This window comes from Streptomyces sp. NPDC044704, assembly GCF_056433525.1.
Map to the genome: position 1 here is coordinate 1 of NZ_JBWKGY010000015.1, position 57,058 is coordinate 57,058.

The 57,058-nt window shown below is 71.2% G+C and carries 55 protein-coding genes; 7 read left to right on the forward strand and 48 right to left on the reverse strand.

What is annotated here, in order from left to right:
• The 13 genes from metK to pyrR form a co-directional block, all read right to left on the reverse strand.
• The coding region (gene metK / locus AC07B0_RS29315; RefSeq protein ID WP_478899277.1) for a methionine adenosyltransferase at window positions 1-775 on the reverse strand (775 nt) is incomplete at its 3' end.
• 195 nt (window positions 776-970) lie between these two features.
• Window positions 971-2,197 carry a bifunctional phosphopantothenoylcysteine decarboxylase/phosphopantothenate--cysteine ligase CoaBC gene (gene coaBC, locus AC07B0_RS29320; RefSeq protein ID WP_356880298.1) on the reverse strand — a complete coding sequence of 409 codons (1,227 nt, stop codon included), beginning with the start codon at window positions 2,195-2,197 and terminating at the stop codon, window positions 971-973.
• A 110-nt stretch (window positions 2,198-2,307) separates the two neighbouring features.
• Entirely contained in the window at window positions 2,308-2,580 is a 273-nt protein-coding gene (rpoZ, locus tag AC07B0_RS29325; RefSeq protein WP_004948662.1) for a DNA-directed RNA polymerase subunit omega, read from the reverse strand.
• Between the two features lie 70 nt (window positions 2,581-2,650).
• Window positions 2,651-3,214: a guanylate kinase gene (gene gmk, locus AC07B0_RS29330; RefSeq protein WP_356880300.1), complete on the reverse strand. Its 564-nt coding sequence runs from the start codon at window positions 3,212-3,214 to the stop codon at window positions 2,651-2,653.
• A gap of 61 nt (window positions 3,215-3,275) precedes the next feature.
• Window positions 3,276-3,599: an integration host factor gene (locus tag AC07B0_RS29335; protein WP_356880302.1), complete on the reverse strand. Its 324-nt coding sequence runs from the start codon at window positions 3,597-3,599 to the stop codon at window positions 3,276-3,278.
• 318 nt (window positions 3,600-3,917) lie between these two features.
• On the reverse strand, window positions 3,918-4,760 hold the full coding sequence (pyrF, locus tag AC07B0_RS29340) for an orotidine-5'-phosphate decarboxylase (RefSeq protein WP_356880304.1): 843 nt from the start codon (window positions 4,758-4,760) through the stop codon (window positions 3,918-3,920).
• Window positions 4,757-5,866: a quinone-dependent dihydroorotate dehydrogenase gene (locus tag AC07B0_RS29345; RefSeq protein ID WP_469384188.1), complete on the reverse strand. Its 1,110-nt coding sequence runs from the start codon at window positions 5,864-5,866 to the stop codon at window positions 4,757-4,759. Before AC07B0_RS29345 ends, pyrF begins: the two co-directional genes overlap by 4 nt.
• Window positions 5,867-5,954: 88 nt before the next feature.
• A complete protein-coding gene (carB, locus tag AC07B0_RS29350; protein WP_478899279.1) occupies window positions 5,955-9,263 on the reverse strand; it encodes a carbamoyl-phosphate synthase large subunit in 3,309 nt (1,102 codons plus the stop codon).
• Window positions 9,256-10,404, reverse strand: a complete 1,149-nt coding sequence (gene carA, locus AC07B0_RS29355; RefSeq protein WP_356880310.1) for a glutamine-hydrolyzing carbamoyl-phosphate synthase small subunit — start codon at window positions 10,402-10,404, stop codon at window positions 9,256-9,258. Before carA ends, carB begins: the two co-directional genes overlap by 8 nt.
• Window positions 10,401-10,982, reverse strand: a complete 582-nt coding sequence (locus AC07B0_RS29360) for a PH-like domain-containing protein (RefSeq protein ID WP_356880312.1) — start codon at window positions 10,980-10,982, stop codon at window positions 10,401-10,403. The genes carA and AC07B0_RS29360 overlap by 4 nt, the downstream gene beginning before the upstream one ends.
• Window positions 10,979-12,265 (reverse strand): dihydroorotase, encoded by a 1,287-nt coding sequence (locus tag AC07B0_RS29365; RefSeq protein WP_478899280.1) that lies wholly within the window; start codon window positions 12,263-12,265, stop codon window positions 10,979-10,981. The genes AC07B0_RS29360 and AC07B0_RS29365 overlap by 4 nt, the downstream gene beginning before the upstream one ends.
• Before the next feature lie 2 nt (window positions 12,266-12,267).
• On the reverse strand, window positions 12,268-13,254 hold the full coding sequence (locus tag AC07B0_RS29370) for an aspartate carbamoyltransferase catalytic subunit (RefSeq protein WP_356880316.1): 987 nt from the start codon (window positions 13,252-13,254) through the stop codon (window positions 12,268-12,270).
• Window positions 13,255-13,368: 114 nt separating this feature from the next.
• The gene (gene pyrR / locus AC07B0_RS29375; protein ID WP_356880318.1) at window positions 13,369-13,953 is read right to left on the reverse strand and encodes a bifunctional pyr operon transcriptional regulator/uracil phosphoribosyltransferase PyrR; all 585 of its coding nucleotides are present in this window, start codon (window positions 13,951-13,953) and stop codon (window positions 13,369-13,371) included.
• A gap of 249 nt (window positions 13,954-14,202) precedes the next feature.
• Here pyrR and bldD point away from each other — a divergent pair, with 249 nt between their 5' ends.
• Window positions 14,203-14,703, forward strand: coding sequence for a transcriptional regulator BldD (bldD, locus tag AC07B0_RS29380; RefSeq protein WP_007263032.1), 501 nt, complete (start codon window positions 14,203-14,205; stop codon window positions 14,701-14,703).
• A gap of 190 nt (window positions 14,704-14,893) precedes the next feature.
• On the opposite strand, the gene nusB is transcribed toward bldD, so the two are convergent.
• From nusB to AC07B0_RS29450, 14 genes are all read right to left on the reverse strand, one after another.
• Entirely contained in the window at window positions 14,894-15,331 is a 438-nt protein-coding gene (nusB, locus tag AC07B0_RS29385; protein ID WP_356880321.1) for a transcription antitermination factor NusB, read from the reverse strand.
• A gap of 2 nt (window positions 15,332-15,333) precedes the next feature.
• Window positions 15,334-15,900, reverse strand: a complete 567-nt coding sequence (gene efp / locus AC07B0_RS29390) for an elongation factor P (RefSeq protein ID WP_356880323.1) — start codon at window positions 15,898-15,900, stop codon at window positions 15,334-15,336.
• A gap of 61 nt (window positions 15,901-15,961) precedes the next feature.
• Complete coding sequence (locus AC07B0_RS29395; RefSeq protein WP_356880325.1) at window positions 15,962-17,068, reverse strand: aminopeptidase P family protein; 1,107 nt, start codon at window positions 17,066-17,068, stop codon at window positions 15,962-15,964.
• Between the two features lie 87 nt (window positions 17,069-17,155).
• The gene (locus tag AC07B0_RS29400) at window positions 17,156-17,890 is read right to left on the reverse strand and encodes an AAA family ATPase (protein WP_356880327.1); all 735 of its coding nucleotides are present in this window, start codon (window positions 17,888-17,890) and stop codon (window positions 17,156-17,158) included.
• A gap of 45 nt (window positions 17,891-17,935) precedes the next feature.
• Window positions 17,936-18,376: a type II 3-dehydroquinate dehydratase gene (gene aroQ, locus AC07B0_RS29405; RefSeq protein WP_478899282.1), complete on the reverse strand. Its 441-nt coding sequence runs from the start codon at window positions 18,374-18,376 to the stop codon at window positions 17,936-17,938.
• Window positions 18,373-19,464, reverse strand: coding sequence for a 3-dehydroquinate synthase (aroB, locus tag AC07B0_RS29410; protein ID WP_478899283.1), 1,092 nt, complete (start codon window positions 19,462-19,464; stop codon window positions 18,373-18,375). Before aroB ends, aroQ begins: the two co-directional genes overlap by 4 nt.
• Entirely contained in the window at window positions 19,461-19,979 is a 519-nt protein-coding gene (locus AC07B0_RS29415) for a shikimate kinase (RefSeq protein WP_467294408.1), read from the reverse strand. Before AC07B0_RS29415 ends, aroB begins: the two co-directional genes overlap by 4 nt.
• Window positions 19,976-21,160, reverse strand: a complete 1,185-nt coding sequence (gene aroC / locus AC07B0_RS29420; RefSeq protein WP_356880333.1) for a chorismate synthase — start codon at window positions 21,158-21,160, stop codon at window positions 19,976-19,978. Before aroC ends, AC07B0_RS29415 begins: the two co-directional genes overlap by 4 nt.
• A 212-nt stretch (window positions 21,161-21,372) precedes the next feature.
• On the reverse strand, window positions 21,373-22,194 hold the full coding sequence (locus AC07B0_RS29425; RefSeq protein WP_478899284.1) for a shikimate dehydrogenase: 822 nt from the start codon (window positions 22,192-22,194) through the stop codon (window positions 21,373-21,375).
• Between the two features lie 6 nt (window positions 22,195-22,200).
• Complete coding sequence (mltG, locus tag AC07B0_RS29430; protein ID WP_469384200.1) at window positions 22,201-24,048, reverse strand: endolytic transglycosylase MltG; 1,848 nt, start codon at window positions 24,046-24,048, stop codon at window positions 22,201-22,203.
• Window positions 24,049-24,175: 127 nt separating this feature from the next.
• Complete coding sequence (gene ruvX / locus AC07B0_RS29435; RefSeq protein ID WP_356880339.1) at window positions 24,176-24,646, reverse strand: Holliday junction resolvase RuvX; 471 nt, start codon at window positions 24,644-24,646, stop codon at window positions 24,176-24,178.
• Between the two features lie 2 nt (window positions 24,647-24,648).
• Window positions 24,649-27,318 carry an alanine--tRNA ligase gene (alaS, locus tag AC07B0_RS29440; protein WP_467294414.1) on the reverse strand — a complete coding sequence of 890 codons (2,670 nt, stop codon included), beginning with the start codon at window positions 27,316-27,318 and terminating at the stop codon, window positions 24,649-24,651.
• Entirely contained in the window at window positions 27,318-27,662 is a 345-nt protein-coding gene (locus AC07B0_RS29445) for a DUF6167 family protein (protein ID WP_356880343.1), read from the reverse strand. The genes alaS and AC07B0_RS29445 overlap by 1 nt, the downstream gene beginning before the upstream one ends.
• A gap of 8 nt (window positions 27,663-27,670) precedes the next feature.
• A complete protein-coding gene (locus AC07B0_RS29450) occupies window positions 27,671-28,114 on the reverse strand; it encodes a DUF948 domain-containing protein (protein WP_356880345.1) in 444 nt (147 codons plus the stop codon).
• A gap of 146 nt (window positions 28,115-28,260) precedes the next feature.
• Here AC07B0_RS29450 and AC07B0_RS29455 point away from each other — a divergent pair, with 146 nt between their 5' ends.
• On the forward strand, window positions 28,261-30,528 hold the full coding sequence (locus AC07B0_RS29455) for an ATP-binding protein (protein WP_478899285.1): 2,268 nt from the start codon (window positions 28,261-28,263) through the stop codon (window positions 30,526-30,528).
• Window positions 30,529-30,548: 20 nt separating this feature from the next.
• Here the strand turns inward: AC07B0_RS29455 and rpsD are convergent, their stop codons facing one another.
• On the reverse strand, window positions 30,549-31,160 hold the full coding sequence (rpsD, locus tag AC07B0_RS29460; protein ID WP_030294564.1) for a 30S ribosomal protein S4: 612 nt from the start codon (window positions 31,158-31,160) through the stop codon (window positions 30,549-30,551).
• A gap of 55 nt (window positions 31,161-31,215) precedes the next feature.
• Here rpsD and AC07B0_RS29465 point away from each other — a divergent pair, with 55 nt between their 5' ends.
• A complete protein-coding gene (locus tag AC07B0_RS29465) occupies window positions 31,216-32,127 on the forward strand; it encodes a DUF2470 domain-containing protein (protein WP_478899286.1) in 912 nt (303 codons plus the stop codon).
• Here AC07B0_RS29465 and AC07B0_RS29470 read toward each other — a convergent pair.
• The 5 genes from AC07B0_RS29470 to AC07B0_RS29490 form a co-directional block, all read right to left on the reverse strand.
• Complete coding sequence (locus AC07B0_RS29470) at window positions 32,124-32,837, reverse strand: HNH endonuclease family protein (protein WP_478899287.1); 714 nt, start codon at window positions 32,835-32,837, stop codon at window positions 32,124-32,126. The genes AC07B0_RS29465 and AC07B0_RS29470 overlap by 4 nt on opposite strands.
• Before the next feature lie 58 nt (window positions 32,838-32,895).
• A complete protein-coding gene (locus AC07B0_RS29475) occupies window positions 32,896-34,248 on the reverse strand; it encodes a replication-associated recombination protein A (RefSeq protein WP_356880353.1) in 1,353 nt (450 codons plus the stop codon).
• A 44-nt stretch (window positions 34,249-34,292) separates the two neighbouring features.
• Complete coding sequence (locus AC07B0_RS29480; protein ID WP_478899289.1) at window positions 34,293-34,907, reverse strand: vitamin K epoxide reductase family protein; 615 nt, start codon at window positions 34,905-34,907, stop codon at window positions 34,293-34,295.
• Window positions 34,908-35,051: 144 nt separating this feature from the next.
• Entirely contained in the window at window positions 35,052-36,311 is a 1,260-nt protein-coding gene (gene hisS, locus AC07B0_RS29485) for a histidine--tRNA ligase (RefSeq protein WP_356880357.1), read from the reverse strand.
• An 8-nt stretch (window positions 36,312-36,319) separates the two neighbouring features.
• Entirely contained in the window at window positions 36,320-37,030 is a 711-nt protein-coding gene (locus AC07B0_RS29490; RefSeq protein ID WP_356880359.1) for an MBL fold metallo-hydrolase, read from the reverse strand.
• Between the two features lie 152 nt (window positions 37,031-37,182).
• Between AC07B0_RS29490 and AC07B0_RS29495 the strand changes: the two genes are divergently transcribed.
• From AC07B0_RS29495 to AC07B0_RS29505, 3 genes are all read left to right on the forward strand, one after another.
• A complete protein-coding gene (locus tag AC07B0_RS29495) occupies window positions 37,183-37,965 on the forward strand; it encodes a peptidylprolyl isomerase (RefSeq protein WP_356880361.1) in 783 nt (260 codons plus the stop codon).
• 190 nt (window positions 37,966-38,155) lie between these two features.
• Entirely contained in the window at window positions 38,156-39,385 is a 1,230-nt protein-coding gene (locus AC07B0_RS29500; RefSeq protein WP_356880363.1) for a DUF349 domain-containing protein, read from the forward strand.
• A 193-nt stretch (window positions 39,386-39,578) separates the two neighbouring features.
• Complete coding sequence (locus AC07B0_RS29505; RefSeq protein ID WP_356880365.1) at window positions 39,579-40,829, forward strand: hypothetical protein; 1,251 nt, start codon at window positions 39,579-39,581, stop codon at window positions 40,827-40,829.
• Window positions 40,830-40,950: 121 nt separating this feature from the next.
• Here the strand turns inward: AC07B0_RS29505 and AC07B0_RS29510 are convergent, their stop codons facing one another.
• The 12 genes from AC07B0_RS29510 to AC07B0_RS29565 form a co-directional block, all read right to left on the reverse strand.
• Window positions 40,951-43,389 carry a RelA/SpoT family protein gene (locus AC07B0_RS29510; protein WP_356880367.1) on the reverse strand — a complete coding sequence of 813 codons (2,439 nt, stop codon included), beginning with the start codon at window positions 43,387-43,389 and terminating at the stop codon, window positions 40,951-40,953.
• Between the two features lie 190 nt (window positions 43,390-43,579).
• On the reverse strand, window positions 43,580-44,134 hold the full coding sequence (locus tag AC07B0_RS29515; protein WP_478899291.1) for an adenine phosphoribosyltransferase: 555 nt from the start codon (window positions 44,132-44,134) through the stop codon (window positions 43,580-43,582).
• Complete coding sequence (secF, locus tag AC07B0_RS29520) at window positions 44,131-45,201, reverse strand: protein translocase subunit SecF (RefSeq protein WP_356880371.1); 1,071 nt, start codon at window positions 45,199-45,201, stop codon at window positions 44,131-44,133. The genes AC07B0_RS29515 and secF overlap by 4 nt, the downstream gene beginning before the upstream one ends.
• 1 nt (window position 45,202) lies before the next feature.
• Complete coding sequence (gene secD / locus AC07B0_RS29525; protein ID WP_467294432.1) at window positions 45,203-47,026, reverse strand: protein translocase subunit SecD; 1,824 nt, start codon at window positions 47,024-47,026, stop codon at window positions 45,203-45,205.
• Between the two features lie 152 nt (window positions 47,027-47,178).
• A complete protein-coding gene (yajC, locus tag AC07B0_RS29530) occupies window positions 47,179-47,649 on the reverse strand; it encodes a preprotein translocase subunit YajC (protein WP_356880375.1) in 471 nt (156 codons plus the stop codon).
• Between the two features lie 164 nt (window positions 47,650-47,813).
• A complete protein-coding gene (gene ruvB, locus AC07B0_RS29535) occupies window positions 47,814-48,887 on the reverse strand; it encodes a Holliday junction branch migration DNA helicase RuvB (protein ID WP_356880377.1) in 1,074 nt (357 codons plus the stop codon).
• 53 nt (window positions 48,888-48,940) lie between these two features.
• Window positions 48,941-49,573, reverse strand: a complete 633-nt coding sequence (gene ruvA, locus AC07B0_RS29540; protein WP_356880379.1) for a Holliday junction branch migration protein RuvA — start codon at window positions 49,571-49,573, stop codon at window positions 48,941-48,943.
• Window positions 49,570-50,100: a crossover junction endodeoxyribonuclease RuvC gene (gene ruvC / locus AC07B0_RS29545; protein WP_356880381.1), complete on the reverse strand. Its 531-nt coding sequence runs from the start codon at window positions 50,098-50,100 to the stop codon at window positions 49,570-49,572. Before ruvC ends, ruvA begins: the two co-directional genes overlap by 4 nt.
• A gap of 125 nt (window positions 50,101-50,225) precedes the next feature.
• Complete coding sequence (locus AC07B0_RS29550; RefSeq protein WP_478899294.1) at window positions 50,226-50,978, reverse strand: YebC/PmpR family DNA-binding transcriptional regulator; 753 nt, start codon at window positions 50,976-50,978, stop codon at window positions 50,226-50,228.
• Between the two features lie 57 nt (window positions 50,979-51,035).
• Window positions 51,036-51,629 (reverse strand): pyridoxal 5'-phosphate synthase glutaminase subunit PdxT, encoded by a 594-nt coding sequence (gene pdxT / locus AC07B0_RS29555; RefSeq protein WP_356880385.1) that lies wholly within the window; start codon window positions 51,627-51,629, stop codon window positions 51,036-51,038.
• A gap of 7 nt (window positions 51,630-51,636) precedes the next feature.
• The gene (gene pdxS / locus AC07B0_RS29560; protein ID WP_030706266.1) at window positions 51,637-52,554 is read right to left on the reverse strand and encodes a pyridoxal 5'-phosphate synthase lyase subunit PdxS; all 918 of its coding nucleotides are present in this window, start codon (window positions 52,552-52,554) and stop codon (window positions 51,637-51,639) included.
• A 138-nt stretch (window positions 52,555-52,692) separates the two neighbouring features.
• Window positions 52,693-53,235, reverse strand: coding sequence for a hypothetical protein (locus AC07B0_RS29565; RefSeq protein ID WP_356880387.1), 543 nt, complete (start codon window positions 53,233-53,235; stop codon window positions 52,693-52,695).
• Window positions 53,236-53,520: 285 nt separating this feature from the next.
• Between AC07B0_RS29565 and AC07B0_RS29570 the strand changes: the two genes are divergently transcribed.
• A complete protein-coding gene (locus AC07B0_RS29570; RefSeq protein WP_478867183.1) occupies window positions 53,521-54,111 on the forward strand; it encodes a hypothetical protein in 591 nt (196 codons plus the stop codon).
• A 24-nt stretch (window positions 54,112-54,135) separates the two neighbouring features.
• Here the strand turns inward: AC07B0_RS29570 and AC07B0_RS29575 are convergent, their stop codons facing one another.
• The 3 genes from AC07B0_RS29575 to pgsA are packed head-to-tail and all read right to left on the reverse strand — an operon-like array spanning window position 54,136 to window position 56,887.
• Window positions 54,136-55,302, reverse strand: coding sequence for a glycosyltransferase family 4 protein (locus AC07B0_RS29575; protein WP_356880391.1), 1,167 nt, complete (start codon window positions 55,300-55,302; stop codon window positions 54,136-54,138).
• Window positions 55,302-56,204, reverse strand: a complete 903-nt coding sequence (locus AC07B0_RS29580; RefSeq protein ID WP_467294442.1) for a phosphatidylinositol mannoside acyltransferase — start codon at window positions 56,202-56,204, stop codon at window positions 55,302-55,304. The genes AC07B0_RS29575 and AC07B0_RS29580 overlap by 1 nt, the downstream gene beginning before the upstream one ends.
• Window positions 56,204-56,887, reverse strand: a complete 684-nt coding sequence (gene pgsA, locus AC07B0_RS29585; RefSeq protein WP_356880395.1) for a phosphatidylinositol phosphate synthase — start codon at window positions 56,885-56,887, stop codon at window positions 56,204-56,206. The genes AC07B0_RS29580 and pgsA overlap by 1 nt, the downstream gene beginning before the upstream one ends.
• Between the last annotated feature and the right edge of the window lie 171 nt (window positions 56,888-57,058).

Genomic DNA, 57,058 nt, shown 5'->3' on the forward strand with positions numbered 1-57,058 from the left:
GGCCCGCGTCACCCATCGGACCACCGATCTCGAACCGGCCCGTCGGGTTCACCAGCAGCCGGTACCCCTCCGTGTCCAGCTTGATCCCGTCCTCGACGAGCTGCGCCAGCACGTGCTCCACCACGAACTCGCGGATGTCCGGAGCGAGCAGCGAGTCCAGGTCGATGTCCGCCGCGTGCTGCGAGGACACCACGACCGTGTCGAGACGCACGGCCTTGTCACCGTCGTACTCGATCGTCACCTGCGTCTTGCCGTCCGGGCGCAGGTACGGGATCGTCCCGTTCTTGCGGACCTCGGACAGGCGGCGCGAGAGACGGTGCGCGATGTGGATCGGCAGCGGCATCAGCTCGGGCGTCTCGTCGCAGGCGTAGCCGAACATCAGGCCCTGGTCGCCCGCGCCCTGCTTGTCCAGCTCGTCCTCATCGCCCTCGACCCGCTTCTCGTAAGCGGTGTCGACGCCCTGCGCGATGTCCGGGGACTGCGCGCCGATCGACACCGACACGCCACAGGAAGCGCCGTCGAAGCCCTTCTTCGAAGAGTCGTAACCGATTTCGAGGATCTTGTCGCGCACGAGCTGGGCGATCGGCGCGTACGCCTTCGTCGTCACCTCGCCCGCGATGTGCACGAGACCGGTGGTGATGAGAGTCTCCACGGCCACACGCGAGGTCGGGTCCTCGGTGAGGAGCGCGTCGAGGATCGTGTCGCTGATCTGGTCAGCGATCTTGTCGGGGTGACCCTCGGTCACGGACTCCGAGGTGAACAGGCGACGGGACACAACGCTCCCTGGGGTTGCAGCGGCTGCTGGCTGATCATTTGGCGGAACCACATCGGGGGCTGCGCCCGATCACGTTCCTTGGTGCAGTTTATCGGTCGCCACCGTTTGCCGGACCACCCGTCTCGCCTTATGGGAGCCATGTGACCTGCGGCACTCCATTCTGACGCACTCGGTCGCCCTCGAAAAGGCCGACGCTCAGGCGCGTCGGGACGGCCGTGGCGGGGCGAGCCGGGGGGCGACCTGGTCCCAGATCAATCCGGCCAGGGCTTCCTTGGGACCGTAGGGAACGGGTGTTTCCGTCCCGTCGGAGGCGAGGATCACGGCCTCGTTCTCCTCCGAACCGAAGGTCTTGGCCTCACCCACCTCGTTCACGACGAGAAGGTCACATCCCTTGCGCCGGAGCTTCGCGCGTCCGTTGGCGAGGACGTCGTCGGTCTCGGCGGCGAAGCCGACGACGATCTGCCCGTCCGTGGCCCGTTCGGCGGAGATCTCCGCGAGGACGTCCGGATTGCGTACGAGGGCCACCGGCTCGGGCTCCTGCCCGTCCCGCTTCTTGATCTTCCCGTCCGCGTACCGGGCGGGCCGGAAGTCGGCCACGGCCGCCGCCATCACGACGGCGTCGGCGTCGGCCGCCGCCTTCAGCACCGCCTCCCGCAGCTGGAGGGCCGTGCCCACGCGTACGAGGTCCACCCCGGCCGGGTCGGCCAGGGAGGTGTTCGCGGCGATCAGGGTGACCCGGGCGCCGCGGGCGACGGCGGTGCGGGCGAGGGCGTAGCCCTGCTTGCCGGAGGAGCGGTTGCCGAGGAAGCGGACGGGGTCCAGGGGTTCGCGCGTCCCGCCGGCGCTGATCACCACGTGCCGCCCGGCGAGGTCCGGTCCGGCGGAGCCCCGGGCGAGCACCCCGCGGCAGAACTCGAAGATCTCCTCGGGGTCGGGCAGCCGGCCCTTGCCGGTGTCCTTGCCGGTGAGCCGGCCGACGGCGGGCTCGATGACGAGGGCCCCGCGCCGGCGCAGCGTGGCGACGTTCTCCTGGGTGGCGGGGTGCTCCCACATCTCGGTGTGCATCGCGGGTGCGAACACCACCGGGCAGCGGGCGGTGAGCAGGGTGTTCGTGAGGAGGTCGTCGGCCAGCCCGTGCGCGGCCTTGGCCAGCATGTCGGCGGTGGCCGGGGCGACCACGACGAGGTCGGCCGACTGGCCGATGCGCACGTGGGGCACCTCGTGGACGGTCTCCCAGACCTGCGTGGAGGCGGGGTTCCCGGAGAGCGCGGCCCAGGTGGCCTCGCCGACGAAGTTCAGGGACGCCGCCGTCGGCACCACCCGTACGTCGTGTCCGGACTCGGTCAGCCGGCGCAGCAGCTCGCAGGCCTTGTAGGCGGCGATCCCGCCGCTGACACCCAGCACGACCTTCGGCTTACCCACCACGCACTCCCCTTCAGGATCCATCTGTCGGTGACACCCGTCACGCCTATGACACACCACAGGCCCGGCAGATGTTCTGCCGGGCCTGTGGTGAAGGAATTCTCGGTGCCTTACTGGGCCGGGGCCTCGATGGCCTCGGAGGTCAGCAGACCCGCGTTGATCTCGCGCAGCGCGATCGAAAGCGGCTTCTCGTGGACGTGGGTGTCCACCAGCGGGCCGACGTACTCGAGCAGGCCCTCACCGAGCTGCGAGTAGTACGCGTTGATCTGACGCGCGCGCTTGGCCGCGTAGATCACGAGGCTGTACTTCGAGTCCGTGGCCTCGAGCAGCTCGTCGATCGGCGGGTTGATGATGCCCTCGGGCGCGGTGATGGAAGAGGACACGCTCTACCTTCCGAAGATGGGTGAATGATCGAAACGATCAAGTGTTGACCGAAATGACATCGATCAACGATCAGACGACATTCATCAAGGCTAGCAGCTCGCGTGCCACGTCCTCGACGGAGGTGTTGACGAGGGTGGTGTCGAACTCGGGCTCGGCAGCGAGTTCGATCTTGGCGGCCGCGAGGCGGCGCTCGATGACCTCGGCGGACTCGGTCCCGCGGCCGGTGAGCCGGCGGACCAGTTCCTCCCAGCTCGGAGGAGCCAGGAAGACCAGCTGGGCATCGGGCTTGGACTCGCGGACGAGCCGGGCGCCCTGGAGGTCGATCTCCAGCAGTACCGGCTCGCCGTTGTCGAGGCGTTCCAGCACCGCGCCGCGCGGTGTGCCGTAGCGGTTGCCCGCGAACTCGGCCCACTCCAGCAGCTCGCCGTTGGCGATCAGCTTGTCGAACTCGTCGTCGTTGACGAAGAAGTAGTGGACTCCGTGTCGCTCACCGGGCCGCGGCTTGCGGGTGGTGGCCGACACCGAGAGCCATACCTCGGGGTGGACTGTGCGCATATGCGCGACGACCGTGCTCTTGCCGACCCCCGAGGGGCCGGAGAGCACGGTCAGCCGCGGACGAACCTCTGCTGCCATAGAGCGATTATCCAGGTTCCAGGGACTGCCTGAGAACGCCGGGAGAACTTCGGGCGACGCCTCAGGCGTTGCTACCGCCGAACTCACGCTCCAGAGAGGCGATCTGGTTGGAACCGAGACCTCGGACACGCCGGGACTCGGAGATGCCGAGGCGCTCCATGATCTGCTTGGCGCGGACCTTGCCGACGCCGGGCAGCGACTCGAGAAGGGCGGAGACCTTCATCTTGCCGATGACGTCGTTCTCCTGACCCATCTTGATGACGTCGTGGAGGGAGGCGCCGGAGTGCTTGAGTCGATTCTTCACCTCGGCCCGCTCCCGGCGAGCCGCGGCGGCCTTTTCGAGCGCTGCTGCGCGCTGTTCAGGGGTAAGGGGCGGAAGAGCCACGCCTACGTCACCTCGGATGTCGAACTGTCGGATACGGACCGGCGGGGAGCTTGCGGGCACCACGCCGGGCGAGCCTCCGAACAGCGACGAAATTCGTTCGCTGCTCGTTCACTCTGGTCGGAGACTAGCGGCCAAGGCCGCTCCAGTCAGCGAGAACGGACGAAAAGTCCTGGTCAGCCTCCACTGAACCGTACATCACGGACAAACTACCCCGGTTTTGTCCGGGGAAAGACGTTCGAATTTCGTCAGGCCGTTCCAAGTGCCCGTCCGGCGGCCCCGTCGGACCGCTCGAAATCCGGGGCCGAGGGGCGGACCGCGCTACCCGGCGACGGCCGCCCGGACCTCGTCCGCGAAGCCCTTCGCCGAGGCTCGCAGCGCCGCCACGTCCGGACCGTGCTTCAGGACGCCCCGCGAGACGTTCGGGACGACGTTGCCGACGGCCCGGCCGAAGACCGCCGGGAGGTCGGCCGCCGTCGCGCCCTGGGCGCCGATGCCCGGGGCCAGCAGCGGGCCGTTGATGTCCAGGTCGAAGGAGGACAGGTCGCCCAGGGTGGCGCCGACCACCGCGCCGAAGGAGCCCATCGGCTCGGCGCCGGCGTTCTCCGCCGCCAGGTGCGCCAGCATGGTCGCGCCGATGGTGCGGCCGTCCTCGCGCACCGCCCGCTGGACCTCGGCCCCCTCCGGGTTGGAGGTGAGGGCCAGGACGAACAGGCCCGCGCCGGACTCCCGCGCCAGGTCGACGGCCGGCTTCAGCGAGCCGTAGCCGAGGTACGGGGAGACGGTCAGCGCGTCCGAGAACAGCGGGGACGAGGGGTCCAGGAAGGCGGCGGCGTAGGCGGCCATCGTCGAGCCGATGTCCCCGCGCTTCGCGTCCATGACGACGAGGGTCCCGGCCGCTCGGGCGTCCGCGACGGTCCGCTCCAGCACCGCGACACCGCGCGAGCCGAACCGTTCGAAGAAGGCGGCCTGCGGCTTGAACACCGCGACCTCCTGCGCCAGGGCCTCCACGACGGTGCGGGAGAACCGCTCCAGGCCCGCGATGTCGTCGTCGAGGCCCCAGGAGGCCAGCAGGGCGGCGTGCGGGTCGATGCCGACGCACAGCGGGCCCCGGGCGTCCATGGCGGCGCGCAGACGGGTTCCGAAGGGGGTCACGGGGCTCACAGGGCGGCCTTTCGGGTCTCGGCGCCCACCGCTTCCGCGAGGGTCGCGTAGGGGCTGTTGGCCAGGCGCGCGGCCAGGCCCTTGTGGATGGCGCGGGCATAGAACGGGCCCTCGTAGATGAAGGCGCTGTAGCCCTGGATCAGGGTGGCGCCCGCGAGGATGCGCTGCCAGGCGTCCTCGGCGTTCTCGATGCCGCCGACGCCCACCAGGACGATCCGGTCCCCGACGCGCGCGTACAGGCGGCGCAGGACCTCCAGGGAGCGCTCCTTGACCGGGGCGCCGGACAGTCCGCCGGTCTCCTTCACCAGGGACGGGGCGGACTTCAGGCCCAGCCCCTCCCGGGCGATGGTGGTGTTCGTGGCGATGATGCCGTCCAGGCCTAGCTCCAGGGCGAGGTCGGCGACCGCGTCGACGTCCTCGTCCGCCAGGTCCGGGGCGATCTTGACCAGCAGCGGGACGCGGCGGTCGGTGACCGCGCGGTCCGCGGCCTCGCGCACGGCGGTCAGCAGCGGGCGCAGCGACTCGGTCGCCTGGAGGTTGCGCAGGCCCGGGGTGTTCGGCGAGGAGACGTTGACGACCAGGTAGTCCGCGTGGCGGGCGAGGCGCTCGGTGGAGAGCACGTAGTCGGCGGCCGCCTCGTCCTCCGGCACGACCTTGGTCTTGCCGATGTTGACGCCGACGACGGTCCTGAAGACCGGGTTGCGGGCCGCGAGGCGCTCGGCGACGGCCTCGGAGCCCTCGTTGTTGAAGCCCATGCGGTTGATCAGCGCCCGGTCGGGGACCAGCCGGAAGAGCCGCTTCTTGGGGTTGCCGGGCTGTGCCTGCCCGGTGACCGTGCCGATCTCGACGTGGTCGAAGCCGAGCATCGACATGCCGTCGATGGCGACGGCGTTCTTGTCGAAGCCTGCGGCGAGGCCGAAGGGGCCGTGCATCCGCAGGCCGAGGGCCTCGGTGCGGAGCCCCTCGTAGCGCGGTGCCAGGGCGGCCGCGACGAAGGTGCGCAGCACGGGGGTGCGGGCGGCGAGGCGGATCCAGCGGAAGGCCGTGTAGTGGGCCCGCTCGGGGTCCATCCGCTTGAAGACCAGGTTGAAGAAGAGCTTGTACATCGTCGAGAAGATCCCTCTGCGCTCATGGAAAGGGGGACACCCGTCGTGAAACCGGTGTCCCCCCTCCCGTGTCCGGGCTGTACGGGTGTTAGTCGCGGGCCGCGGTCAGGTGCTCCGCGTGCTCCTGGAGGGAGCGGACGCCCACGTCGCCGCGGTTGAGCGCGTCGATGCCCTGGACGGCGGCGGCGAGCGCCTGGACCGTGGTCAGGCACGGGACGCTGCGCGCCACGGCGGCCGTGCGGATCTCGTAGCCGTCGAGGCGGCCGCCGGTGCCGTACGGGGTGTTGACGATCAGGTCGACCTGGCCGTCGTGGATCAGCTGGACGATGTTCTTCTCGCCGTTCGGACCCTCGCCGTCGCTGAGCTTGCGCACGACGGTGGCGTTGATGCCGTTGCGGCGCAGCACCTCCGCGGTGCCGGAGGTGGCCATCAGCTCGAAGCCGTGGGCGACGAGCTCGCGCGCCGGGAAGATCATCGTGCGCTTGTCGCGGTTGGCGACGGAGATGAAGGCGCGGCCCTTCGTGGGCAGCGGGCCGTAGGCCCCGGCCTGCGACTTGGCGTACGCCGTGCCGAAGACCGAGTCGATGCCCATGACCTCGCCGGTGGAGCGCATCTCCGGGCCGAGGACCGTGTCGACGCCGCGGCCGTGGATGTCGCGGAAGCGCGACCACGGCATGACGGCCTCCTTGACGGAGATCGGCGCGTCGAGCGGCAGGGTGCCGCCGTCGCCGCTCTTGGGCAGCATGCCCTCCTCGCGCAGCTCGGCGATGGTGGTGCCGAGCGAGATGCGGGCGGCGGCCTTCGCGAGCGGGACGGCGGTCGCCTTCGAGGTGAAGGGGACGGTCCTGGAGGCACGCGGGTTGGCCTCCAGGACGTAGAGGATGTCGCCGGCCATGGCGAACTGGATGTTGATCAGGCCGCGGACCCCGACGCCCTTGGCGATCGCCTCGGTGGAGGCGCGCAGGCGCTTGATGTCGTAGCCGCCGAGGGTGATCGGGGGCAGGGCGCAGGCCGAGTCGCCGGAGTGGATGCCGGCTTCCTCGATGTGCTCCATGACACCGCCGAGGTAGAGCTCGGTGCCGTCGTAGAGGGCGTCGACGTCGATCTCGATGGCGTCGTCGAGGAAGCGGTCGACCAGCACGGGGCGGGTCGGGGAGATCTCGGTGGACTCGGCGATGTAGGACTCCAGCCGGGTCTCGTCGTAGACGATCTCCATGCCGCGGCCGCCGAGCACGTACGAGGGGCGCACGAGGACCGGGTAGCCGATCTCGTCCGCGATCGCCTTCGCACCGGCGAAGGTGGTGGCGGTGCCGTGCTTGGGGGCCGGGAGACCGGCGTCGGCGAGGACCTGGCCGAAGGCGCCGCGGTCCTCGGCGGCGTGGATGGCCTCCGGGGAGGTGCCGACGACGGGGACGCCGTTGTCCTTGAGCGCCTGGGCGAGACCGAGGGGGGTCTGGCCGCCGAGCTGGACGATGACGCCGGCGATGGGGCCGGCCAGCGACTCGGCGTGGACGATTTCCAGCACGTCTTCGAGCGTCAGCGGCTCGAAGTACAGGCGGTCGGAGGTGTCGTAGTCCGTCGAGACGGTCTCGGGGTTGCAGTTGACCATCACGGTCTCGTAGCCGGCGTCGCTGAGGGCGAAGGAGGCGTGGACGCAGGAGTAGTCGAACTCGATGCCCTGGCCGATGCGGTTCGGGCCGGAGCCCAGGATGATGACCGCGGGCTTGGTGCGCGGGGCGACCTCGGACTCCTCGTCGTAGGACGAGTAGAAGTACGGGGTCTTCGCGGCGAACTCGGCGGCGCAGGTGTCGACCGTCTTGTAGACCGGGCGGACGCCCAGCGCGTGCCGGACCTCGCGGACGACGTCCTCGCGCAGGCCGCGGATCTCCGCGATCTGGAAGTCGGAGAAGCCGTGGCGCTTGGCCTCGGCGAGCAGCTCGGGGTGGAGCTTCTCGGCGGCGGCCAGGTCGTCCGCGATCTCCTTGATGAGGAAGAGCTGGTCGACGAACCAGGGGTCGATCTTCGTGTACTCGAAGACCTCTTCCTGGGTGGCGCCGGCGCGGATGGCCTGCATGACGGTGTTGATGCGGCCGTCGGTGGGGCGGACCGCGGTGGTGAGGAGCTCTTCCTTGTCGCCGGTGGGGCCGACGAAGGTGAACTGCGAGCCCTTCTTCTCCAGGGAGCGCAGGGCCTTCTGGAGGGCCTCGGTGAAGTTGCGGCCGATGGCCATGGCCTCGCCCACCGACTTCATGGTGGTGGTGAGGGTGGCGTCGGCGAGCGGGAACTTCTCGAAGGCGAAGCGGGGTGCCTTGACGACGACGTAGTCGAGGGACGGCTCGAAGGAGGCCGGCGTCTTCTCGGTGATGTCGTTGGGGACCTCGTCGAGCGTGTAGCCGATGGCCAGCTTGGCGGCGATCTTGGCGATCGGGAAGCCGGTGGCCTTCGACGCGAGCGCCGAGGAGCGCGAGACGCGGGGGTTCATCTCGATGACGATGACGCGGCCGTCGACCGGGTCGATCGCGAACTGGATGTTGCAGCCGCCGGTGTCGACGCCGACCTCGCGGATGATCGCGATGCCGATGTCGCGCAGCCGCTGGTACTCGCGGTCGGTGAGGGTCATGGCCGGGGCGACGGTGATCGAGTCACCGGTGTGGACGCCCATCGGGTCGAAGTTCTCGATGGAACAGACGACGACGACGTTGTCCTTGGTGTCGCGCATCAGCTCCAGCTCGTACTCCTTCCAGCCGAGGATGGACTCCTCCAGGAGCACCTCGGTGGTCGGGGAGAGCGTGAGGCCCTGGCCGGCGATGCGGCGCAGCTCGTCCTCGTCGTGGGCGAAGCCGGAGCCGGCGCCGCCCATGGTGAAGGAGGGGCGGACGACGACGGGGTAGCCGCCGAGGGTGTCGACGCCCTTGATGACGTCGTCCATCGAGTGGCAGATGACCGAGCGGGCGGACTCGCCGTAGCCGATCTTGGCCTTGACGGCCTCGACGACGCCCTTGAAGAGGTCGCGGTCCTCGCCCTTGTTGATGGCCTCGACGTTGGCGCCGATGAGCTCGACGCCGTACTTCTCCAGCACACCCTGCTCGTGCATGGAGATCGCGGTGTTGAGCGCGGTCTGGCCGCCGAGGGTGGGGAGCAGCGCGTCGGGGCGCTCCTTGGCGATGATCTTCTCGACGAACTCGGGGGTGATCGGCTCGACGTACGTGGCGTCGGCGATCTCCGGGTCGGTCATGATCGTCGCCGGGTTGGAGTTCACCAGGATGACCCGCAGGCCCTCGGCCTTGAGGATGCGGCAGGCCTGGGTGCCGGAGTAGTCGAACTCGGCGGCCTGGCCGATGACGATCGGGCCGGAGCCGATGACCAGGACGGACTGGATATCGGTGCGCTTAGGCACGCTCGGCCTCCATCAGGGTGACGAAACGGTCGAAGAGGTACGCGGCGTCGTGCGGGCCGGCGGCCGCTTCGGGGTGGTACTGGACGGAGAAGGCCGGCTGGTCGAGCAGCTGGAGGCCTTCCACCACGTTGTCGTTCAGGCAGACGTGCGAGACCTCGGCGCGGCCGTAGGGGGTCTCGGAGACCTTGTCGAGGGGCGCGTCGACGGCGAAGCCGTGGTTGTGCGCGGTGACCTCGACCTTGCCGGTGGTGCGGTCCTGGACCGGCTGGTTGATGCCGCGGTGGCCGTACTTCAGCTTGTAGGTGCCGAAGCCGAGCGCGCGGCCCAGGATCTGGTTGCCGAAGCAGATGCCGAAGAGCGGGGTCTTGCGGGCGAGGACGCCCTGCATGACCGCCACGGGGCCGTCGGCGGTGGCCGGGTCGCCGGGGCCGTTGGAGAAGAACACCCCGTCCGGGTTGACCGCGTACACGTCCTCGACGGTGGCGGTGGCGGGCAGGACGTGGACCTCGATGCCGCGCTCGGCCATCCGGTGCGGGGTCATGCCCTTGATGCCGAGGTCGACGGCGGCGACGGTGTACTTCTTCTCGCCGATCGCGGGGACCACGTAGGTCTCCTTGGTGGCGACCTCGGCGGAGAGGTCGGCGCCCTTCATCTGCGGGGCTTCCTTGACGCGGGCCAGCAGCGTCTCGTCGCGGACGCCGGTCCAGGCGTCGCCGGAGAAGATGCCGACGCGCATGGCGCCGCGCTCGCGCAGGTGGCGGGTCAGGGCGCGGGTGTCGATGCCGGAGATCCCGACGACGCCCTGCTTGACCAGCTCCTCGTCCAGCGAGCGCTGGGAGCGCCAGTTGGAGGGGACGCGGGCGGGGTCGCGGACGACGTAGCCGGCGACCCAGATGCGGGAGGACTCGGGGTCCTCGTCGTTGACGCCGGTGTTGCCCACGTGCGGGGCGGTCATCACGACGACCTGCCGGTGGTACGACGGGTCGGTGAGGGTCTCCTGGTAGCCGGTCATGCCGGTGGAGAACACGGCCTCGCCGAAGGTCTCCCCCACAGCGCCGTAGGCGCGGCCGCGGAAGATCCGACCGTCCTCCAGGACGAGTACGGCGGGAGCTTTGGCTGCTCCCCTGGTGGAGGTCGTCATCGTTCGGCGCCTTCCGTCGTGATGGATGAGTTCATGTTGTTGATCGCTTCGACCCAGGCGGCGTGCTCGGCCGCGCGGTCGGAGCGGAATCCGGAGTCGATCAGCTTGTCGCCGTGCGCCCAGGTGACGACGAGGAGACCGCCCTCGGTGAGTACCTTGCCCGCGATTCCCTTGTCGAGGCGGGCGCCGCGCAGCTGCGCGGCCGGTACGAAGAAGTCGGTGGCACCCGGTCGGACCACGTCGAGGCCCGTGTCGGTGAGCGTGAGCTCGACCCGGCTGCGGACGCCCAGGCCGTGGGCGACGATCCGGTCCAGCCACTGCCCGGCGGTCGTCGAGCCGTGGTACCGGCCGGTCAGGGCCAGCCGGTGCTCGGGGAGACCGCCGGGGGCGGCGGGCAGCTCCGGCAGATCGCTCTGCAGTGCGCCGCGCCATTTCCAGCCCTGCCGCATCAGCCAGTACACGAACGCGATGAAGACGACCAGACCGATCAGCCACGCCACGCGGGCGTCCCAGTCCGTCACCTCCGCCGACTTTCGCTCGGCGGCTTCTGCGGCCAGTTGGATTACTGCAGGTGTCACGCCAGTTTCCCGTCCACGACCGTTGCCCGGCCCCGCAGGAAGGTATGAGTGACGCGCCCCGGCAGCTCACGGCCCTCGTAAGGCGTGTTGCGGCTGCGGGAGGCGAAGTGTGCGGGGTCCACGACACCACGGTACGAGGTATCGACCAAGGTCAGGTTCGCGGGTTCACCTGCCGAGACGCTACGGCCGTGGTTCTCCAGGCCGCCGATGCGCGCCGGGGCGAAGGACATCCGCTCCGCGACGCCCGCCCAGTCGAGCAGTCCGGTCTCGACCATCGTCTGCTGGACGACGGAGAGCGCGGTCTCCAGGCCCACCATGCCCATGGCGGCGGCGGCCCACTCGCAGTCCTTGTCCTCGTGCGGGTGCGGGGCGTGGTCGGTGGCGACGATGTCGATCGTGCCGTCGGCGAGCGCCTCGCGCAGGGCCAGCACGTCGCGCTCGGTGCGCAGCGGCGGGTTGACCTTGTAGACCGCGTTGTACGAGCGGACGAGCTCGTCGGTGAGGAGCAGGTGGTGCGGGGTGACCTCGGCGGTGACGTCGATGCCGCGGGACTTGGCCCAGCGGACGATCTCGACGGAGCCGGCGGTGGAGAGGTGGCAGATGTGCACGCGGGAGCCGACGTGCTCGGCGAGCAGGACGTCGCGGGCGATGATCGACTCCTCGGCCACGGCGGGCCAGCCGCCGAGGCCGAGCTCGGCGGAGACGACGCCCTCGTTCATCTGGGCGCCCTCGGTGAGGCGGGGCTCCTGGGCGTGCTGGGCGACGACGCCGCCGAAGGCCTTCACGTACTCCAGGGCGCGGCGCATGATCACGGCGTCGTCGACGCACTTGCCGTCGTCGGAGAAGACGGTGACGCGGGCGGCGGAGTCGTGCATGGCGCCCAGCTCGGAGAGCTGCTTGCCCTCCAGGCCGACGGTGACGGCGCCGATGGGCTGCACGTCGCAGTAGCCGGACTCCTTGCCCAGGCGCCACACCTGCTCGACGACGCCGGCGGTGTCGGCGACCGGGAACGTGTTCGCCATGGCGAAGACGGCGGTGTAGCCGCCGGAGGCCGCGGCCCGGGTGCCGGTGAGGACGGTCTCGCTGTCCTCGCGGCCGGGCTCGCGCAGGTGGGTGTGGAGGTCGACGAGGCCCGGCAGGAGGACCTGGCCCTCGGCCTCGATGACGGTCGCGCCCTCGGCCGACAGGCCGGTGCCGACCTCGGCGATGGTCTCGCCGTCGATCAGGACGTCCTGCGCTTCGTCGCCCAGTACCTTCGCGCCACGGATAAGGATCTTGCTCATGGTTACTTGCTCTCCTCGGTACGGGCGGCGGTGGTGGTGACGGCGGGCTCGGAGCCTCCGAGCAGCAGGTACAGGACGGCCATCCGGGTGGAGACGCCGTTGGCGACCTGCTCGACGGCCGTGCACCGGTCGGAGTCGGCGACCTGGGCGGTGATCTCCATGCCGCGGTTCATCGGGCCGGGGTGCATGACGATGGCGTGCTCGGGCATCCGGGCCATGCGCTCGCCGTCGAGCCCGTACCGGCGGGAGTACTCGCGCTCGGTCGGGAAGAAGGCGGCGTTCATGCGTTCGCGCTGCACACGCAGCATCATGACCGCGTCGGACTTCGGCAGCACCTCGTCGAGGTTGTACGAGACCTCGCAGGGCCAGCTCTCGACGCCGATCGGCACCAGCGTGGGCGGGGCCACCACGGTGACCTCGGCGCCCAGCGTGTGGAGCAGCTGGACGTTGGAGCGGGCGACGCGGCTGTGCAGGACGTCGCCCACGATCGTGATCCGGCGGCCGCCTAGGTCCTTGCCGAGTCCGGCGTCGCGGCCGACGAGGCGGCGGCGCATGGTGAAGGCGTCCAGCAGGGCCTGGGTGGGGTGCTCGTGGGTGCCGTCGCCGGCGTTGACGACGGCCGAGTCGATCCAGCCGGAGGTCGCGAGGCGGTAGGGGGCGCCGGAGGCGTGGTGGCGGATGACGACCGCGTCGGCGCCCATGGCCTCCAGGGTCAGCGCCGTGTCCTTCAGGGATTCGCCCTTGGAAACGGAAGAACCCTTGGCGGAGAAGTTGATGACGTCGGCGGACAGCCGCTTGGCGGCGGCCTCGAACGAGATCCGGGTGCGGGTCGAGTCCTCGAAGAAGAGGTTGACGACCGTGAGGCCGCGCAGGGTGGGCAGCTTCTTGATCGGCCGGTCCGCGACGCGGGCCATCTCCTCGGCGGTGTCGAGGATGAGGACGGCGTCGTCGCGGGTGAGGTCGGCGGCCGAGATGAGGTGACGCTTCATCTGGATGGCTCCGTAGGTCGGGAGGGCGGGCAGGCTGACGGGCGTGCCGGGGTGCGGGCGGGGCAGGGCAGACCTCGGCGCGGACCCCGCGGCGGGACCCGGACCGGTAGGGGGCTACTGCTGCCCGGCTGCCTGGGCGGTCCGCTGGCCGAGCAGCACGGCGTCACGGCCGTCCTCCTCCTGGAGCTGGACCTTGACGGTCTCCCGCAGCGACGTGGGGAGGTTCTTGCCGACGTAGTCGGCGCGGATCGGGAGCTCGCGGTGGCCCCGGTCGACGAGGACCGCGAGCTGTACGGCGCGGGGGCGGCCGATGGCGCCGAGCGCGTCGAGGGCGGCCCGGATGGTGCGGCCGGAGAAGAGCACGTCGTCGACGAGGATCACCAGGCGGCCGTCGATGTCGTCGCCGGGGATCTCGGTGCGGCCGATCGCCCGGGCGGGCTTCAGGCGCAGGTCGTCGCGGTACATGGTGATGTCGAGGGAACCGACCGGGATCTTCGTGCCGGTGATCTCTTCGAGCTTCTCGGCCAGCCGGCGGGCGAGGAAGACGCCACGGGTGGGGATGCCGAGGAGGACCACGTCGTCGGCGCCCTTGGCGCGTTCGACGATCTCGTGGGCGATGCGCGTCAGGACCCGGGCGATGTCCTGCGCCTCGAGTACGGGGCGCATCGGGTTCTGGTCGGGCTGGGTACGGGTGTCCATGAAAAGGACCTCCTTCTCCGCCTCACGGGACGGACCTTAAAGGACGTCTGATGTACGCCGTCCACGGTACCAGGGGCGGGCGCCCGCCCCCGCACCGGGCCCGCTCCGATCCCCTCGTCCGTGGGCGTCGCCGACCATTCGGCTTGACGCATCCACGTAACGCTGCGTAACCTCACAGTGAGTTACCAGCCGCGCGGCGGAGCCGCATGCTGTCCATGTCGTCACAGCGTCACAGCGTCCGGGAGCGTTATGTCCAGCGAATACGCCAAACAGCTCGGGGCCAAGCTCCGGGCCATCCGCACCCAGCAGGGCCTTTCCCTCCACGGTGTCGAGGAGAAGTCCCAGGGCCGGTGGAAGGCCGTGGTGGTCGGGTCCTACGAGCGCGGGGACCGCGCCGTGACCGTCCAGCGTCTTGCCGAGCTGGCGGACTTCTACGGGGTTCCGGTGCAGGAGCTGCTTCCGGGCACGACTCCCGGCGGGGCCGCCGAGCCGCCGCCGAAGCTCCGCCTCGACCTGGAGCGCCTGGCGGGCGTACCCGCCGAGAAGGCCGGCCCGCTCCAGCGTTACGCCGCCACGATCCAGAGCCAGCGTGGTGACTACAACGGCAAGGTCCTGTCGATCCGCCAGGACGACCTGCGCACCCTGGCCGTGATCTACGACCAGTCCCCCTCGGTCCTGACCGAGCAGCTGATCAGCTGGGGCGTGCTGGACGCCGACGCGCGCCGCGCGGTGGCACACGAGGACATCTAGTCCCCAGGGGCCGTCCAGCCCCAGCAGAAACGTTTACCGGTGGGTGCCGGGACCTCTTCGGGTCCCGGCACCCACCGGTTTTTTCACACCCCCGCCGGCACCCGCCGCCCACCCGTCGGCTTCCCGGGCACACGGAAGGGCCCGCAGCGCGCACGCTGCGGGCCCTTCCGTAGGGACGCGGTACCGCGCCTCAGCTCTCGCTGCGGCGCAGGTTCGGCTTGAGGTCCTTGAAGCGGCCCAGCAGTCCGTTCACGAACGACGGCGAGTCGTCCGTGGAGAACTCCTTGGCGAGCTGGACGGCCTCGTCGATGGCCACGGCGTCCGGGGTCTCGTCGACCCAGATCAGCTCGTAGGCACCCAGCCGCAGGATGTTCCGGTCGACGACCGGCATGCGGTCGAGCTCCCAGTCCACGGCGTAGGTGATGATCAGATCGTCGATCCGGTTCACCTTGTCGGCGTAACCCTCGACGAGATCCATCGTGAAGGCGCTGACCGGCGGCTGCCGGTCGTCCGACGACCGCGCGTGGCGGATCCAGTCCGCGAGGACCTCGCGCACGGGCACACCGCGCTGGTCGGCCTCGAAGAGGATCTGGAAAGCGCGCTTGCGCGCGTTGCTCCGGGCAGCCACGGTTAGCTGTTCACCCGGCCGAGGTAGCCGCTGGTGCGGGTGTCGACCTTGATCTTCTCGCCGGTGGTGACGAAGAGCGGGACCTGGATCTCGTGACCGGTCTCCAGGCGCGCCGGCTTGGTGCCGCCGGTGGAGCGGTCGCCCTGGACGCCCGGGTCGGTGTGCTCGATCACGAGCTCGACGGCGGCCGGGAGCTCGACGTAGAGCACCTCGCCCTCGTGCTGGGCGACGGAGGCGGTGAAGCCCTCGATCAGGAAGTTCGCGGCGTCGCCGACGGCCTTCTTGTCGACCATCAGCTGGTCGTAGGTGCTCATGTCCATGAAGACGAAGTACTCGCCGTCCATGTAAGAGAACTGCATGTCACGGCGGTCGATGGTGGCCGTCTCGACCTTCGTGCCGGCGTTGAAGGTCTTGTCCACGACCTTGCCGGAGAGCACGTGCTTGAGCTTGGTGCGCACGAAGGCCGGGCCCTTGCCGGGCTTGACGTGCTGGAACTCGACGACGGACCAGAGCTGGTCACCGTCGAGCTTGAGCACCATGCCGTTCTTGAGGTCGTTCGTGGAAGCCACGGTTGCGGAATCTCCTGCACTGGAAGACCGAGGGTGCGCACTCACGGCCCGGCAACGCGGGCTAGAGCGCGAGCAGCTCCTTGGTCGTAATGGTGAGTAGCTCGGGACCGCCGTCCGCCTCGGGGCGTACGACGAGCGTGTCATCGATCCGGACACCTCCCCGGCCCGGGAGGTGAACCCCCGGTTCGACGGTGACCGGCACGCAAGCGTCCAGTTTACCCATTGCCGTAGGTGCAAGCTGCGGGTCCTCGTCGATTTCGAGGCCGACCCCGTGTCCCATCGACCCGGCGAGGGCCTCGCCGTGCCCCGCGGAGTCCAGTACGGAGCGCGCCGCGCGGTCGACGTCGCGGTACGCGGCGCCCGGCAGCAGGGACTCCCGGCCGGCCCGCTGGGCGGCGAAGACGAGGTCGTAGAGCTCGATCTGCCAGTCGGCCGGAGTGGTGCCGATCACGAAGGTACGGCCGATCTCGCAGCGGTAGCCCCGGTAGTTGGCGCCCAGGCAGACGGAGAGGAAGTCGCCCTCCTCCACCCGCCGGTCCGAGGGCCGGTGCCGGGAGCGCCCGGAGTGCGGGCCGGTGCCGACCGAGGTCGGGAACGCGGGCCCGTCGGCGCCGTGGTCGACGAGGCGGCGTTCCAGCTCCAGGGCGAGGTGGCGTTCCGTGCGGCCGACGAGGATCGACTCCAGCAGCTCTCCGAGGGCCTGGTCGGCGATCTCGGCGGCGATCCGCAGGCAGGCGATCTCGTCCTCGTCCTTGACGAGGCGCTGCTGCTCGACGGCGGTACCGAGGTCGGCCAGGCGCAGCCGGGGCGCCACGGAGTGCAGGGCGCGGTGCCGGCCGACGGTCAGGTGGTGTTCCTCGACGGCGAGCGACTCGGCCCGCACGGACGCCGCGAGGTCGGCCGCGGCCACCGCCGGATCCGCGCCGGGGCTCGGCAGCACCGAGAGCCGCAGCTGTTCGTCGAGGCGTCCCTCGTCGGCTTCGCCGGTGGGTGCGCCCGCGCAGAACATGACGTCGTCGGCGGGTCCGACCAGCAGGACGGCGCCCAGCGGGGACGCCCCGGCGAGGTAGCGGACGTTCGCCGGACGCGTGATCAGGGCGGCGGAGTTGCCCGCGGCTGCACAGCGGTCGCGGAGCAGGCCCCTGCGGGCCGCGTACACGTCTGACATGTCTTCGAGCCTACGAGCGCCCCGCGCATCCGGCCCGGCGAGCGCGTCCGCACGGGGGCGGGCCGCAGGTGGCCGCCCTCGGCGCGGCTACCAGCCGCCCGGGCTGGCCAGGGCCCGGGCGAGGGCCTCGTCGAGGGCGCGGGCGGTGCCCTCGACGTCGAGGTGGGAGTTGTCGATGATCGGCAGGCCGGACCCGTACCAGCCGGCCATCCGGCCGTGGATGCGGGCGACTTCCTCGTCGGAGAGCCTGCGGTTGCCCGAGCGGGCGGCGTTGCGGTCGAGGACGATCTCCAGGCCCGGCAGCAGCACCACGGGCAGCAGGCCCGGGCCCACGTGCCGTTTCCAGCCGCCCAGGCCGACCACGGGCCGGTCGGGGAAGACGGCGTCGTCGAGGATGCAGGAGATGCCGTTGGCCAGGAAGTTGCGGGCCGCGAACCCGCAGGTGCGGCGGGCGAGGCGGTACTGGGCCTCGGAGTGCTCGTTCCAGCCGGCCTGCGGGTCCGCGAAGCCCGAGCAGACCCATTCCCGGACGTCGTCGAGGCTGATGTGCGCGGTCGGCACCGGGCGGGTCCCCGCCCAGTGCCGGGCCACGGTGGTCTTCCCGGCGCCCGCGGGGCCGATGAGCAGCACCGCGAGGGTGGCCCCGCCCGTGCCGGGCGGGGGCGGCCCGGCCGGCGCGGGCACGGCCGGGGGCAGCGGGACGTGTCCCGTGGCGTCGGGCACCGGGGTCACCGGCCAGCCCTGCGCGGGGGGTATAGGCGGCTGCGGGGGCGCCGCCGGGTGCTGTCCCGGCGGACCCCAGCCCCCCACTCCGTGCTGCATCCGCGCCACTCCGTCTCGTTCAGGCGATGATGCGAGAACGTTATCTCAGGCCGTGACCTCTTCGGCCAGCGCACGCAGCGCCAGCCGGTAGGAGCCCAGCCCGAAGCCCGCCACGGTACCGGTCGCCACGGCCGCGATGACCGAGGTGTGACGGAACTCCTCCCGGGCGTACGGGTTGGAGATGTGCACCTCGATCAGCGGAGCGGTCCGCTGCGCCGCCGCGTCCCGCATGGCGTACGAGTAGTGCGTGAAGGCACCCGGGTTGATCACGACGGGGATCTTGCCGTCCGCCGCCTCGTGCAGCCAGCGCACGAGCTCGCCCTCGTCGTTGGTCTCGCGGACCTCGACGTCGAAGCCGAGCTCCGCGCCCAGGGTGCGGCAGCTCTCCACGAGCCCGGAGTACGAGGTGGCCCCGTACACGTCGGGCTCGCGGGAGCCGAGCCGGCCCAGGTTCGGGCCGTTCAGGACGAGTACCCGCCGGCTCACGCCGCGACCTCGCCGAAGGCGGCGAACAGCACCGCCGGGTCGGGGCCTTCCAGGACGGTGGGCTTGGCGAGCCCGTCGAGGACGATGAAGCGCAGCAGGTCGCCGCGGGACTTCTTGTCGAGCTTCATCGTCTCCAGCAGCTTGGGCCACTGGTCGCCGCGGTAGGTCAGCGGCAGGCCGACGGAGGCGAGGACCGCCTTGTGCCGGTCGGCGGTCGCGTCGTCGAGGCGTCCGGCGAGCCGGCCCAGCTCGGCGGCGAAGACCATGCCGACGGAGACGGCCGCGCCGTGCCGCCACTTGTAGCGCTCGTTCTTCTCGATGGCGTGCGCGAGGGTGTGGCCGTAGTTGAGGATCTCCCGCAGCCCGGCTTCCTTGAGGTCGCTGGAGACCACGTCGGCCTTGACCTGGATGGAGCGGACGATCAGCTCGGCCGTGTGCGGGCCCGCGGGCGTACGGGCCGCCTGCGGGTCCTCCTCGATCAGGTCGAGGATCGCCGGGTCGGAGATGAATCCGGCCTTGATGATCTCGGCGAGGCCGCTGACGTAGTCGTTGACCGGCAGCGAGTCCAGCGCCGCCAGGTCGCAGAGCACTCCGGCCGGCGGGTGGAAGGCACCGACGAGGTTCTTGCCCTCGGCGGTGTTGATGCCGGTCTTGCCGCCGACGGCCGCGTCCACCATCGCGAGGACGGTGGTCGGGACGGCGATCCAGCGGACCCCGCGCAGCCAGGAGGCCGCGACGAAGCCCGCGAGGTCGGTGGTGGCCCCGCCGCCCACGCCGACGATCACGTCGGTGCGGGTGAAGCCGGACTGGCCGAGGGCCTTCCAGCAGTAGGCGGCGACCTCGACGGTCTTGGCCTCCTCCGCGTTCGGCACCTGGATGGCGACGGCCTCGTAGCCCTGGGCCGCCAGGTCGTCCCGCAGTGCCTCGCCGGTCGAGACGAGCGCCTCGGGGTGGATCACGGCGACCCGCTGGGCCTTCGTACCGATCAGGCTGCCCAGCTCGCCGAGCAGCTGCCGGCCGACCAGCACGTCGTACGCGTCGTGCCCGGCGCTCGCGCCGACGTTGATCCGCGTCACCTGGTCTGTCATACGTCCTTCAACTCCAGAGCGTCGAGGACCGCCTGGGCGACCTCTTCGGGGGTGCGGTCGTCGGTGGCCACGACGACGCGCGCGACTTCGGTGTACAGGTGGCGGCGGGCCTCCATCAGCTCGCGCCACTGGCGGCGCGGGTTGACGGCGAGCAGCGGGCGCGCGGCGCCGAGGCCCACGCGGCGCACGGCCTCCTCGACGTCCATCGACAGGTAGACGACGGGCAGCCCGGTGAGCAGGCCGCGCGTGCCCTCGTCGAGGACGGCGCCGCCGCCGAGGGCGAGGACTCCGGTGTGCTCGGCGACGGCGGCCGCGACGGCCCGCCGTTCCAGCTCGCGGAAGTAGGGCTCGCCCTCGTCGACGAACAGGTCCGAGATCGCGCGGCCCTGGGCCGCGACGATGTCGGCGTCCGTGTCGCGGTAGGGGACGCCGAGCCGCTCGGCGAGCAGGCCCCCCACTGTGGACTTGCCGGACCCCATGGGTCCGACGAGGACGACCAGTGGTCCGCCCGTCACCGGATCTGCAGGTTGTCGAGGTACGAGCGCACGTTGCGGCGGGTCTCGGGGACGGAGTCGCCGCCGAACTTCTCGACGACGGCGTCGGCGAGCACGAGGGCGACCATGGCCTCGGCGACGATGCCCGCGGCCGGGACGGCACAGACGTCGGAGCGCTGGTGGTGGGCCACCGTCGCCTCGCCGGTCGCCACGTCGACGGTCGCCAGCGCGCGCGGCACGGTGGCGATGGGCTTCATCGCGGCCCGTACGCGCAGCAGCTCGCCGGTGGTCAGGCCGCCTTCGGTGCCGCCGGAGCGGCCGGTGGTCCGCTTGAGGCCCTCGGGGGTGGAGACGATCTCGTCGTGGGCCTTCGAGCCGGGTACGCGGGCCAGTTCGAAGCCGTCGCCGACCTCGACGCCCTTGATGGCCTGGATGCCCATGAGGGCGGCCGCGAGGCGCGCGTCGAGACGGCGGTCCCAGTGGACGTGCGAGCCGAGGCCGACGGGGACCCCGTAGGCGAGGACCTCGACGACGCCGCCGAGGGTGTCGCCGTCCTTGTGGGCCTGGTCGATCTCGGCGACCATCGCCTTGCTCGCGTCGGCGTCGAGGCAGCGCACCGGGTCGGCGTCGAGCCTGTCGACGTCGGCGGGGGTCGGGAGGACTCCGTAGGGGGCCTTGGCCGCGGCCAGTTCCACCACGTGGGAGACGATCTCGATGCCCGCGACCTCCTTGATGAAGGACCGGGCGACGGCGCCGAGGGCGACGCGGGCGGCGGTCTCGCGGGCGCTGGCGCGCTCCAGGATCGGCCGGGCCTCGTCGAAGCCGTACTTCTGCATGCCCGCGAGGTCGGCGTGGCCGGGGCGCGGGCGGGTCAGCGGCGCGTTGCGGCCGGTGTCCTTGAGCAGCGAGGGGTCGACCGGGTCGGCCGACATGACGGTCTCCCACTTCGGCCACTCGGTGTTACCGATCATGACGGCGATCGGCGAACCCTGCGAGAGCCCGTGGCGGACGCCGCCGAGGAAGGTGATCTCGTCCTGCTCGAACTTCATCCGCGCACCGCGGCCATAGCCGAGTCGGCGCCGGGCCAGGTGATCGGCCACCAGCTCGGTGGTGACCGGGACGCCGGCGGGAAGACCCTCCAGCGTCGCGACCAGTGCCGGTCCGTGCGACTCTCCTGCGGTCAGCCAACGCAACCTGCTCAACGATGCTCCTCATGCTCGCGCCTGGCACTGCGACGGCGCGATCGGGTGCGCGGCCCTGACCCGCCGTACCCGATCCTCCCACGTCCGGAGGGATGTCCAGGGCCCCGGTCCAACTATCGGACGGCTCGTCCACCAGCTGAACCGGCGGCGGCGCCTCCGCTCCTGGTGCCGTGACCGGAAAGGTCCACCGGGTCGCGACGCCCGGCACGGCACTAGCGTTCGGCGAGGGCCCGTTCCCCCGCGGCCCTCATGGCCGCGAGCGGTCCGGGACGGCCGGTCATCTGCCCGACCTGGAGCACCGCCTGGTGGACCAGGAGGTCCAGGCCGCCGACGACCTGCCCGCCGCGTGCGGACCAGGCCGCCGCCAGGGCGGTCGGCCAGGGGTCGTAGAGCACGTCGAAGAGCGTCCCGGCGGCTTCGGGGACGGCCCCCGCGAGGGAGTCCGTCGTGCCGGCCGGGGTGGTCGCGATGACCAGCGGGGCGCCGAGCGCCTCGGCCGCCTGCGACCAGTCCGCCGTCCGGACGGCCACGCCGAGCCGTTCGCCCCACCGGTGCATCTCGTCGGCGCGGGCGCGGGAGCGGACGTACGCGGTGACCTCGCCGGTGCAGATCCGCGCGAGGGCGGCCAGCGCCGAGGAGGCGGTGGCCCCCGCCCCGAGGACGGCCGCGGAGGGCACCTTCTCGACGCCCCGCTCGTGCAGGGCCGCGACGATGCCGGGGATGTCCGTGTTGTCGCCGAGGCGACGGCCGTCCTCGGTGAGGACGACCGTGTTGACCGCCTCGACCGAGGCGGCGGTGTCGCTGACGCCGTCGAGGAGCGGGATGACCGCCCGCTTGAGCGGCATGGTCAGCGACAGCCCCCGCCACTGCGGGCCGAGGCCGCCCACGAACGCCGGGAGGGCGGCCTCGTCGATCTCGAACCGGTCGTAGGACCAGCCGTCGAGGCCGAGCTCCCGGTAGGCGGCGCGGTGCAGCACCGGTGAGAGGGAGTGCTCGATGGGCGAACCCAGCACCGCGGCCCGTATCCGTGACATGCCTTGCTAACCGCCGTTCTTCTGCTGCTTCTGCCGCTCCAGGAACTCGTCCACGAGCTTCTGGTGCTCCTCGTACGTCTTGGTGAAGGTCGTGGTCTTGCTGTCGACCGACACGAAGAACATCCAGCCGCCGTGGTCGGGGTCGAGCGTAGCGGTCAGGGCCTCCACGCCGGGGTTCCCGATCGGACCGGGCGGCAGCCCCTTGACGAAGTGCGTGTTGTAGGGGTTGTCGAGCGACCGGGCTTCCTTGATGTTGAAGTTCAGCTCGCTCGTGCCCTTGATGTAGTTGTAGGTCGAGTCGAACTCGAGCTTCTGGTTCGTGACGTCGTTGGTCTTCTTCAGGCGGTTGTAGACGACCTCGGACATCTTGCGGAAGTCCTCGTGGTGCTTGCCCTCTGCGTTGACGAGGCTGGCGACCGTGATCACCTGGAGCGGGTTCTCCAGGCCGAGGTCCTTGGCCTTGCCCTCGACTCCCAGCTCGCTGTACTTGTCCGTCGCGTTCTTGACCATCTGCTTGAGCAGGGACTCGGGCGTGCTGTCCTGGCTCACGTCGTAGCGCGCGGGGAGCAGGAAGCCTTCGAGCGGGTCGATGAGCTTCGGGTTGTTGCCCGCCCAGGCCGGCAGGCCGAGGTTCTTGGCCTCGCGCTTGGCGATCTCCGCGGTCGTGCCCTCCGACTTGCCGAGCCGGGTGTCGATCAGCTTGTAGACGTCGACGTTCTTCTTGCCCTCGGGGATCGTGATCACGTTGAGCTTCGTGGGGTCGGTCATGAAGGTGACGGCGGCCGCGGCCGACATCTTCTTCTTGAGCGGGTAGACGCCCGGCTGGATCGATTTGCCCTTGGGGTTGGCGTTCGCCGCGGCGGTGAACGCGTCCACGCTCGCGACGATGCCCTTCTCCTTGAGGATGTTGCCCATCCTCGCCAGGGAGGAGTTCGGCGGGATCTCGACGTCGACGGTCTCTCCGCTGCCCTCGCCCGCGTAGTCCTCGGCCGTGGCGAACCTGGCCTTGATGTAGCTGTAGCCGTAGTAGCCGCCACCGCCGACCACGCCCACGATGACGAGGGCCGCGATCAGGCAGGCCGCGCCGCTGCGCTCCTTCTTGCCCTTGCCGCCCTTGCCGCCCTTCGAGCGCCCGCCCCTGCGGCCGCGCTCTTCGCCGTCGTCGCCCCCGCCGCCCGTGGCGAGCAGCGAGTCCCCGAGCTCTTCCTCGGGTTCCTCCACGGGTTCCGGTTCCAGGTGGCGCCGGCCCGGGGGCGCCGGCGGCGGGTAGGCGTCGTCGGTCGTGTACAGGTCGGGGGCCTCGCCGGGATAGCCCGCGACGGCCTGCTGGGCGTACGGGTCGGCGCCCAGGTAGGGGTCGGCCTGCACCGCGGCCGCGTACTGGCCCTGGCCGGTGTCCCAGCCCTGCGCGTCGTACTGCGTCTGCGGCTGCGGCTGGGGGTGCTGCGGCTGCTGGGGCTGCTGCTGCTCATGGAGCTGCTGCGCCTGCTGCGGGGCGTACCCCTGCTGCTGGTCGGCGTACTGCGGGTACGGGGCGGCGTACTGCTGCTGGTACTGCGCGTCCGGGTACTGCGGGTCCGCGTACTGCTGCGGACCCCCCTGGTACTGCGGTACCTGCTGCTCCTGGTACTGCGCCTGCTGGGACCCCGGGTACTGGAGTTCCTGGTGCTGGGGGTCCTGGTACTGCGACTGCTGGGGCCCCGGGTACTGCGGCTCCTGCGGATACTGCTGCTGGGCACCGCCGTACGGCACCTGTCCCTGCTGGGTCTGGTGCGCGGTCCACCCCTGGTCCCCGTAGAGGGGATCCTCGGGGTGCCACGGTTCGGAGCCGCCGCCCCGGCCATACTCAGTCATCGGTCCCCTAGAGCCGCGAGACGAAGGCCACGGCTTCTCCTCGCCGCGACACCCGGTTCCGCCTCTTTAGTGGTGGCGACGGCTGTTCGAATGCCGTCTCATTTCGCGGAACGTTACCGTATCGCGATCAGACAACCACTTCGACGCACTCACCGGGCGGATTACCTGATACCCGTTCGGTCTCCAGGGCGTTCTGGAGGATCACCACGGCGGCCGCCTGGTCGATGACGGAGCGGCCCTTCTTCGCGTTCCTGCCGGAGGCCCGGAGCCCCTGGGCGGCGGTGACCGTGGTCATCCGCTCGTCCACCAGCCGGACCGTCACCGGTTTGATGCCCTTGGCCAGCTCGTTCGCGAAGGCACGCACCTTGGCCGCGGCCGGCCCCTCCCGCCCGCTGAGCGAGCGGGGGAGGCCGACCACGACTTCGAGGGGCTCGTACTCCGCCACGAGCTGCCGCAGCCGCCGGTGGGCGGAGGGAACGTCCCGGCCCGGGACGGTTTCCACCGGTGTGGCCAGCACCCCGTCGGGGTCGCAGGAGGCGACCCCGATCCGGGCGTCGCCCACGTCGATGGCCAGTCGGCGGCCGCGGCGCAGGGTCATCGTCAGGCCGTCTCGACGACGAGGCGCTCGACGGCGCTGATGGCCTCCGGGATGGCGGCCGGGTTCTGGCCGCCGCCCTGGGCCACGTCCGGCTTGCCGCCACCGCCGCCACCGAGTGTCTTGGCGGCCGTGCGGACCAGGTCACCGGCCTTGAGACCGCGCTCGCGGGCGGCCTCGTTGGTGGCGATGACGGTCAGCGGGCGGTCGTTCGCCACGGTGAACAGGGCCACGACGGCCGGGCGGTCGCCCTGGATGCGGCCGCGGACGTCGAGGACCAGCTTGCGCAGGTCGTCGGCGCCGGTGCCGTCCGGCACCTGGCCGACGACGAGGGCGACGCCGTGGATGTCCTGGGCGTTCTGGGCGAGACCGGCGGCGGCCTGGAGGACCTTCTCCGCGCGGAACTTCTCGATCTCCTTCTCGGCGTCCTTCAGCTTGCCGAGCATGGTGGCGATCTTCTCCGGAAGCTCCTCCGGACGGCCCTTGACCAGCTCCTGGAGCTGGGCGACGACCGTGTGCTCCTTGGCGAGGAAGTTGTACGCGTCCACGCCCACCAGGGCCTCGACGCGGCGCACGCCCGAGCCGATGGAGGACTCGCCGAGCAGCTTCACCAGGCCCAGCTGGGCGGTGTTGCCGACGTGCGTGCCGCCGCACAGCTCCTTGGAGAAGTCGCCGATGGTGACGACGCGCACGCGCTCGCCGTACTTCTCGCCGAACTCGGCGATGGCGCCCTGCTTCTTCGCCTCGTCGATGCTCATGATCTCGGCGGTGACGTCGAGCTCGCGCGAGAGCACGTCGTTGATCTTCTGCTCGACGTCGGTGAGGACGGTCCCGGGGACGGCGTTCGGCGAGCCGAAGTCGAAGCGGAAGCGGCCGGGCGAGTTCTCGGAGCCGGCCTGGGCGGCCGTGGGGCCGAGGGCGTCGCGCAGCGCCTGGTGCGTCAGGTGGGTGGCCGAGTGCGCGCGGGCGATGGCCCGGCGGCGGGTCACGTCGATGGCGGCGTACGCGGAGGCGCCCACCGTCACCTCGCCGACCTGGACGGAGCCCTTGTGCACGGAGACGCCGGGGACCGGCTGCTGGACGTCGCGGACCTGGATCACGGCGCCGGTGTCGAGCTTGATGCGGCCCTGGTCGGCGAGCTGGCCGCCGCCCTCGGCGTAGAAGGGGGTGCGGTCGAGGACGACCTCGACCTCGTCGCCCTCGGAGGCCGCGGGCGAGGAGACGCCGTTGACGAGCAGGCCGACGATGGTGGACTCGCCCTGGGTGGTGGCGTAGCCGGTGAACTCGGTGGCGCCGGCGCCGTCGGCGATCTCCCGGTAGGCGGACATGTCCGCGTGGCCGGTCTTCTTGGCCTTGGCGTCGGCCTTGGCGCGGTCGCGCTGCTCCTGCATGAGGCGGCGGAAGCCGGGCTCGTCCACGGAGAGGCCCTGCTCGGCGGCCATCTCCAGGGTGAGGTCGATCGGGAAGCCCCAGGTGTCGTGGAGCAGGAACGCCTTGTCGCCGGAGAGGACCGTGCCGCCGGCGGCCTTGGTCTCGGTGACGGCGGTGTCGAGGATGTTCGTGCCGCCCTTGACGGCCTTGAGGAAGGCGGCCTCTTCGGCGAGCGCGACGGTCTCGATGCGCTTGCGGTCGGTGATCAGCTCCGGGTACTGGAGGCCCATCGTGTCGATCACGACGCCGATGAGGTCCTGGACTACGGGGCCGGTGGCGCCCATGAGGCGCATGTTGCGGATGGCGCGGCGCATGATGCGGCGCAGCACGTAGCCGCGGCCCTCGTTGCCGGGGGTGACGCCGTCGCCGATGAGCATGACGGAGGTGCGGATGTGGTCGGCGACCACGCGCAGCGACACGTCGGTGCCCTGTGCGGCGCCGTACCGGACGCCGGTCAGGCCGGTGGCCTTGTCCATGACCACGCGCAGGGTGTCGGTCTCGTACATGTTCTGTACGCCCTGGAGGATCATGGCGAGGCGTTCGAGACCGAGGCCCGTGTCGATGTTCTTCGACGGCAGGTCGCCGAGGATCGGGAAGTCTTCCTTCCCGTCGCCGGCGCCGCGCTCGTACTGCATGAAGACCAGGTTCCAGATCTCCACGTAGCGCTCGTCGTTGACGGCCGGGCCGCCCTCGACGCCGAACTCGGGACCGCGGTCGTAGTTGATCTCCGAGCAGGGGCCGCAGGGGCCGGGGACGCCCATGGACCAGAAGTTGTCCTTCTTGCCCAGGCGTTGGATGCGCTCGGCGGGAACGCCGATCTTCTCGCGCCAGATCTGCTCGGCCTCGTCGTCGTCGAGGTAGACGGTGATCCAGAGCTTCTCGGGCTCCAGGCCGAAGCCGCCGTCCGCCACGGAGCTGGTGAGCAGCTCCCAGGCGTACTTGATGGCGCCTTCCTTGAAGTAGTCACCGAAGGAGAAGTTGCCGCACATCTGGAAGAACGTGCCGTGGCGGGTGGTCTTGCCGACCTCTTCGATGTCCGGGGTGCGGACGCACTTCTGCACGCTGGTGAGCGTGGGCGCGGGCGGCTTGACCTCGCCCAGGAAGTACGGCTTGAACGGCACCATGCCCGCGGGCACCAGCAGCAGAGTCGGGTCGTCCGCGATGAGCGACGCCGAAGGGACAACGGCGTGACCGCGCTCCTCGAAGAAGCTCAGCCAGCGGCGGCGGATTTCAGCCGACTCCATCAGTGGTCCTCATTCCGGTTGTACGAAAACTTCGGTCGGTGGGTGTTCTTGTCGTGCGCGATCGCCCGCAGCCGCCGCGGCCCGGGGAGGGCGGTGACGTTGTCGGGCCGGTCGGGATCCTGGGTCAGCCCCAGTGCGTCGTTCAGCTCGTCCTCGCGCTGCGTCATTCCCGCCTTGACGTCGAGGGCGAAGTCCTTGAGGCGGTGACCGGCCTCCACCGCCTTGTCGGCGGCCTGGGCGGCGAGGCTCTCCGGCGTCAGCTTCTTGAGCTGGCGGTTGACCTTGGTGGTGGCCCACACGCCGGCGGCGGCGCCGGCGGTGAACCAGAAGGCTCGGCGGAACATCGGCGGTCTCAGCCCTTCTGCTTCCGGCGGCGGGGCGCCGGCACCGTACGGCCGACGATCACGGTACGCCGGGACGTCTTCTTCGGGTCGCGGCCGGTCTCCGCGGTGTCCGTCCGGCCCAGGGCCCGGCGGACGCCATAGCCGAAGGCGGCGACCTTCACCAGCGGTCCCCCGAAGGTGGAGGCCACGGTGGAGGACAGGGCGGAGGCGTTGGAGGTGACCTCCTGGACGTCGCTGGCGATGGCGTCGACCCGGTCGAGCTGCGTGCGCGCGGAGCGGACGGTGGTGGAGGCGTCCGCGAGCAGCGGGACCGCCTGCTCGGTCACGTCGGCCACCAGCTTCGTCGTCGCCTTCAGCACCTGGGCGAGCCTCACCAGCACCACGGCGAGGAAGGAGACCAGGATGGCCCAGAAGACGGCCACGAGGATCCCGGCCACCTCTCCACCGGACACGTTGCACCGCTCCCTGAATCTGGAAACCTACGGAGAAAAGTCTCCTCCGACCCTATCGCGCCGGAGATCCGGCGCAGTACCGGAATTCCGGGGCCCGCGTGATCGCCTTGTACGCAGCGCTTCCGGACCAGTACCCTCCGTGTCCCATGCGACACAGACCCCTGCGGAACAGGACCCCGGGCAATCTTCCCTCGGAGCTCAGCGGGTTCGTCGGGCGGGGTGGCGAACTGGCCCGGCTGGGGCGGCTCCTGGAGTCCTCCCGGCTGGTGACGGTCACCGGGGTCGGCGGGGTGGGCAAGTCCCGGCTGGCCCTGGCCGCGGCGCGGGCGGCGGACACCGGATCGGCCGGGGCCTTCGCCGGCACTGGGCACGGCACCGGGCACGGCGCCGCGGACGGGACCGGCGGGCCCGCGACCGGGCCGGTGCCCGGTCAGGGGGTCGAGGCGCAGGAACGCTACTGCGACGGCGTGTGGCTGGCCGAACTGTCCTCCGTACGCGATCCGGCGCTGCTGGAGTTCACGCTGGCGGAGGCGCTCGGGCTCACCGACCACACCACCCGGCCGCCCCGGACGGTCCTGGCGGAGCACCTGGCGGGGCGGCGGCTGCTGCTGGTCCTGGACGGCTTCGAGCAGCTGGTCGAGGAGACGGCCGAGCTGCTGGCGGAACTGCTGCGCCGCTCCCCCGGCCTGCGCGTGCTCGCGGCGGGCCGCCGCACGCTCGGCCTGGACGGGGAGCAGGCCTTCCCCCTCGCCCCCCTGGCGCCCGCCGAGGCCCTGGAGCTGCTGGCCGGGCGGGCGGCCGCCGCCGACCCGGCCTTCGCGGTGACGGAGGCGAACCGGCCGGTGCTGGCCGAGCTGTGCGCGCGGCTCGACGGGATCCCGCTGGCCCTGGAACTGGCGGCCGGCCGGCTGCGGGCGCTGTCGCCCGCCCAGGTGCTGGCCCGGCTGGAGGACCGCTTCGCCCTGCTCACCGGCGGCCCGCGCGGGGTGCTGCCCCGGCACCGGGCCCTGCGGACGGCGATCGGGTGGAGCCACGAGCTGTGCACCCCCGGGGAGCGGCTGCTGTGGGCCCGGCTGTCGGTCTTCGCCGGGCAGTTCGACCTCGACGCCGCCGAGTACGTGTGCGCGGGCCCGGACCTGCCGGTGGACGGGGTGCTCGACCTGGTGGGCGAGCTCCTCGCACAGTCCCTGCTGGTCCGGGAGGAGACCCCGGCCGGGGTGCGCTACCGGATGCTGGAGACCGTACGGCTGTACGGGGCGGGCTGGCTGGAGTCCCAGGGTGACGCCGCGCGGCTGCGGCGCCGCCACCGGGACTGGTACATGGGCCTGGCGACCTGGTGCGAGCTGGACTGGTTCAGCCCGCGCCAGCAGGAGGTGGCCGCCCTGGTGGAGGTGGAGCTGGCGAACCTGCGCCTCGCCCTGGAGACCTGCCTGGACGAGCCGGAGGAGCTGCACCTCGGCCAGTACCTGGCGGGCACCCTCTGGTTCTACTGGGCGGGCTGCGGCCGGCTCACCGAGGGGCGGCACTGGCTCGACCGCACCCTGGAGACGGTCCCGGGCGAGGGGCAGGCGGAGTACGAGAGCTCCCGGCTGAAGGCGTTGTGGGTGCTCGGCTACGTGGCCGCGCTCCAGGGCGACGCGGTGGCGTCGATGAGCGCCCTCCACGAGTGCCGGGACGGTGCGGAGCGGACCGGGAACCGGGTGGCGGCGGCGTACGCGGTGCACCGGATGGGCTGCCTCGCCCTGGTCTCGGACGACATGGCGCGGGCCGGGGAGCTGCTGGGCTCGGCGCTGGAGCTGTACCGGGAGACCGGGGAGCTGAACAGCAACGTGCTGATGTGCCAGGTGGAGCTGGCGATGGCGATGGCCTTCCGGGGCGAGCTCGCGGGCGCCGCGTCGCTGTGCGAGGAGGTCCGGGAGATCTGCGAGGAGCGCGGGGAGCTCTGGACGAAGGCGTACGCCCTCTACGTGCTGGCGTACGCGGCGCTGGACGCGGGGGACACGGCCGGGGCCCGGCTGCTGCTGACCGAGTGCGTGACGGTGAACCACGCGTTCCGGGACCTGGTGGGGCTGGTCCTGGCGGTGGAGCTGCTGGCGCTGGTCACGGTCGCGGAAGGCCGGCCGGCGGAGGCGGCGGTGCTCCAGGGCGCGGCGGAGCCGATGTGGGACGGGGTGGGCCTGCGGCTGTTCGGCTCGGGGTACTTCAACGCGCCCCGGCTGATGTGCCAGGAGCGGGCGGGCGAGGTGCTGGGCCCCGAGCGGTACGCGGCGCACGCCGCCGAGGGGCGGCAGCTGAGCATGGACGCCCTGGTGCTGCGGGCGCGGTGGGTGCCCGGCCGGGAGGGCGGTCCGGGGCCGAGAACGGGAAAACCCGCCGCCCCCCGGAGGGGGCGACGGGTTGACACCAGCCTGTGAGGGCTACGCCTGCCGACGGATCAGCGGGCGTAGTACTCGACGACGAGCTGCTCGTCGCAGATGACCGGGATTTCCTTGCGGTTCGGGTCGCGGTCCAGGCGGAAGGCCAGGGCCTTCAGGTTGACCTGCAGGTAGCGCGGGGTCTCGCCCTCGCCTGCGTAGCCACCCTCGCGGGCAACCTGGAACGGAACCTTCTCGCGGCTGCGCTCGCGCACGGTGATGACGTCGTCCGGGCGGACACGGAACGACGGCTTGTCGACCTTGCCACCGTTGACCTCGATGTGGCCGTGAACGACCATCTGGCGGGCCTGGTAGATGGTGCGGGCGATGCCCGAACGCAGGACCAGGGCGTCGAGGCGACGCTCGAGCTCGACGACCAGCGCCTCGCCCGTCTTGCCTTCGGCCTTCTTGGCGCGGTCGTACGCGCGGGCCATCTGACGCTCAGAGATGTCGTACTGAGCGCGCAGACGCTGCTTCTCCAGCAGACGAACCTTGTAGTCCGAGTTCTGCTTGCGGCCACGGCCGTGCTCGCCCGGCGGGTAGGGGCGGGCCTCGAAGTACTTGACGGCCTTCGGGGTCAGCGCAATGCCGAGGGCACGCGACTTCTTGACCTTGGGTCGCTTCTGGTTCACGTGGAACCTACCTCCATGTAAGTTAGGTGAGGCTTACCTTAGCGAGGAGGACGTAATGTCTCGACCACATGGGATCCCCCTGCCCAGTGCGCACCGAAGTTCGGGTTCCAACGAAACGGAATCCGCTTTCGACGACGATAGGCAAGGTCAGCCGCGTCCCAGGGAAGGCGTTCGGCAGCTCACCGGAGCCGAACGCGTACGAACCCTCGTAGAGTCCAACGCCTCAGTATCCCTCACCCTGCCGGGTGCTCGTGACACGCACGAGCCCGACGAGTTCGGGACGGGGATGCCGGTCGCACGGACCGTCACCCCGGACGGGGACGTGATTCTCCTTGTTTCCGGGGAATCCGCGGCTGCCAGGGCAGCCGCTCACGCCCAGGACGACGACCTCACCGCCGTGATCGAGATCACGGACGTGGCGCCGGTGTCCGTGCCCCATCGTATCCGAGGCCGCGCGTGGCTGGCCGGGTGGCTGACGCCGGTGCGCGGGGACGACCGCGCGGTCTGCGCCGCGCTGCTCGCCGAGCGCCGTCCGGTGGGCGAGCTGCTGGGCATGTCCGAGTCCCTCGACCCCCCGTACTCCGGCCGCCCTGCCTGGATGATGCTCCGCCTGGAGGTCGGCGAGATCTCGGTGGACGACCTCTGGGGCGCCGAGCACGTGGACCCCGACGAGCTCTCCGGCGCCGAGCCGGACCCGATGACGGCGCACGAGACGGAACTGCTCCAGCACCTCCACACGGCCCACGCGGACCGCATCGCGGACCTGTGCGGACTGCTGGGCCCGCGGCGGGCGGAGGGCATGACGGCCGTCCCGCTGGCCCTGGACCGGCTCGGCCTGCGCGTGCGCTTCGCCGGCGCCGCCGCGGACTCCTCCTTCGACGCCCGCTTCGACTTCCCGGAGCCGGTCACGGACATCTGCGGACTGCGCCGCGCCATGCACACCCTCTTCTCGGCCGCCTCGCACTAGGAAGGGGGGCAGGTGGCGAGCAGTTCCGCCAGCGCCGTCTTCTCCGGCGGGGTGACGGAGAGCCCGTACTTGGCCTTGATGCCGGTGTACCGGCGCCCGTACTCGCACCAGAAGGCCCGCCGCGGCGGCTTCCACTTGTCCGCGGTCCTGCTGCCCTTGTCGTAGTTGGTCTGCTTGTCCACGGCGAGCAGTACGTCGAGGTCGTTGGCGTACTCCAGCCTGCGCTGGGGCGTCCAGGCGTACGCGCCGCCCCGCCAGGCGGCGCCGAGCGCCACGACGTGGTCGGTCTGGATCTGCGAGGCCCGGCGGTAGGAATAGGGGAGCCGCTGCCCGGTGTACGGATCGTCGAGCACCCCGGACACCACCACGCACGGATTGCGGTCGCCCTCGCGCAGCTCCTTCAGGTCGCGCCGCAGGACGTCGTCCCGGGTGTCGCAGCCGTTGCGTCCGCCGACGGCGTCGGTCGCGTCGGACCAGTACCTGCCGAAGTTCTCCCGCTTGTACGTCTGCCAGTTCTTGCCCCACTCGACCTTCAGCCCGGCCAGCCGCTCCCTCGCCCCGGCCGCGGTGGGCGGGAACCCGGGGCTCGCCGACGGCACCCGGGCGGCCAGGGCGGCGGCGCTCGCCCGCCCCTGCTCCGGCTGGCCGTGGTGGCAGCCGCCGAGGAGCAGCGTCACCGTCACGGCGAGGAGCGGAGCACGGCGTCCCATGACCGGGAGGGTATGCCCGGCCCCGGTACGGAGCCGGACGGCTCGCGGTGGCCGGGGGTCAGGACCCGCCGCGCAGCCGCTCGCGCACCTTGTCCACCACGTCCGCGTACCGGGCCTCCGCGCCGTAGCGGGTCGGCTCGTAGTACCGCTTGCCGTGGATCTCGTCCGGGGCGTACTGCTGCGCCGCGATGGCGCCCGGCACGTCGTGCGGGTACACGTACCCCTGGGCGTGGCCCAGTTTCGCCGCCCCCTTGTAGTGCCCGTCGCGCAGGTGCGGCGGCACCGTGCCCGCCAGGCCGGCCCGTACGTCGGCCAGCGCGGCGCCGATCGCGGTGGTGGCGGTGTTCGACTTGGGGGCGAGCGCCAGCGCGATCGTCGCGTGCGACAGGGTCAGCGCCGCCTCCGGGAAGCCGATCATCGCCACGGCCTGCGCCGCCGCCACCGCGAGCGGCAGGGCGGCCGGGTCCGCCAGGCCGATGTCCTCGCTCGCGGAGATCATCAGGCGTCGGGCGATGAACCGCGGGTCCTCCCCCGCCTCGATCATCCGGGCCAGGTAGTGCAGCGCCGCGTCCACGTCCGAGCCGCGGATCGACTTGATGAGCGCGCTCGCCACGTCGTAGTGCTGGTCGCCGTCCTTGTCGTACCGGACGGCAGCGCGGTCGACCGCCTCCTCGACCGTCTGGAGGGTGATCTCGCCCTCGCCCTTGGCGATGGCCGAGCCGGCCGCCGCCTCCAGGGCGGTGAGCGCCCGGCGGGCGTCTCCGCCGGCGATGCGCAGCAGGTGCGCTTCCGCGTCCGCGGGCAGGGTCACGGCCCCGCCCAGGCCCCGCTCCTCCGTCAGCGCGCGGCGCATGAGCGCGGTCAGGTCGCCGTCCGTCAGGGGTTCGAGGGTGAGCAGCAGGGAGCGCGAGAGCAGCGGCGAGATGATCGAGAAGTAGGGGTTCTCCGTGGTCGCCGCGATCAGCGTGACCCAGCGGTTCTCCACGGCGGGCAGCAGCGAGTCCTGCTGCGCCTTGCTGAAGCGGTGGATCTCGTCGAGGAAGAGGACGGTGTCCTTGCCGTAGCCGCCGGCCGCGCGCTTGGCGCCCTCGATGACGGCCCGGACCTCCTTGACGCCCGCCGTGATCGCGGAGAGTTCCACGAAGCGCTTCTGCGTGGCCTGGCTGACCACGTAGGCGAGGGTGGTCTTCCCGATGCCGGGCGGGCCCCAGAGGATCACCGACGAGGCCCCGGCCGGTCCGCCGGCGCCCTCCCCCACCAGCCGGCGCAGCGGTGAGCCGGGCTTCAGCAGGTGCTGCTGGCCGACCACCTCGTCCAGGGTGCGCGGGCGCATCCGGACGGCGAGCGGCGAGGCCGAGGGGTCCTTCTCCTGGCGGTCCTCGGCGGCGGCGGTGAAGAGGTCTGGTTCCACACTCGAAGCCTATGCGAGGCCACCGACACTCCCGGCCGGGCGGCTCAGGAGGTCCAGAAGTCCCACCAGCGGGTCAGGACGAGCATGCCGATGATCCCGACGTGGAGCACGGGCGGGACCCAGGTGAACTCGTCGAGGAAGCCGCGCAGCCAGCCGGGGGCGGGCAGCAGGCCCTCGCGCACGTTGTGCGCGGTCACGTGCCAGAACATGAAGATCGTCGCGACCCAGGCCAGGCAGCACCACAGGCACAGGGAGTTGATGTTGTACAGCGACTGGTAGGTGAGCCAGGCGCAGAAGACGACGCCGAACAGGGTGCCCGCGTTCAGCGTCAGCCAGTACCAGGGGCGGAACCGGGCGCCGGCGATCAGGCTCATGCCGACGCAGATCACGATGCCGTAGGCGACCAGTCCCAGCATGGGGTTCGGGAAGCCGAAGACGGCCGCCTGGTCGCTCTTCATGATGTTGCCGCAGGAGACGATCGGGTTCAGGCTGCAGCCCGGGGTGAAGTTCGGGTCCTCCAGCAGCTTGAACTTGTCGATCGTGATCACCCAGGCCGCCAGCAGCCCTGCGGCCCCCGTGATCACCAGCAGCAGCGCCAGGGCGCGGCTGCCGCCGATGGTCCGCGGGGCGGTTCCCGCGTCTGCACCTGTTGTCGTCATACCCGCCCGCTCCACGTCTGCAAGGTCATCAAGCACCGGCCATTGTGCCGTACGGGGGTACCGGTCCACCGTTCGATGGAGATAAGGACGTGGGGCGGTACGGGGACCGGGTCCCCGTACCGCCCCACGGACGGACGCCCTCGGTCAGGCCAGCCGGGCCTTGACCTCGGCCACCAGGTCGGCGAGGGCCACGGGGGCCTGCTCGCCCGATTCCATGTCCTTGAGCTGGACGACGCCCTCGGCGAGGTCGCGGTCGCCCGCGACGACCGTCAGCCGGGCACCGCTGCGGTTCGCGTCCTTCATGGCGCCCTTGAGTCCCTTGCCGCCGTAGGACATGTCCGCCGCGACGCCCGCCTTGCGCAGCTGCGTGACCAGCCCGAACACGGTCGGCTTGGCCTCGCCCAGGGCCACCGCGAACACCGACGTCGACGCCGGGACGTCCAGCTCCACGCCCTCGGCCTCCAGGGCCAGCACCGTACGGTCCACGCCGAGCGCCCAGCCGACCGACGGCAGCGCCGGTCCGCCGATCATCTCGGACAGGCCGTCGTAGCGGCCGCCGCCGCCGACCGCGGACTGCGAGCCCAGGCCGTCGTGGACGAACTCGAAGGTGGTGCGGGTGTAGTAGTCGAGCCCGCGCACCAGCTTCTCGTCGTCCTCGAAGACGACCCCGGCGGCCGTGATCAGCGCCCGGACCTCCTCGTGGTACGCCTTGCAGGCGTCGCAGAGGTAGTCGCGGAGCACGGGGGCGCCGACGAGCTGCTTCTGGACGTCGGGCCGCTTGTCGTCGAGGACGCGCAGCGGGTTGATCTCGGACCGGCGGACGGTCTCCTCGTCGAGGTCCAGTCCGCCGAGGAAGGTCTGGAGCGCCTCCCGGTACACCGGCCGGCACTCCTTGTCGCCGAGCGAGTTCAGCAGGATCCGGAAGTTCCGCAGGCCCAGCGAGCGGTACGCCTGGTCGGCCAGGATGATCAGCTCGGCGTCCAGGGCCGGGTCCTCGGCGCCGATCGCTTCGGCGCCGACCTGCGAGAAGTGCCGGTAACGGCCCTTCTGCGGGCGCTCGTAGCGGTAGTAGGAGCCGGAGTACCAGAGCTTGACGGGGAGGTTGCCCTGCTTGTGCAGGCTGGCCTCCAGCGCCGCGCGCAGGACCGAGGCGGTGCCCTCCGGGCGCAGGGCCAGCTGGTCGCCGCCCTTGGTCTCGAAGGCGTACATCTCCTTGGAGACGATGTCGGTGGACTCGCCCACGCCGCGGGCGAAGAGGCCGACGTCCTCGAAGCCGGGCGTCTCGATGTAGCCGTAGCCGGCGTCGCGCAGCGGGGCGGAGATGGCCTCGCGCACCGCCAGGTACTTCACGGAGACGGGCGGGATCAGGTCGTACGTGCCCTTGGGGGCCTTGAAGGTGCTCACGAAACTCGTCACATTCCTCGTCGTGGGGCGGCCGTGCCGTCCCCCAGGCCGGCGGCGACTTCCCGCAGGTACGGGTTGGTCGTCCGCTCGCGGCCGATGGTGGTCTGGGGACCGTGGCCGGACAGCACCACGGTCGAGTCGTCGAGCGGCAGGCACACGCGGGCCAGCGATTCGAGGATCTCGGCGTGGGAGCCGCCGGGCAGGTCGGTACGTCCGATGGAGCCGGCGAAGAGCAGGTCGCCCGAGAAGAAGACCGGCGGAACGTCGGCCAGCTCGGGCATCCGGAAGGTCACCGACCCCTTGGTATGCCCGGGCGCGTGCGCGACGGAGAACTCCATGCCGGCCAGCTTCAGGCTGCTGCCGTCGGTCAGCTCGCGGACGTCGTCCGGCTCCCCCACGGTGAGCTCCCCCATGAGCGGCATCCCGATGGAACGGCCGAGGGCCTTCTCCGGGTCGCTCATCATGTAGCGGTCCTCGGGGTGGATCCAGGCCGGTACGTCGTGCGCTCCGCACACCGGGACCACCGACGCCACGTGGTCGATGTGGCCGTGGGTGAGGACGACCGCGACGGGCTTGAGCCGATGCTTCTTCAGCGTCTCCTCGACACCCTGGGCGGCCTGGTGGCCCGGGTCGATGATGACGCACTCCTCACCTGCGGCGGGGGCGACCAGGTAGCAATTGGTCCCCCAGGCCCCGGCGGGGAACCCGGCAATCAGCACGTTCGTCCTCAATCGTCGTCCGGCGGGAGGCAGCGGATCGGAATCTGCTGCTCAGAGCCTACCGGCGCCGCTCATTACACAGCGAACCCATATACGGTACGGCCTAACCCAGCCCGGACAGCGGTACCAGAGACGCACAAGGAGACGACCCGGTGGTCACGAGCGATCAGCGTCGGCGACAGCTCGCCAGGGAGAAGTACGAGCGCCAGCAGAAGCGCCGGGCGGAGGCCCGCCGCAAGTCGAGGCAGCGTCTGGCGGTGATCGGCGCGGCCGCGGCCGTGGTGGTGGCCACTCTGGTGGGCCTCATCGCGGGCGGTGTCTTCGACAGCGAGGAGAAGACGGTCGAGCCGTCGGCGGACTCCTCCCCCTCCGCCGCCCCGACGCCGAAGCAGTCGCCCTCGCCGGCGATGGCGATCGACGACAAGGCGAAGTACACCTTCGGTCTGAAGACCAGCGCGGGCGAGATCAAGTTCGAGATGGACGCGGCGAAGACCCCGCAGACCGTGAACTCGTTCAAGTCGCTGGCCGACAAGAACTTCTTCGACAACACCAAGTGCCACCGCCTGGTGACCGGCTCGATCTTCGTGCTCCAGTGCGGTGACCCCGAGGGCACCGGTTCGGGCGGCCCGGGCTACAACATCCCGGACGAGAACCTGGACGCGCTCGGCAAGCCGAACGAGCAGGGCACGGTGACCTACCCGGCGGGCACGGTGGCGATGGCCAACACGGGCCAGCCCGGCACCGGCGGCAGCCAGTTCTTCCTGGTCTACAAGGACAGCCCGCTGCCCCCGCAGTACACGCCCTTCGGCAAGATCGACCCGGCCGGCGTGAAGGTCCTGGAGGAGGTCGCCAAGGCCGGCACGGCCAACGGAGCGCCGGACGGTGCCCCGAAGACCCCCGTGACCATCGAGAAGGCCACGGTCACCCAGAACTGACCGGGGCGGCGGCCCCGGGCCCGGCCGGTCCGCCTCCCGTACGTCGATATTCCGTCGTGCGGGATGCGGACAGCCGGCCCGGCGGTCGCCTATGTTGGCGTTGTGCAGGGCGGGCGCTGCCCGCCCCAGGAAACTGTGGACGATGCCCGGGGGGCGAACCCCTTCGAGGGCATCAGGTGGAGGAGGCGCTGTGAGCAGCGACCCGTGGGGCCGAGTCGACGAGACCGGCACCGTGTACGTGCGTACTTCCGAGGGCGAGCAGGTCGTCGGCTCGTGGCAGGCGGGCACCCCCGAGGAGGCCCTGGCCTACTTCGAGCGCAAGTACGAGGGCCTGGTGGTCGAGATCGGCCTCCTCGAACGGCGGGTGCGGACCACCGATCTGTCCGCCAAGGACGCCCAGACGGCCATCGAGCACCTGCGGACCCAGGTGGACGAGCACCATGCCGTGGGTGACCTCGCGGCACTGCGCGTGCGGCTCGACAAGCTGGTGGCGACCGTCGACTCGCGCCGCGAGGAGCGCAAGGTCCAGAAGGCCAAGCAGGCGGACGAGGCCCGTGCGGCCAAGGACGCGCTGGTCACCGAGGCCGAGCAGCTGGCGCAGAGCGACCAGTGGCGGTCCGCCGGCGAGCGGCTGCGCGCGCTGGTGGACATCTGGAAGGGCCTGCCCCGGCTGGACCGCAAGTCGGACGACGAGCTGTGGCACCGCTTCTCGCACGCCCGTTCCGCGTTCTCCAAGCGCCGCAAGGCGCACTTCGCCGCGCTGGACGCCCAGCGCGAGGACGCCCGCAAGGCCAAGGAGAAGCTGGTCGCGGAGGCCGAGTCTCTGTCGAAGTCGACGGACTGGGGTCCGACGGCGGCCCGCTACCGCGAGCTGATGGACAGCTGGAAGGCGGCCGGGCGGGCGCAGCGCGAGGCCGAGGACGACCTGTGGAACCGCTTCCGCGGTGCGCAGGACGTCTTCTTCGCGGCGCGCGGCGAGGTCTTCGCCGAGCGGGACGCGGAGCAGACCGAGAACCTCAAGCTGAAGGAGGAGCTGGCCGTCGAGGCGGAGAAGCTCGTCCCGGTGACGGACCTGAAGGCGGCCCGAGCCGCGTTCCGCTCCCTCAACGAGCGCTGGGAGGCCATCGGTCACGTTCCGCGTGACGCCCGTCCCAAGGTCGAGGGCCGGATGCACGCGGTGGAACGCGCGATCCAGGAGGCCGAGGAGGGCGAGTGGCGGCGTACCAACCCGGAGGCGCGGGCGCGTGCCGCCGGTCTGACCGGGCAGCTGCAGGCGGCGGTCGACAAGCTGCGTGAGCAGGTCGACGCCGCGCGCGCGGCGGGCAACAACGCGAAGGCCGACAAGCTCGCCCGGGAACTGGAGGGCCGGCAGGCGCTCCTGGACCAGGCGCTCAAGGGCCTGGAGGAGTTCGGCGGCTGAACCGCCGGACGCCGTTCCCGACGGAAGTGACGGGCATCACCGGACGTGTCCGGTGGTGCCCGTCCGTTGTGCGTTCTTCCGATTCGTTACGTGGTTTCAATACAGGGTGCGCACTGGTAGCACCTGACACCTGTGTACCGTTGTACGGTGCCGCAGGTGGCGGCCTTCTGCCGGGCGACGACCAGGATCGAATGTGACGCATACCCAGATACGCGCTGATGTCCCCGACTCGCTACTCGTTGCCGAGCCGCTCACGAGCACGAAGGACTCCGGACTCCGAGGTGTCGGACGGCGCGTACTCGCCAGCCTTCAGCGTGCCCGCAAGGCGCTGCTGATCCACATCGCGCTCCGTGCCACCGGACTGGCCGTCATGGCCGTCTGGGCCGAGCGCAAGGGTGTGCAGCCGCTGGAGATCCTGGGTGGCCGCTGGGACGCCATCTACTACCTGCACATCGCCGAGAACGGTCTGACGACGCCGCTGGCGACCCCTTCTCCGTGCGCGTTCGCGGGGCCGAGCTGCCAGATGGCGTTCTTCCCCGTCTATCCGATGATGGTCCGGTACACGTCGTACGTCAGCGGACTGCCCATGAACTGGGTGGCGATGGGGCTCGCGCTCCTCGCCTCGGTCGTCGCCGCGTGGGGCATCTTCGCCGTCACCGACAAGATCTACGGCCGCCGCGTCGCGCTCTTCACCTGCGCCCTGTTCGCGATCGTGCCGGCCGCGCTGGTCCAGTCGATGGCGTACACCGAGCCGCTGTTCCTCGCCCTGTCCGTGTGGGCGATGTACGCGGTGATGACGAAGTCCTGGCTGACGGCCGGTGTGCTGGCCTTCACCGCCGGCGCCACCCGTCCCTCCGGTTCGGCCATCGTCGCGGCCGTGGTCCTGGCGGGCGTCTGGGAGTACGTGCAGTGGCTGCGCAAGCGGCGCTCGAAGCGGCCGCCGGTGGGCCGGATCGTGGCGGCCTCGCTGATCGCCCCGCTGGGCTGGTTCGGCTACGTGGGTTACGTGGGCTGGCACTTCGGGCGCTGGGACGGCTACTTCGAGCTCCAGCGCCGGTGGGGTTCCGTCTACGACGGCGGCTTCGACACGCTGACGGAGCTGAAGAAGACCTTCACCGAGGTCCACACCACCCTCAACCACGTGGTCGTCTCGCTGACCGTGGTCACGGCCGTGGTCCTGTTCGTGCTGATGACCCGCAAGCGCCGGCCCCCGATGGTCGTGTGGATCTTCGCCGCGATGATCATGCTGATGGCGCTGGGCGGCGCCGGCTTCTACTTCTCGAAGATGCGCTTCATCATGCCCGCCTTCCCGCTGCTGTTCCCCTTCGCGCTGGCGCTCGCGAGGGCCCGCAGGAGCACGGTGGTGTGGATCATCGGATCGGCCACCGTGGTGTCCGCGCTCTTCGGGGGCAACCTCAACTTCGTCTGGTGGGGCTGCCCCTGATCCGGTCCGGACGCCACCTGTCCTCATGACGATGGGCGCCACCCCCTCGGGGGTGGCGCCCATCGTCATGTCCGGTGCCCGCGGCGGCCGTTGGCCCGCCGCTGCGGCCTGCTGCCGCCTGCTACGGCCTGCGGGCCGAGGTCACGCGGTAGACGTCGTAGACGCCCTCGACGCCCCGTACGGCCTTCAGGACGTGCCCCAGGTGCTTCGGGTCGCCCATCTCGAAGGTGAACCGGGAGGTGGCCACCCGGTCGCGCGAGGTCTGCACGGCGGCCGAGAGGATGTTCACGTGCTGGTCCGACAGGACCCGGGTGACGTCCGACAGCAGCCGGGACCGGTCCAGCGCCTCGACCTGGATGGCGACGAGGAAGACGGAGGACTGGGTCGGCGCCCACTCCACCTCCAGCATCCGCTCGGGCTGCTGGGAGAGGGAGTCGACGTTGACGCAGTCCGCGCGGTGAACCGATACGCCACTGCCGCGGGTGACGAAGCCGATGATCGGGTCGCCCGGCACCGGGGTGCAGCAGCGGGCCAGCTTGACCCACACGTCGTCGACGCCCTTGACCACCACGCCCGGGTCGGCGTTGCCCCGTCGCTTGCTGCGGCCGCGGGCCGGCGGGATGCTCTCCTCGATGTCCTCGTTGGCCGCCTCCTCGCCGCCGAGGGCCTGCACCAGCTTCTGCACGACGCCCTGCGCGGCCACGTGGCCCTCGCCGATCGCCGCGTAGAGCGAGGAGATGTCGGGGTAGCGCATCTCGTGCGCGAGGGTCACGAGGGAGTCGCCGGTCAGGATGCGCTGGATCGGCAGGTTCTGCTTGCGCATGGCCCGCGCGATGGCGTCCTTGCCGTGCTCGATGGCTTCGTCGCGGCGCTCCTTGGAGAACCAGCCGCGGATCTTGTTGCGGGCCCGGGGGGACTTGACGAAGCCGAGCCAGTCGCGGGACGGGCCCGCGCCTTCCGCCTTGGAGGTGAAGACCTCGACGAGGTCGCCGTTGTCGAGGGTCGATTCGAGCGGGACGAGGCGCCCGTTGACCCGCGCCCCTATCGTGCGGTGGCCGACCTCCGTGTGGACGGCGTACGCGAAGTCCACGGAGGTCGCGCCGGCGGGCAGGGCGATGACGTCGCCCTTGGGCGTGAAGACGAAGACCTCGTTGCGGGAGAGGTCGAAGCGCAGCGAGTCGAGGAACTCGCCCGGGTCCTCGGTCTCCTTCTGCCAGTCCAGCAACTGGCGCAGCCAGGCCATGTCGTTGACGGTGTCGTGGCCGGCGCTGCCCTTGGCCGCCTGCGGGACGTCGGTGCGGACCTTGGAGGTGCCGGCGACGGTCTGCTGCTTGTACTTCCAGTGCGCGGCGATGCCGTACTCGGCGCGGCGGTGCATGTCGAAGGTGCGGATCTGCAGTTCGACCGGCTTGCCGCTGGGCCCGATGACCGTCGTGTGCAGCGACTGGTACATGTTGAACTTGGGCATCGCGATGTAGTCCTTGAACCGGCCGGGGACCGGGTTCCAGCGCGCGTGCACCGTGCCGAGGGCCGCGTAGCAGTCCCGGACGGTGTCCACGAGGACGCGGATGCCCACCAGGTCGTAGATCTCCGCGAAGTCACGGCCGCGGACGATCATCTTCTGGTAGACGCTGTAGTAGTGCTTGGGGCGGCCGGTGACCGTGGCCTTGATGCGGGCGGCCCTGAGGTCCGTCTGGACCTCGTCGGTGACGACGGCCAGGTACTCGTCGCGCTTGGGGGCGCGCTCGGCGACCAGGCGCACGATCTCGTCGTACATCTTGGGGTAGAGGATCGCGAAGGCGAGGTCCTCCAGCTCCCACTTGATGGTGTTCATGCCGAGGCGGTGGGCCAGCGGCGCGTAGATCTCAAGGGTCTCGCGGGCCTTCTTCTCCTGCTTCTCCCGCTTGAGGTAGCGCATGGTGCGCATGTTGTGCAGGCGGTCCGCGAGCTTGATGACCAGGACCCTGGGGTCCTTGGCCATGGCGACGACCATCTTGCGGACGGTCTCGGCCTGCGCGGCCTCGCCGAACTTGACCCGGTCGAGCTTGGTGACGCCGTCGACGAGCAGGGCCACGGCGTCGCCGAAGTCGCGGCGCAGCTGGTCGAGGCCGTACTCGGTGTCCTCGACGGTGTCGTGCAGCAGGCCCGCCATGAGGGTGGCGGGGTCCATCCCGAGCTCGGCGAGGATGGTCGTCACCGCGAGCGGGTGGGTGATGTACGGGTCGCCGCTCTTGCGCTTCTGGCCCCGGTGCCAGCGTTCGGCGACCTGGTAGGCCTGCTCGATCTGGCGCAGCGTCGACGTCTCGATCTTCGGGTCGTTGCTGCGGACTATGCGGAGCAGGGGTTCCAGCACCGGGTTGTACGGGTTGGAACGCTGTACCCCGAGGCGGGCGAGCCGGGCGCGCACCCGGTTGGAGGACCCGGCCTGCTTCGCCGGAGCGGGCTTCGCCGGAGCGGGCTTGACCGGCGGGGCCGGCGGGGGCGTGGCGGCGGCCGCCGCGGCCGGCTCGGCCTGCGGGTCGGGCTGCGCGGCGGAGAGTGGCTGGACCTCGTCTGGCAAGAGCGCTCCTCATGCGGATCCGGGGCCCCGGTCAGGTCCGGATAACCCATGGTAGCGAGGGTTGCGCCGGCCCGTTCCCCCGCGCCCGCCCCCTGGGACGCGCCGGCCGTCCGGCCGGTACCCGCCCCATGCGGAAGCGGCGGGCACCGGGGTGTTCCCCGGTGCCCGCCGCTTCGGTGAGCGCAGTGGGTCAGACCACGATCAGCGCGTCCAGCGGAGCCCCCGCCAGCGACGGGGTGATCCTGGCGCGGCCCGGGAGGAACGACAGCTCCATCAGGACCGCCACGCCCGTGACCTCAGCGCCGGCCCGCCGGATGAGCTCCAGCGAGGCGCCGGCGGTGCCTCCGGTGGCCAGGACGTCGTCGATGACCATGACCTTGTCACCGGCGGTGAGGTCCTCCGCGTGGACCTCGATCTCCGCGGAGCCGTATTCCAGCTCGTAGGACTGCGCGAGCGTGGCGCCCGGCAGCTTCCCGGCCTTGCGGACCGGCACGAAGCCGATGCCCGCCTGAACGGCGACGGGGGCCGCGAGGATGAACCCGCGCGCCTCCAGGCCGACGATCTTCGTCGCGCCGTACCGGACGGCCAGCTCCGCCAGCGCGTCCGTCAGGGCCGCGAAGGCCTTCGGGTCGGCGAGCAGCGGGGTGATGTCCTTGAACATCACGCCCGGCTTCGGGTAGTCCGGGACGTCCTTGATCCGGCTGAGCAGCAGCTCGCGGACCTCGGGGGAACAGGCCTCGGTCACCGGCGCCGCCTCCCGCGGCCGCCCGGGCCCACGGCCTCGGGGGCGTCGTCGGACTCGGAGTCCTCGTAGCCCTCGGCCGGCTCGCCCTTGGCCGCCGCGGCCGCCCGCTTGGCGAGCACCCGCTTCTTGAGCGCCTTCATCGCCGGCTCGCGCTCCTTCAGGTCGACGACCAGCGGGGTCGCGATGAAGATCGAGGAGTACGCACCGGCGGCGAGGCCGACGAACAGCGACAGGGAGATGTCGTTCAGCATGCCGGCGCCGAGGAAGCCACCGCCGATGAACAGCAGGGCCGCGACCGGGAGCAGCGCGACGACCGTGGTGTTGATGGAGCGGACCAGGGTGCCGTTGATGCTGCGGTTGGCGATCTCGCTGAAGGTGAAGCGGGTCTGCTTCGTGAGGTCCTTCGAGCCCTCCTTGAGACCGTCGAAGACGACGACGGTGTCGTAGAGGGAGTAACCGAGGATCGTCAGCAGACCGATGACCGTACCCGGGGTGACCTCGAAGCCGACCAGCGCGTAGACGCCGACGGTGATGGTGAGGTCGTGGATCAGGGCGATCAGGGCGGCGACGGCCATGCGCCACTCGAAGGCGATCGCGAGGTAGATCACCACGAGGACCATGAAGATGGCGAGGCCGGTCCAGGCCTTGTTCGCGATCTGGGAGCCCCAGCTGGGGCCGACCAGGTCCGCGTTGATGTCGGCTTCGGTGACCTTGAGCTCGGTCGCCAGCTGCTTCTTCACGTCGGCGGTGGCGGCGGAGCCGGTGTCCAGACCGGAGATCTGGATGCGCAGGCCGCCCGTGCCGAGCTCCTGGACGATCGCGTCGTGACCGGAGGCGTTCTCGGCGACCTCGGTCACCTTGGCCACCGAGGCGGACGTCTTCGGGGTGGTGAAGACGGCACCGCCCTTGAACTCGATGCCCATGTTGAGGCCCTGAACGGCCAGGGCCACGATCGCCGTGATGGTGATCAGGATGGAAACGCCGTACCAGAGGAAACGCTTGCCGACGAAGTCGTACCCGACCTCGCCGCGGTACAGCCTGGCGCCGAGATCTCCCAGCTTCGACATCTCACGCCTCCTTTACGTCGACGGGGGCGGCGGGCGCGACGGTGCGGCGCGAGCCGCGCAGCGGGGGCTTGGCGCCCAGTCGCTGCGGGTCGAGCCCGGACCACGGGTGCCCGCTGGAGAAGAACTTCGTACGGGCCAGCAGCGTCATGATCGGCTTGGTGAAGAGGAACACCACGACCACGTCGAGCAGGGTGGTCAGACCCAGTGTGAAGGCGAAGCCCTGCACCTTGCCGACGGTGACGATGAAGAGCACCGCGGCCGCCAGGAACGACACGAAGTCGGAGACCAGGATGGTGCGCCGGGCACGCGGCCAGGCGCGCTCGACGGCCGGACGCAGGGTGCGGCCCTCGCGGATCTCGTCCCGGATGCGTTCGAAGTACACGATGAACGAGTCCGCCGTGATGCCGATCGCCACGATCGCGCCGCAGACGGCGGGCAGGTTCAGCGCGAAGCCGATGCCCTTTCCGAGCAGCGACATGATCGTGTAGGTCAGGATCGCGGAGACCAGGAGGCTGACGATCGCGATGAAGGCCAGACCGCGGTAGTACACCAGCAGGTAGATCACGACGAGGATCAGGCCGATGCCGCCGGCGATGAGGCCGGCCTTCAGCTGCTCCCCGCCGAGCGCGGCGGTGACGGTGGTGACGCTGTCCTCGCTGAAGGAGAGCGGCAGGGCGCCGTAGGACAGCATGTTGCCCAGGTCCTGGGCGCTCTCCTGGGTGAAGCCGCCGGAGATCTCGGCGTTGCCGCCGGTCAGTGCCTGGCTGACGGAGGGGTCGGAGATGACCTCGCCGTCGAGGACGATCGCGAACTGGTTCTGCGGGGACTGCTTGGTGGCCAGCTCGCCGGTGATCTTGGCGAACTTGTCGGCGCCCTTGTCGGTGAACTGCATCTGGACGATCCAGCCGCCGCGCTGCTGGTCGATGACGCCCTTGGCGTCCTTCACGTCCTGGCCGTTGACCTGGGCCGGACCGAGGACCCACTTGCCCCAGGCGTCGCCGCGCTTGCCGCAGGCGAGCATCGGCTCCTCGGGCTTGGCGCCCTTGCCGGCGGCGGCGCGCTGCTCGTCGTTGGTGCAGTCCAGCGCGGCGAACTTCGCCTGCAGGTCGGCGACGGCGGCGTCCTCGCCCGAAGGGGTCGGGGTGGCGCCGGGGGCCGCGCTCGTGCCCGGGCTCGGCGAACCGGAGGGGGCCTTGTTGTCGTCTGCCTTCTTCGACTCACCCGTGGAGGGGGTGGGAGAGGGGGCGCTGGGGGCCTTGAGGGCCTCGCTGAGCGCACGGCCCTGGGAAGTGGCGCTGGACGACGGGGTGGCCGGGGCGGACGGCTTGCCGTTGCCTTCGGCCTTCGGCGGGGCGGAACCGCTCGCGGAGGGGCTCGGGGACCCGCTCGGGGTCGTCTCGGGGGCGATCGGGGCCCCGTCGGCGAAGGCGAGCACGGGGCGGAAGTAGAGCTGGGCGGTGGTACCGACCTGCTCGCGCGCCTGCTGCTCGTTCGTCCCCTTGGGGATGTTCACGATGATGTGGTCGCGGCCCTGGACCTGGACCTCGGCCTCCGAGACGCCGAGACCGTTGACGCGGCGGTCGATGATGCCGACCGCCGTGTTCATGTTGGTCTCGTTGACCGCGTCCGGCTTGCCGGGCTCGCTCTTGGCCTTGAGCGTGATGCTCGTACCGCCCGCGAGGTCGATGCCCAGGCGGGGGGTCGTCTGCTTCGTGAGGAACATCCCCGCGGTGAGCGCCACCATCGCGATCAGGATGATGGCCAGGGCACGCCCCGGCCTCCCCTGAGCCCCCGTGGGCCGCCGGCCCTTCTTCGGTGCTGCCACCTTGTCGTTTCTCCCTGTCCAACCGTCCCGCGCCGGGTCAGCGCGCGGACGGCCACGAAATGTGTGGTGGGGACCCCTGCCCCCCGCAGAAGTTCACTGGCGGGATCCGCGGCGGCCGCCGGTCAGGCGCCACCGCGGTCCCCCGGCCGGCGCTACTTCGCGCCGGCCTCGCCGTCCTTGGGCTCGTCGCCCTTGGGCTCGTCGCCCTTGCCCAGGTCGAGCTTCGGGTTCTCGTCGGCGTCCTTCGACAGATCGGTCTTCGGCCGGTCCGTCTTCGGGGTGTCGGTGAGCGAGGAGGCGTCGTCCGGGACGACCGGCGTGTCGTCGGCAGGAGCGTCGAGGACGCCGTGGACGATGCGGTTGTACTCCTCGTCCTCGAGGACGGCACCGATGGCGTTCTTCGCGTAGATCGCGTGGACGCCGGGGGCCACTTCGAGGGTCACCGTGTCCTCACCGATCTCCTTCACCGTGGCGTACATGCCGCCGATGGTGCGGACGCCGGTGCCGGGCGTCATGTCGTTGCGCATCTGCGCGGCCGCCTGCTGCTTCTTCTTGGCGGAGCGGGTCATCAGGAACATCGCCCCGATGAGCACGATGAACGGGAGGAGTGTCACGAGATTCACGGGACGGAGATCCTTCGCACGACCGCACGGGAGACGGCCTTTTTCTACGGGGGTGGGCACGCCGACCCGAAGGGTCGGCATCGGCGGAGTCTAGGCGAGTCCGCACCGATGGAACAACGCCCAGCATGGCACCGCAGTTCCTGACCGGTCGAACCTCCGCGCCGTCAGGCCCCGAACAAGCCTTGTTGTCCGCTTGATCCACTCGCGCCGTGCTGCGGCGGGACGAGCCCCAGGTGGGCCCAGGCGGCGGGGGTCGCGACCCGCCCGCGCGGGGTGCGGGCCAGCAGGCCCTCCCTGACCAGGAACGGCTCGGCCACCTCCTCGACGGTCTCCCGCTCCTCGCCGACGGCCACCGCGAGGGTGGACAGCCCGACCGGTCCGCCGCCGAAGAGCTTGAGCAGGGCCTCCAGCACGGCCCGGTCCAGCCGGTCGAGGCCGCGCTCGTCCACCTCGTAGACCTTGAGGGCGGTACCGGCCACCTCGCGGTTGATCACCCCGTCGGCCCTGACCTGGGCGTAGTCCCGGACGCGGCGCAGGAGCCGGTTGGCGATGCGGGGGGTGCCCCGGGAACGCCCGGCGATCTCGGCGGCTCCGGCGGTGTCGATCTCCACGTCGAGGAGGCGGGCGGAGCGGTGAATGACTCGTTCCAGCTCTTCGGGGGCGTAGAACTCCATGTGGCCCGTGAAGCCGAAGCGGTCCCGCAGGGGCGGGGGCAGCAGTCCGGCGCGGGTGGTGGCCCCGACGAGGGTGAAGGGCGGCAGTTCGAGGGGGATGGCGGTGGCTCCGGGCCCCTTGCCGACGATGACGTCGACGCGGAAGTCCTCCATGGCCATGTACAGCATCTCCTCGGCGGGCCGGGACATGCGGTGGATCTCGTCCAGGAAGAGGACCTCGCCCTCCTGGAGGGAGGAGAGGATCGCGGCGAGGTCGCCGGCGTGCTGGATGGCCGGGCCGGAGGTGATCCGGATCGGCGCGCCCATCTCGGCGGCGATGATCATGGAGAGGGTGGTCTTGCCGAGCCCGGGCGCACCGGAGAGCAGGACGTGGTCGGCGGTGGCTCCGCGCTGGCGGGCCGCCTTGAGGACGAGGTCCAGCTGCTGGCGGACCTTCTCCTGGCCGACGAACTCACCGAGGTCCTTGGGGCGCAGGGCCGCCTCGACGGCGGTGTCCTCCCCGTCCGCGGCGGCGGCGACGATGCGTGCCTCGTCCTCGGCGGTGGTCTCGTCGTCCCAGTTCACGGTGTCGGTCTGCCTTCTCGGGGTGCGCGGGTGTCGGTCGTGCGGGGCGGCGGTCAGCGGGCGCGGTTGAGGGTCTGGAGGGCGGCGCGGAGCAGCTGCGGGACGGGCGCGGAGCCGCCCGCGGCGATGGCCGCCTCGGCCTGCGGGGTCACCGCGGAGACCGCCTCGTCGGCTTCGCGGGAGGCGTAGCCGAGGCCGATCAGGGCGGCCTGGAGCTGCTCGGTCCACGGGGCGGGGCCGGTGGCGACGGCCCGCTGGGCGCCGACGAGGCCGCTCGCCCCCAGGGGGGCGCCGAGCTTGTCCTTGAGCTCCAGCAGGAGCTTCTGGGCGCCCTTCTTGCCGATGCCGGGTACGGCCGTCAGGGCCTTCTCGTCGCCCGTGGAGACGGCGAGGCGCAGCGCGTCGGGGCTGTGCACGCCGAGCATCGCCTGCGCCAGCCGGGGGCCGACGCCGCTGGCGGTCTGGAGCAGTTCGAAGACCTGCCGCTCGTCGTCGTCGGCGAAGCCGTACAGGGTCAGCGAGTCCTCCCGGACGACCAGGGAGGTGGCCAGCCGGGCCTGCTCGCCGGTGCGCAGGCCGGCGATGGTGTTCGGCGTGCACTGCACGGCCATGCCCACTCCCCCGACCTCGATGACGGCCAGGGTGGGGGCGAGGGCGGCGACGGGGCCGCTGACGAAGGCGATCATCGGGTACGGCCTTTCGAGGCGTGCAGGGCGACCGCCTGCTGGAGGCGGTTCTGGGCGGGGGCCCGCCAGATGTGGCAGATGGCGAGGGCGAGGGCGTCGGCGGCGTCCGCCGGTTTCGGCGGTTCGGCCAGCCGCAGCAGGCGGGTCACCATGGCTCCGACCTGTGCTTTGTCGGCCCGGCCGGTGCCGGTGACGGCGGCCTTGACCTCGCTCGGTGTGTGCAGGGCGACCGGTATGCCGCGCCGGGCGGCGCACAGCATGGCGACGGCGCTGGCCTGGGCGGTGCCCATCACGGTGCTGACGTTGTGCTGGCTGAAGACCCGCTCCACGGCGACGACCTCGGGCCGGTGCGCGTCGAGCCATTCCTCGATGCCCCGCTCGATGGCGACGAGCCGGTGCCCGAGCTCGGCGTCGGCGGGCGTCCGTACGACGCCGACGCCGAGCATGGTCAGGGGCCGGCCGGCGACGCCCTCGACCACGCCGACGCCGCACCGGGTCAGCCCCGGGTCCACGCCGAGTACTCGCACCGCGCCCCCTCCCTCGCTCACCTGTCCGCGTCCGTGCAGGCTATAGGGCACCACTGACAAAGCGACGGGCCGACGGGGTGTGTCCCGTCGGCCCGTCCGAAGCGGCTGCCCCCGCCGGGGGCGGCCTACGCGTCGACCTTCTCCATGACCTCGTCCGAGACGTCGAAGTTGGCGAAGACGTTCTGCACGTCGTCGCTGTCCTCCAGCGCGTCGATCAGCTTGAAGATCTTGCGCGCGCCCTCTTCGTCCAGCTCGACCTGCATGGTCGGCAGGAAGTTGGAGTCGGCCGAGTCGTAGTCGATCCCGGCGTCCTGGAGGGCCGTGCGGACCGCGACCATGTCGGTGGCCTCGCTGATGATCTCGAAGCTCTCGCCGAGGTCGTTGACCTCTTCGGCGCCCGCCTCCAGCACCGCACCGAGGACGTCGTCCTCGGAGAGTTCGCCCTTGGGCAGCAGGACGACGCCCTTGCGGTTGAACAGGTACGAGACCGAGCCCGGGTCGGCCATCGAGCCGCCGTTGCGGGTCATGGCGACGCGCACGTCGGACGCGGCGCGGTTGCGGTTGTCGGTGAGGCACTCGATGAGCACCGCGACGCCGTTCGGGCCGTAGCCCTCGTACATGATCGTCTCGTAGTCGGCGCCGCCGGCCTCCAGGCCGCCGCCGCGCTTGACCGCGGAGTCGATGTTCTTGTTCGGGACCGAGCTCTTCTTGGCCTTCTGGATGGCGTCGAAGAGGGTCGGGTTGCCCTCGACGTCGGCACCGCCCATACGGGCCGCGACCTCGATGTTCTTGATCAGCTTCGCGAAGAGCTTGCCGCGCTTGGCGTCAACCACGGCCTTCTTGTGCTTCGTCGTAGCCCATTTAGAGTGGCCGGACATCTGCCTGTCTCCTTCGCGTCACCAACAATGTTCGCCTCAGATCCTACCGGGACGCCGTTACAGCCCGGCGCGCACCATGTCGACGAAGTACGCGTGAACGCGATCGTCGCCGGTCAGTTCGGGGTGGAACGAGGTGGCGAGGACGTTGCCCTGGCGGACGGCCACGGTGTGGCCGTCGTACGTGGCGAGCACCTCGGCGGCGCCGCCGACGGACTCGACCCAGGGGGCCCTGATGAAGACGCCCTCGACGGGGCCGCCCGCTATGCCGGCGAACTCGACCTTCGCCTCGAAGGACTCGTTCTGACGGCCGAAGGCGTTGCGGCGGACGATCATGTCGATGCCGCCGAGCGTCTCCTGGTCGTCACGGCCGTCCAGCAGCTTGTCGGCGAGCATGATCATGCCGGCGCAGGTGCCGTACACGGGCATGCCGGCGCGCACGCGCTCGCGCAGCGGCTCCAGCATGCCGAACAGCACGGCGAGCTTCGACATGGTCGTGGACTCGCCGCCGGGGATCACCAGGGCGTCGACCTCGGCGAGCTCCTCGGGACGCCGGACCGGCCTGGCCACGGCGTCCGCCGCGGCCAGGGCGATCAGGTGCTCCCGTACGTCGCCCTGGAGTGCCAGGACACCGATCACGGGGGTGTTCGTCATGTCGGGACTACCAGCCGCGGTTGGCGTAGCGCTCGGCCTCGGGGAGGGTGTCGCAGTTGATGCCGACCATGGCCTCGCCCAGGTTGCGGGAGGCGTCCGCGATGATCTTCGGGTCGTCGTAGAAGGTGGTGGCCTTCACGATGGCGGCGGCGCGCTTGGCCGGGTCGCCGGACTTGAAGATGCCGGAGCCGACGAAGACGCCCTCGGCGCCGAGCTGGCGCATCAGGGCGGCGTCGGCCGGGGTGGCGACGCCACCGGCGGAGAACAGGACGACCGGGAGCTTGCCGAGCTCGGCGACCTCCTTGACGAGCTCGTACGGCGCGCGCAGCTCCTTGGCGGCGGCGAACAGCTCGTTGTTGTCGTAGCCGCGCAGGCGGGCGATCTCGTTCTTGATCTGGCGCAGGTGACGGACGGCCTCGACGACGTTGCCGGTGCCGGCCTCGCCCTTCGAGCGGATCATGGCCGCGCCCTCGGCGATGCGGCGCAGGGCCTCGCCCAGGTTGGTGGCGCCACAGACGAAGGGGGTGGTGAACGCCCACTTGTCGGAGTGGTTGACCTCGTCGGCCGGGGTCAGGACCTCGGACTCGTCGATGTAGTCGACGCCGAGGGACTGGAGCACCTGGGCCTCGACGAAGTGGCCGATGCGGGACTTGGCCATGACCGGGATCGAGACGGCCTCGATGATCTCTTCGATCATGTTGGGGTCGGACATGCGGGCCACGCCGCCGTCCTTGCGGATGTCCGCGGGGACCCGCTCCAGGGCCATGACGGCCACGGCGCCGGCGTCCTCGGCGATCTTCGCCTGCTCGGCGTTGACCACATCCATGATCACGCCGCCCTTGAGCTGCTCGGCCATGCCGCGCTTGACGCGGGAGGTGCCGATGGCCGACTCAGCGGACTGGGGGGAGGTGGGAAGCGTGCTCACGGGTTGACCTCACTCGAAAGGAAGACGGGTACTACTTGGCTGAGAAAACCCCACCGACCAGTCCACTGCAAGGGCCAATGTGGAGCCGGTGGCTTCTTCATTTGTCCCCCGCGGCTCTAGGAGGTGCCGTCGCCCGCTCTACGCGGGCCGGTCCGCGAGGTCCGCCGGAGGCTCGTCGTCCATTTCGAAGGCGAGCGGGAACGGCGCGTGTCCGGCCAGCCGGAACCACCGGACCTTGCGGTGCCGCCGCAGCGCGCGGGCGGCCCGTACCGCGTCGTTGAGGAACCGCCGCGCCATCGGCACCCGGCGCACGGCCGCCGCCAGCTCCTCGGCGGCCGCCTCTCCGCCCGGGGCGGCCTTCAGCACCTCGACCTGGTCGGCGTCGGCGAACACCGCGCGCAGCGCCTGGCTGAGCTCGCTCTCGGCGACCTCGCGGTGTTCCTCCTCGGCCTGCCGGGCGGCGTGCGCGGCCTCGTACAGGACGAGGGAGGAGGCCGGGTCCAGGGCCCCGGACGTCGCCACCTCCACGACCACCGAGGCCCGTCGCACGAGCTGCGCGTCGAGGGCGGCGCGGGCGGCGTCCATCCGCGTGTGCAGCCGGTCCAGCCGCCCGGCGGTCCAGCTGAGGTAGACCCCGACGGCGCCCAGCGCCACGGCGATCCAGACAAGGTTTTCGATCACGGGCCGCGACACTACCCTTCCGGCCGCACCCCCCGCTCACCCCTGCCCGGCCGGGGCCGAGTCACCACGGCACTAGGGCCTGTCGTCAAACTCCCGTCTGCCCCGCGACGCCTGGCACGCGCTCTCGCCGCACCGGGCGAAAGCCAAGTACGTCCAGTACGCGGGCTTTCGCCCGGCGCACCGAGAGCACGCACCAGACGCCGCAGGGCCGCCCTCCGGGCGACGACGGGAGTTTGACGACAGGCCCTAGGCTGCGCAGCCGGTGTCCACTGGGGAGGGAACGGGATGAGGATCGGCCCACGGGCGCGGGAGCCGCTGGCCGGCGTGCTGCTGCTGGTCTGCGCCGCCTGCGTCGCCGTCAAGGCGACGAGCGGGATCGACGGCGGTCCGGCCCTGACGATGGGGGCCGGCGAGAACCACGGGCTGCTGCTCGGCTGGCTGGCGCTGGGCGCGCTCGCCGGAGCCTTCCGGCTCGGGCTGCGCGCGAAGGGCCGGCTCCGCGCGAGCCTCCTGCTCGTCCTCGGCGTCGCGGCGGCGCTGTTCCTGTGCGCCACCCCGCTGTTGCTGATGCTCGGTGGCGGCGGTGAGGAGACGCGGCGCAGCGCGGCGCCCGGACGCGACGACCGGGTCCTGGTCGTCGAGGAGGGTTCGGCCATGATCGACCCGCTCTGGTACGTCTACGTCCACCAGGGCGACTGGCCGTTCGAACGCCGTTGGTCCGTCGGGTACTTCAACGGCGACACCGGGGAGCACGAACTGCGCGACGTGCGCTGGACCGGCCCCGGCCTGATCCGGATGACCACCGCCGACGGCGGGGTCCACGAGGTGGCCGTCGCCCCCGACGGCCGTCCGGACCGCGTGGTCAGCCCGGGCTGACGGCCGGCCGGCCTGGGAACCGGTTCAGGAGGAGTCGCGCGAGAAGCCGAGGCGGGTGCGCAGCGGAACCCGCTCGTCGGCGGCCACCGCGGCCGCGCCGTCGGTGACCGTCTCGTACACGGCGAGGATGTCCGCGCCGACCGTCGACCAGTCGAAGCGGCGTACGTGGGCGGAGCCGCGGGCGCTGAGTTCCGCGCGCCGGGCCGGGTCGCGCAGTAGGGCGGTCGCCGCCGCGGCCAGGGAGGCGGCGTCCTCGTTCGCGAAGAGCTCGCCGGCCGCGCCCTGGTCCAGGACCTGGGCGAAGGCGTCGAGGTCGGAGGCCAGGACGGCCGCGCCCGCGGACAGGGCTTCGACCAGGATGATCCCGAAGCTCTCGCCACCGGTGTTGGGGGCGACGTAGACGTCCACGCTGCGCAGCAGGCGGGCCTTGTCCTCGTCGGAGACCATGCCGAGGAACTCCACGCGCGAGCGCAGTTCCGCGGGCAGGGAGGCCACGGCCTCCTCCTCGTCGCCGCGGCCCGCGACGAGGAGGCGCACGTCGGGGCAGTCCTCGACGATCTTCGGGAAGGCCGCCATGAGCACGGGCAGTCCCTTGCGGGGCTCGTCGATGCGCCCGATGAAGCCCAGGGTCTGACCGCCCCACTCCGCCTTGGGCTCGGCCTCGGCGAAGAAGTCGACGTCGACCCCGTTCGGGATGACCACCGCGTCGCCGCCCAGGTGCTCCACCAGGGTGCGCCGGGCGTACTCGCTGACCGCGATGCGGGCGCTGATCTTCTCCAGGGCCGGCTGGAGGATCGGGTACGCGGCGATCATCGCCCGCGACCGCGGGTTGGAGGTGTGGAAGGTGGCCACGATCGGCCCCTGGGCCGCCCAGCAGGACAGCAGTCCGAGCGAGGGGGAGGCGGGTTCGTGGATGTGGATCACGTCGAAGACCCCGTCGTGCAGCCAGCGCCGTACGCGCGCCGCCGACAGGAAGCCGAAGTTCAGCCGGGCGACCGACCCGTTGTAGGGCACCGGCACCGCCCGTCCCGCCGAGACCACGTAGGGCGGCAGGGGGGTCTCGTCGTCGGCCGGGGCCAGTACCGACACCTCGTGGCCGCGGCGGATCAGGTGTTCCGCCAGGTCACGGATGTGGAACTGGACGCCGCCCGGGACGTCCCACGAGTACGGGCACACGATGCCGATCTTCACTACGGGCGCTCCTCCAGGTCGTCCAGCCACAGCCGCTGCAGCATGTGCCAGTCCTGCGGGTGCTCCGCGATGCCCCACGCGAAGGCGTCCGCCACTGCCTGGGTCATCACGGCGGTCTTCTCGATCCGCGTCCCGGTCTCCGGCACCGCCACCTCGGGGTGGATCCGGCCGTACATCTTCGGCGTGTCCCCGTAGTGCAGGGTCGCCGGGAGCAGCACCGCGCCGGTCTGCTGGGCCAGCAGGGCGGGCCCGGCGGGCATGCGGGCGGTGGCCCCGAAGAAGTCGACCTCGACCCCGGAGGCCGACAGGTCCCGGTCCGCGACGAGGCAGACCAGCCCGCCGGAGCGCAGCCGGCGGGCGAGGGTACCGAAGGCGGCTCCGCCGTTGTGCGGCAGGACCTCCATGCCCAGGCTCTCGCGGTAGGCCACGAAGCGGTCGTAGAGGGTCTCGGGCTTGAGCCGCTCGGCGACCGTGGTGAAGGGAACGCCGATGTGGCCGATGGCCCAGGCTCCAGCGAGGTCCCAGTTGGCCAGGTGCGGCAGGGCCACGACGACCCCGCGCCCGGTGGCGAGGGCCTCGCGCAGCAGGTGCTCGTCCTGGAACTCGACGTCCGTGCCGAAGCGCGAGGGGTCCATGGCGGGCAGCCGGAAGGACTCCATCCAGTACCGCATGTACGAGCGCATGCCGGCCTGCGAGAGCTCCCGCAGCCGCTCGGGCGACGCGTCCGGGACCACGCGGGCCAGATTGGACTCCAGGCGCAGCACGCTCTTGCCCCGGCGCTTCCAGACCACGTCCGCGATCTTGCGGCCGAGGGCCACCGCGGCCGGCTCGGGGAGCTTCTTCACCCCCGCCCAGCCCAGCCCGTAGAGCCCGTCGACCAGCTTGTCCCGCGTCGTGCCCATCAGGCGCCACCGCTCTCGGAGGAGGACGGCGACGCGGGGCCGGCCGCGGCCGCGTCGGCCTCGGCCGCCTCGCGGCGGACGGTGACCACGCGCTGGATCAGCGTGACGAGCGAGCCGACGGCGACGACCCACAGCGCGACCGGCAGCAGGACGCCGATCCACGAGGGCACCCCGAAGGTCTGGAGGCCGGACAGGCCGGCCGCGACCAGGGAGATCACCAGCCGTTCGGCGCGTTCGATGAGCCCGTTCACGGCGACCGGCAGCCCGATCGACTCGCCGCGGGCCTTGGTGTACGAGACCACCTGGCCGCTGGCCAGGCAGAAGATCGCCACCGCGCAGAGGATGTTGTCGTTCCCGGAGCCCGCGTACCAGAGCGCGAGCCCGCCGAAGATCGCCGCGTCCGCCACCCGGTCGAGGGTCGAGTCGAGGAACGCGCCCCACCGGCTGGAGACGCCGGCCTGGCGGGCCATGTTCCCGTCCACCAGGTCGGAGAACACGAAGAGGGTGATCGTGATCGTGCCCCAGAAGAACTCGCCCCGGGGGAAGAAGACCAGCGCTCCGGCCACCACTCCGGCGGTGCCGATGAGGGTGACCGCGTCCGGGCTCACCCCCCGACGGAGGAGAAACGCGGCGAACGGCGTGAGAACACGCGTGAAGAATGCACGCGCGTACTTGTTCAGCATGGCCTTCCCGGAGGGTCGCTGGGCCGCACGGCCACCACGGCCACCGGCTGGCCCATCGTAGCCAGCGCCCGGGGCCCCGATCGCCGCGCACCCACCGGTTCGCTCCGGGCAATCCGCCCGCGGGACCCGGTTCACGCCCGGGGCCGTGGCGGGTACGACGTATGGACGCAG

Excerpts from the sequence above, each read along its gene's own strand:
- pdxT (WP_356880385.1), bottom strand. The coding sequence starts at position 51,629 with ATGACGAACACCCCCGTGATCGGTGTCCTGGCACTCCAGGGCGACGTA.
- AC07B0_RS29370 (WP_356880316.1), bottom strand. The coding sequence starts at position 13,254 with ATGAAGCGTCACCTCATCTCGGCCGCCGACCTCACCCGCGACGACGCC.
- AC07B0_RS29570 (WP_478867183.1), top strand. The coding sequence starts at position 53,521 with ATGAGGATCGGCCCACGGGCGCGGGAGCCGCTGGCCGGCGTGCTGCTG.
- ruvA (WP_356880379.1), bottom strand. The coding sequence starts at position 49,573 with ATGATCGCCTTCGTCAGCGGCCCCGTCGCCGCCCTCGCCCCCACCCTG.
- ruvX (WP_356880339.1), bottom strand. The coding sequence starts at position 24,646 with ATGACCCTGCGCCGCGGCCGCCGACTGGCCATCGACGTGGGCGACGCC.
- AC07B0_RS29400 (WP_356880327.1), bottom strand. The coding sequence starts at position 17,890 with ATGCAGCACGGAGTGGGGGGCTGGGGTCCGCCGGGACAGCACCCGGCG.
- AC07B0_RS29395 (WP_356880325.1), bottom strand. The coding sequence starts at position 17,068 with ATGTCAGACGTGTACGCGGCCCGCAGGGGCCTGCTCCGCGACCGCTGT.
- alaS (WP_467294414.1), bottom strand. The coding sequence starts at position 27,318 with ATGGAGTCGGCTGAAATCCGCCGCCGCTGGCTGAGCTTCTTCGAGGAG.
- AC07B0_RS29445 (WP_356880343.1), bottom strand. The coding sequence starts at position 27,662 with ATGTTCCGCCGAGCCTTCTGGTTCACCGCCGGCGCCGCCGCCGGCGTG.
- mltG (WP_469384200.1), bottom strand. The coding sequence starts at position 24,048 with ATGACTGAGTATGGCCGGGGCGGCGGCTCCGAACCGTGGCACCCCGAG.
- AC07B0_RS29425 (WP_478899284.1), bottom strand. The coding sequence starts at position 22,194 with ATGTCACGGATACGGGCCGCGGTGCTGGGTTCGCCCATCGAGCACTCC.
- AC07B0_RS29345 (WP_469384188.1), bottom strand. The coding sequence starts at position 5,866 with ATGTACAAGCTCTTCTTCAACCTGGTCTTCAAGCGGATGGACCCCGAG.
- aroB (WP_478899283.1), bottom strand. The coding sequence starts at position 19,464 with ATGACAGACCAGGTGACGCGGATCAACGTCGGCGCGAGCGCCGGGCAC.
- AC07B0_RS29480 (WP_478899289.1), bottom strand. The coding sequence starts at position 34,907 with ATGACGACAACAGGTGCAGACGCGGGAACCGCCCCGCGGACCATCGGC.
- pgsA (WP_356880395.1), bottom strand. The coding sequence starts at position 56,887 with ATGCTGAACAAGTACGCGCGTGCATTCTTCACGCGTGTTCTCACGCCG.
- gmk (WP_356880300.1), bottom strand. The coding sequence starts at position 3,214 with ATGGCAGCAGAGGTTCGTCCGCGGCTGACCGTGCTCTCCGGCCCCTCG.
- AC07B0_RS29550 (WP_478899294.1), bottom strand. The coding sequence starts at position 50,978 with ATGTCCGGCCACTCTAAATGGGCTACGACGAAGCACAAGAAGGCCGTG.
- pyrR (WP_356880318.1), bottom strand. The coding sequence starts at position 13,953 with ATGGACACCCGTACCCAGCCCGACCAGAACCCGATGCGCCCCGTACTC.
- AC07B0_RS29455 (WP_478899285.1), top strand. The coding sequence starts at position 28,261 with ATGCGACACAGACCCCTGCGGAACAGGACCCCGGGCAATCTTCCCTCG.
- AC07B0_RS29465 (WP_478899286.1), top strand. The coding sequence starts at position 31,216 with ATGTCTCGACCACATGGGATCCCCCTGCCCAGTGCGCACCGAAGTTCG.
- bldD (WP_007263032.1), top strand. The coding sequence starts at position 14,203 with ATGTCCAGCGAATACGCCAAACAGCTCGGGGCCAAGCTCCGGGCCATC.
- carA (WP_356880310.1), bottom strand. The coding sequence starts at position 10,404 with ATGACGACCTCCACCAGGGGAGCAGCCAAAGCTCCCGCCGTACTCGTC.
- AC07B0_RS29365 (WP_478899280.1), bottom strand. The coding sequence starts at position 12,265 with ATGAGCAAGATCCTTATCCGTGGCGCGAAGGTACTGGGCGACGAAGCG.
- secF (WP_356880371.1), bottom strand. The coding sequence starts at position 45,201 with ATGTCGAAGCTGGGAGATCTCGGCGCCAGGCTGTACCGCGGCGAGGTC.
- AC07B0_RS29580 (WP_467294442.1), bottom strand. The coding sequence starts at position 56,204 with ATGGGCACGACGCGGGACAAGCTGGTCGACGGGCTCTACGGGCTGGGC.
- AC07B0_RS29470 (WP_478899287.1), bottom strand. The coding sequence starts at position 32,837 with ATGGGACGCCGTGCTCCGCTCCTCGCCGTGACGGTGACGCTGCTCCTC.